The sequence below is a fragment of the Halorhabdus utahensis DSM 12940 genome (genome assembly GCF_000023945.1).
In the GTDB taxonomy this organism is placed as follows: Archaea; Halobacteriota; Halobacteria; order Halobacteriales; family Haloarculaceae; genus Halorhabdus; species Halorhabdus utahensis.
The window spans coordinates 1,634,345-1,692,015 of the sequence record NC_013158.1; the positions used below are offsets into that span (position 1 = coordinate 1,634,345).

The window sequence follows — 57,671 nt, forward strand, 5'->3', positions numbered from 1 at the left end:
TTCGAGCTGACGGGAGACGTCGAAGCGCCCGGGCCCGGTGGACTGACGGACGCGGATCGCTTCGCGGTCGACGTCGGCGCGTACCTCGCTCTCGCGGCCGGCGAGCGCGGCGAGTCCTGGCGACTCGTCAACCGCTCGTTGACTGACGGCCAGGTACCCATCGACCGTGGGGAACTCCTGGACTTGCTCCGGGTGGCCGTCGAGGAACGGATCCTGGATGGGTTGCCACTCGCCGTGCCGGAACCGATCGCCGACGCGCTCGCCGAGGACGTCGCGGCCGTTGAGGAGCGACTGGACGAACTCGATCTGACCCGCGAGATCGACACGGTCGTTCCCGAATTGTTCCCGCCGTGTATGACTGCACTGCTCGATCAGGTCCAGAAGGGCGAACACCTCCCCCACCATTCGCGGTTCGCGATCACCTCGTTCCTGGCGTCGATCGGGATGGCGACCGACGACATCGTCGATCTCTACGAGGTCAATCCGGGCTTTGGGGAGGAAATGACCCGCTACCAGACCGATCACATCCGAGGGGACACGTCACCGACTGAGTACTCCCCGCCGTCGTGTGCGACCATGCAGTCCTACGGTGACTGTGTCAACATGGACGACCTCTGTGAGGCGATCTCTCACCCGTTGAGTTATTACGAGGCGAAACTCGAAGACGCCGACGAGGAAGAGATGATCGACTGGCGTGAGCGTGAGGAAGCCGACGAGTAACTCTTGGACGGTTCTGTCCGCGTCGATCAGGCCGAGGGGTCGCTGGACCCCTCGTCACTGCCGTCCGTATCGTCCTCGGACGTGACGTCTTCTGTGTCCATGCGCGTGAGCGTGAGTCCCGCCCCGGACATGACGATGATGAACCCGACCAGTGAGGCGACCAGTGCGTATCCCCCAGCCGGTCCGATACCGCCGTCGGTCGAATACGTCGTCGTGAGCACTGCCAGTACGCCGATGAATCCCACGACGATGATGATGGACACGGCGGCCTCCAGGACGGTTTGGCGCTCCATTGTCTCGCCCGTTCGTTCCACAGGCCACTCCAAAAGCGCTTCGAAGCGTGGCTGTCCTCGCCCGCCCGCCTGGCTGATCTGACCGTGTGATTTAGGGGCATGGAACACCTACGTTTCAAGTGGACGCAGACAAGAAACCAGCCGCGTCCGATCCCCTATGACCGAAATAGGCCTTCAGGTCCGGGGTCAAAAGCGTCCACTTGCACCGGACCCACGGACGATGGACGACCGCGCCGCCCGGGCGTGGACCGAACCGATGGCGGTCCGACCGCTCGGCGACGGAACCTACGCCGTCGACAGCGCGAGCGGCGCGACGTACGTCGTGGAGCTGTCCACCAGCTCGTGTACATGCCTCGATCACGAGATCCGCGAGGAGCGTTGCAAACACCTCCGGCGTGTTGCACTCGAAATCACGCTCGGTCGCGTCCCGCCGCCGGGAAATCGACGGGCACTGTGTCACTCCTGTGGTGTCGAGACGTTCGTCCCCGAGGACGAACCGAACCCCGCGTTCTGTGATTCCTGTCGACTCGAGCCCGGTGATCGCGTCGTCGACCGGGAGTCCGGTGACTGGCTCGTCGTCGCCGAGATCACGGACCGCCGCGCCAGCGAGGTCTGGCTCCCGGCGGCTGGCTGCACTGTCGCCGAGTACCCGACCAACAAGGCCTACCCGGACGATGACCCCGTCGTCGAGGTGGTTTACGTCGATGATGTGGCCGGCGACCGCAAGCCAAGAGGCTACGCGTTTCCGTTCTCCCGACTCCGGCGCCGTTCGACAGACGGACTCACCGGAGGCGACGATCACTCCAGCATTTTGGCGGCTTCCTCCCGGGAGAGGTCGCCGCGCTCGAAGGCGTCGAGGATGTCGAGGGTCGCCGAATCCGGGCCGCCGTCGCCGACTTCGTCGAGGCGGACCTTCTCGGAGTGACCGACGAGTTCTTCGAAGTCAGTTCCCTCGGCGAGTGCCGTCTCGTGTTTGACGCGGTAGTTACCGCCGTCGGTCGTATAGAGGTCGGCCGGGTGGAAGAAGTACCACGCCTCGCGGTCGAACCGGACGCCGATCCGTGGGCGCGCGCCGAAGTTCCGCGAGAAGAACAGCAGTGCCTCGACCTCCTCACCGTCGAGATAGATCGGGTCGCCGGCGCTGGACTTGGCTTCGATCGCGTAGAAGTCCTCACCGTCGCCAGCCAGCACGTCCGGGAGTTCGCGCTCGGTGGCCGACCCGCTCGCGGGCGCACGCATCACGGCGAAGCCCGCCTCGTCGAGTTCGTTGACGAGTTCGCGCTCCCGGCGGTCGCCTTTCGCGTTCGATCCTACCATTGTCAGACCCTTGCCGTGGCTCCTCTTGAACGCGTCGCCTACAGAACCGACGTGTCCGACCGCCCCAACCACCGCCGATTAGGTCTCGTCGGTCCTGATCGAGTCACGATACAGTTCCGTGATCTCCCCGTCGTGAGCGGGTGCCGTCGCTGGATCGCCCGTCCACTGGACGCGTCCATCGGCCAGAATCGTCACCGTGTCCGCAATCTCGATGAACCGGTCGTGGTGGTGGGTCGCGACGACGAACAGCCGGTCCGGTCCGGCATACTCGAGGAAGAACTCCCGGAGTCGACCGACGTACTCGTCGTCGACGTCCGCGAGCGGTTCGTCGAGCAGGACGATATCCGGTCGATTCACGAACGCCAGGGCGACGTCGAGTCGGGACCGAAATCCCGCGGAGAGGGCCCCGGCGGGTCGATGGGCCATCCGGGTCAATCCACACCGCTCGAGTAGCGTTTCGAGCCAGTCCGTCGACGCCCCGGCGATCTCCCCGAAGGTTTCGAGGTTCTCCCGGACCGTGAGCCCCTCGTACACCTGCGGTTCCTGGAAGCTACAGCCGACGGAGCCGTCGGGGATCGACAGCTGTCCGGCATCGGGGTCCGTCAACCCGAGCAGGAGACGAAACAGGGTCGTCTTGCCCGCGCCGTTGGGTCCGAGGACGATGTGCCATCCCGGCTCGAACGACAGCGAGATCGCTTCGAGGGACGTTGCCTCGCCGTAGGACTTCTCGACGTCCGTGAGTTCGATCGGCTTCATCAGTGTCCTCGTTTGTATGTCTCGATCGTGAGCCACATTCCCGACAGTGACAGTCCCGCGACGACCGCAACGGCGGCGATCCAGGGGGCGTACACTCTGGCCGGAACCGCCCGCAGGAGTTCGCTCCGGACGACGATCATCGCGTAGTGGAGTGGGTTGTGCCGTGCGACGAACTTGCTCAGCGGGGAGAAAAACCCGGCCGGATACGCGAGGTTCGACAGCACGACCAACACGAAAAAGCAGACGACGTTCAGGACGCGCCCGGCGTCGCTGAAGTCAGTCGCGAACGAGATCGAGATACTCAGCCCCGAGAGGCCCATAAACGACAGCACCAATACGCCGACGGCAACGACCGATGGCGGCTGGAGGCCGTAGCCCAGGAGTCGGCCGACGAGGTAGATAACGCCCAGACTCACGAGGACCAGCCCCGTGACGAAGACGAGTTTCGCGACCACCAGCCGATGGAGTGAACTGTCCAGCCGGAGGCGATCGAACACCTGGGCCTCTCTGGCGAGCACGGCAGGGACGTACGCGAACGCCACCAGCATGACCACGAGCATGGCCATCGTCGGCAGGAGATACTCCGAGAGACTCTTCCGGTCGCCGATGACGTGTCGCTCGCCCGTGATATCCGCCGGGAGCATTTCGTCGAGCGAATCCGATAGCATGGTTCCGAGCACCTGGGACGGCATGCGATAGATGGTGACGCTTCCGTGGACGGAGATGTCGATCGTCGCCGAACCGTCGGTGTCGGTGATCCCAGGGGGAACCTCGATGACGGCATAGACCTGCTCACGACGGAGCTGGGAAAAGGCCGCGTCGCGTGAGTCGACGATTTTCGGATCGGAGACGAACGCGACGCCGCCCCGGACCACGTCGAGGTCCGCCTCGGTCACGTCCTCGTCCGTCGGCGTGATCGCAACCGGGGAGTTCTCTGGCAGGGTGTGCTCGAAGAACAGCGTCCCGCCGGCCACGACGGCCGGGACGAGGACGAACAGCACCACGAGCGCGAGGAGGCGGTGTTTTCCCCAGGCGATGTCCTTCCGGAGCAGCGGACCGATGCCCCTCATGGCTCGCCGGCGTTCCTGGTTGTGTCTGTGAGGTCCACGCCAGTCACCTCCGCGAGGAACTCGGCAGCGCCCTCAACGACAGTCACCGCGACATCGGCAGGCCCGGACACCTCGACCACGACCGTCGAGGCACTCCTGTCGACGGTCACCGCCCCCAGCGCCTCGCGTGTGTCCCCGTCGGCCGTGAGACTTCGCGCCCCCGCGAGTGCGCCGTCGACGGTGGCTTTGACGTCCTCGGCGTCGGCAGCACTTTCGGCGTGCAGCCGAACGACGGCACCGACGCCGTCGTCGTCCCGATACGCCTTGCCGGTGACCGACGTGAGCGCGACGAACTGACCCGGATCGACCATCCCGCCGATCCCGGCTGTCCCGAACGGCAACTCGTCGGGCACGCGCGCGGCGGCACCGAACGGCAGCGACCGTGTCGCCGCCAGCCGACGCCGGAGGTCGCCGTCGACGGGGTCGAGAATGCCTGCATCGACGTCCATCGCCGCCCGAACTGCCGGCGGCGTTCCGATCGCATAGCTCCCGTCATCGATGACCCCGAGAGACGGGCCGGCGTCGCCGGATTCGTACAGCGGTCGGTCGCGGTACGTGTGGCGAGTGAGCGGGAAATCGGCCTGCTCGAGGGCGTCGACGAACGACTTCGCCGACCAGTTCGAATCGATACGGAGGCCGACGTATCGACGGTCGGTGTCCGGCCGGTATTTCGCGAAGCCGACCGCCGTCTCTGCGTCTGCCGGGTCGAGGTCAGTTCGCGTCGAAAGCGCAGCGAGCGCTGACTGGCTCTCGGCATCCGAACCGCCATCTTCCCAGGGCAATAGCGGAGCCAGCCCCGCGTCGACGACGCGCCGCACTGCATCGTCGTCCAGAAGGGTTGCCACGTCGGCGTGGGCCACGGCCGAGACACCTGCCGGGACCGTCTCGACATCGTCCGTGGGATCCGTCCCGGACTCGCCGCCAAGCGACGTACACCCGGCCGTGAGAACCCCCAGCGTCGACGTGCCACCGAGTCGGAGGGCCTCACGCCGACTGATTTCCATGCCCAGAATCTCGGGAAGATACGGTAAAAATGTACCTCACTCGGTCGATCTAAATTTATTTTTGGATGTCATGAATGGGGTCGACGTGGTTCTGCGTATCTGCCTGTTTGGGCCTGCCATCGAGTGACGGCTTGGTCACTCGGTGGTGGCCCCGGTCGACTGATCTCTATTGGCTGGTTTGACTTCTTCGACGAACCCCTTCGCTTGCGCTAACGATCCGAATTCGTGTGCGCGGGTCCCGGCGACTCCCGAGTCACCATATATATCGACTGTTGCATGGATGTTGGTGGCTTCAACATGGTCGAAGGATTGACTCACCCACTTGTCCCGGTCGGACCTGCGACTTTCGACGGTAAACACTGCCGGATCGGTATTCCATCCGTAGAGTAATCGACTGTTCACGTCGACCCAATACAGCGGCTCCTCGTCCCCCCTCGGACTTGCGTCCATCCCTGGGATTTCGTAACTATCTTCGTGGACAACTGTGCCATTACGTTTCACTCGCGCATCGACTTCGGCTTCTCCAAACCACGTATTATTGAGACGAACGCACCAGAGCCGGTGTTCCCGCCTGAATGGATCCAGGGCGATATAGCCCGCGCCACCGATCGCGGCTGTCCCGCCCAGCGTTGCGAGAAACGTCCGTCGGTTCATGTCGAGATCATCTTCGACCTGATTTCGAATCTTGCAGTAAATCTAATAAATATGTTCTGATCCGGAGTCGTCACCGGTCACGACGAAAGCGAGCGGGAGAAGCTGTACTCACGGGGAACGCAAAATCCATTGCCGATAGCGGTCTCGTCTGCGTGCTCACTCCTCACGCACGGTCACGACCGGCACCGGCGCGGACCGGACGGTCTTCTCGGCGACGCTGCCCAGCAGGATCCGATCGACGCCGCGGCGGCCGGTCGTGCCCATCACGACGGCCTGGCAGTCGTACTCGTCGACGGCCGAGAGGATCTCCTCGTCGGGCGACCCGGTCTCGACGTGTGTGCTCGCCTCGACGCCCCGCTTTTCGGCCATGGCGGCCACGTCCGAGACCGCCTCGTGGGCACCCTGGTCGAAGTCGCCGCTGGTGACGTTCGAACGCACGTCCGGCCCGAGTGCGGCGGTCTCGACCACCGAGAGCACGTCGACCGTCGCGTCCATGGCCGCCGCGAGGTCGAGGCCGTGCTCGGCGGCGCGACGCGACGCCTCGCTGCTGTCGGTCGGGAGCAGGATGCGCTCGTAGGGGAACGCGAACGTGTCCTCCTCGGTCATCCGGGCGGTGAGCACCGGGACGTCTGAGAGTCGCACCACTTTCTCGGTGACGCTGCCGAGCAGGAAGTGCGACAGCCCCTCGCGGGCGTGGGTCGGCATCACGAGCAGGTCGTAGTCGTATTCGCTCGCGTACTCGACGATCGTCGCGGCCGGCGTTCCCTGAACGACGTCGGTACTGTACTCGACGCCGAGGGTCTCGAAGGTCTCGCCCAGGTCGGCGACGAGTTCCTCGCCACGGCGGACGAGGCCGTCGACGACCCCCTCGTCGGTGAGCGTCACGCTATATTCGTCAGTGTCGGCGACGTGCAACAGCCGGATCTCGGCGTCGAAGCGGTGGGCGATCTCGCCCGCGTGGTGGAGTACCTCGGCGTTCCCTGTCCCTTCGTCGACCGGGAGGAGGATCTGGTCGTACATAGGGTCGCATTCACTCGTTGGCAGGATAAAACAGGGGGACTGTCCGGGGTGGTTGTCCGGTCGCCGCCAGTGTCGACCGGTTGGCCAGGTATCTCGATCGGCCGATCGGGCTGGGACCCGCGACAGAAACGCCTATGCCCGGCCCGCCCCGTCTCTGACCTACGCGTGGCAGAGCCAGTCGAGAGCCCAAAAGCGGTGCCCGTCGCCGACGTATTGCCCGACTTCGCGCCGGCGTTTCCCTTCGAGTCGTTCAACGCGATGCAGGCCGAGACCTTGCCGGCGCTGCTCGAGCGCGACGAGAACGTCGTCGTGAGCGCGCCGACCGCCAGCGGCAAGACCGCGGTCGCGGAGGTCGCCATCGCGAAGACCATCGATCGGGGTGGGACGGCCCTCTTCCTCGCGCCGCTTCGGGCACTCACCAACGAGAAGGAGAGCGAGTGGGATCGCTTCGAGGAACTGGGCTACTCGGTGTACGTCGTCACCGGCGAGCGCGACCTCAACCCACGGCGCGCCGAGCGCGCGGACGTCCTCGTCATGACGCCCGAGAAGGCCGACTCGGCGACCCGAAAGCACGACTCCAGCCGCTACAGCTTCGTCACCGACGTCGACTGCGTGGTCATCGACGAGGTCCACTTACTCGACGCCGACCGTCGCGGGAGCGTGCTGGAGGTCACCATTTCCAGACTTCGACGCCTCTGTGACCCCCGGATCGTCGCCCTCTCGGCGACGATGACCAACATCGGGGACGTCGCCGAGTGGCTTGAGGCCCCCGCCGAGACGACCTTCGCCTTCGGCGACGACTATCGACCGGTCCCCCTCAACGCCGACGTCAAGACCTACAGCCACGGCGAGAACGCCTTCGCCGACAAATACCGCCGGCTGTATCGAGCCCTCGATCTCGTCGAACCCCACCTCCGGGAGGACGGGCAGTCACTCGTGTTCGTCTCCTCCCGGCAGGACACGGTCCAGGCGGCCAAGAAGACCCGCGACGAACTCGCCGAACGGGACATTCCGATCGGTGCCCGGGGCGACTACGACTTTCACAACGACGCTTCCGAACTGAACAACAACACTCTCCGGCAGTCGGTCCTCGACGGCGTCGGGTTCCACCACGCCGGCCTCTCTCGGGAGGACAAAAATCTGGTCGAGCAGTGGTTCCGCGAGGGCAAACTTGCGATCCTCTTCTCGACGTCGACGCTCGCCTGGGGCGTCAACCTGCCCGCCCGGTGTGTCGTGATCCGTGATACCAAACTCCACGATCCGCTGGAGGGCGAGGTCGACATGAGCCCCCTCGACGTGCTTCAGATGCTCGGGCGGGCGGGCCGGCCGGGCTACGACGAACACGGGTACGCCTGGGTGATCACCGACCGTAGCGAGGCCGACAAGTATCGGCGACTCCTCCGGGACGGCAAGGAGATCGAGTCCCGGCTGGCCGAGAGTCTGGATGCCCACCTCAACGCCGAGATCGCGATGGGGACGATCCGCGATCTCGACGACGTCCTCGACTGGCTGGAGACGACGTTCTACTACGTGCGCGCGAACAATGCCCCAGATCGCTACGACGCCGCGGGATCGCTTCGGGAGCAGGCCAGTTCCACGATGCGCGGGCTCGTCGACCGTGGCTTCGTCGAGATGGACGACGACCTCCGGGTCTCGGCGACCGCCCTCGGCCGCCTCGCCTCGCGTTTCTATCTCCGGCTGGACACCGCCCGACACTTCGGCGATCTCGCCGACGCAGCGGGCGAGCGTGAATTGAGCGAGCGAGACATACTCTCGGCCGTCGCGGGGGCCGGCGAGTTCGACAGCGTCAGCGCCCGGACCGACGAACGCGACGCCGTCCGGGCGGTCCTGGGCGACGACCGGACCGATCAGGAGACCGTCGTCGACGTCGATCTCGATTCGGGTCAGCGGAAGGTCCTGGCGATTCTGGAGGCCAGCATGCGGGGAACGACGCCGAGCGAACTCCAGAGCGACGCCTGGGTGATCCGCCAGAACGCGAATCGCCTCCTGGCTGCACTCCAGGCCTTTCTCGCCGAGTTCGACGGCGCACGCGCGGCGAATCTCGCCCGCCGGATCGAGGCCCGCGTCGAACACGGTATCAGCGACGACGCGGTTGGACTGACCGCGATCGACGGCATCGGGTCCGGTCGGGCGAGCAAACTCGCCGCCGAGGGACTGGCGACGCCAGCCGACGTGGTCGCGGCGGGCGTCGAGGGCCTGGTCGACGCGGGGCTGAGCGAGGGCGTCGCCGAGCGCGTCCTCGAGAGTGCACGCGACTTGCCAGTCGTCGAGATCGACTGGGGTGACTTCCCCGAGTCGATCCCCCACGGCGAGAACGAGATGTGCGAGGTGACGGTCCGGAACACGGTCGGCGGCGGGCAGGCTGGCATCCGCGTGACCGTCAACAGCGTCGAGATGACTGCGAGCGAGACCTACCTTGGCGAGGCGACGCTTCCGGTCGGCGTCTTCGGGGGTGACGCCGACGAACTGACTTTCCGGGTCGAAGTGTCGTTCCCGGAACTCCCGATTCAGCCGGTCGTCGAGACGCGGACTGTCGAAGTTGTCTGAGCGACGACCCTGTCGAAACTCCGGGTGGTATATGGGTACAAATCATATCGCCAGTTCCATAGCAGTCCAGCAGTATGGGACCGGGGAACGTAGTACGAGGCGATCGTTTGTCACTGTGTCCTCCTAAATCAGGTGGAATGCTCCGTTCAGATCATTCGGCCCACACCACTCATCTACGAACTCTCTCCTTCTCCCACATAATATTCCACGGCGGTCAAAAGTGACCCGTGGTTCCCTGGTAACGGCAAATACCACGGTGTTGGATCTATCACGTCCATTTCTGCTTCGGTGCGGAGCACTTTCTCCCCGTCCGCAAACTCGTCTGCGACTCTGGCTGCGCTCGCCGCGAACACCGTCGGTGTTGCTTGTGTCTTCGCCCACGTGTGTTCCCATCTGATAGCATCAGCAGGATGGCCGTGCTTGATCAGCTGAATTTCGTCGGGCTCGTTGCTCCAACTCAGATCAATACTGACTGGCGTGACACCGGCATCCATCGAGAACCCCGTAATGTCCGAAGGGGCTTCGTTTTTGTAGGTTGGTGCCCCCTCGATCTGGCGAACTTCGTTTCTGGTGGCCACACCGTAGTCATGGGTGGGCTCAAACGCCTCGAGCTTGTAGTGCTTGAAACCGTCCTCATTTATGGCTTCACCTGGCCGCAGTTCGTACTCGCTCAGCGTGCTGATGAGTTGCTTGCCGTCTCGTTTCTGCCGGAAGACATATTCATCGACGAACAGTTGTCCGTACGCCCGTTCCACATCCTTGTTGGTAAACTGATCTCTGCCGGCGGCCTCCCCGATCGTGACTCTGCGCCCACTCGTATCAGGACACCCCCACTGGTCGGTCCACGCTTCGAGATTCGTGGCATCCGAGAACAGGCCGCTTGGCTCGAAGCACCCACCCGATCGTGCTGAAACCGTTCGATCAGTTGCGCCTTTCATTCCTTCGTGTACCCTTTCGACGGCGCTTTGAGCGGTCCTTTCGTCACTGGCCGCGCCGGTTGTGGCCTCGCTGTCACGGCGTTGGCGTCCCCCCGTCGTGTCGTGGGATCGTCGTCGTTCGTCGCCACGGCCGGTACTGACACTCCCGAGTAGGTAATCGACATGCCCGCTACTATCGACTGCAACTCGATAGCCGACGACGGCTTCGTTCTCACCGGTCACCGGCGACGGCATCATCGCAGCAGCATCCCCACCGTTCGACTGGGCCGAGATCTCGTCTGTATTCTTCAGCGCCCGTCGATTGGCCGTTTTGATGTCCGCCTCTGAGAGGGGAGATTCACTCGCGCCGAAGACGGTCTCGCTGACGGTTCTCGGTCCCATCACACTGCTTAACGCAGGAACGCTTGCCAGTGCGAACGACGTAGACGCCAGCGAGAGGAACTTTCGTCGACGCATATTATAAAGTCTCCAATCCGATTATCATATCAGTCTTTCTATCCTGCTATCACATTCGCATGTTCGTGTCGGCTGAGTGGCCCCATGCTCGGGACAACCCGTTTTCGCCAAGCCGCCGCAGTGGTGTGGGTCTTCTCTTGATTAACGACGGATGCAAGTGCACATTTCGCGTGGGCATTTTCGACCGGTGGTGTGTCCAGGCAGGTGGCGTTCTCGTCGCCGATGGTATCCGTAGAACGGAAGCTTTTATTTCTATGTCTACAACCAATTCACACATGTCGCTGTCAAGAGACGCGCTCCTATTCAGTATCCTTCTTATGGTGGGAGCAGTACAAGCCGAAATTGCAAGTGGTGGTTCCTCAACTACCGCAACAGACTCCGCCAACATCGCGTTTTTTCTGGGCCTAACCGCACTGTTCGGAAGCGCTATTTCGTCACTATACTCCCCCAGCCAGGATGTTGAGCCTGAGTCCGCCGAGTGAAACAGGCTGCTACTGCGCTGATCTGCCCCTTCTGATGTTCGCACGCGATACCTCGCCCGTCCGAATCACTCCACGGGCTCGATCTGTACCGTCGCCCCGTCGTCGAGATCCGCCAGCGGACGCACGTCTTCGATCCGCGCGAGTGGCGCGACCGGGGCCGCCGCTTTCGGCGTCCCGTCGGCACTCGCCGGCGTCGGGCCCCAAAACAGTGCGATCGCCTCGCCACTCGCCCAGTAGGCGATCGTGCCGATCGGCACTTCCTCGCTCGTCCTCTCGGGTTGGCCGTCCAGACTCGCGTCGAAGTACAGTTCGTCACCCCACCGGGCCGCCTGCCCTTCGACTGGAAGCGCGTCGACGAGCGCTCCCCGGAGGTCGGGATTGTCCTCGAGCCATTCGGCTTCGAGCGTCCGATCGTCGACGGTGAGTTCGAGGTCCGACATCAGTTCCGGGTAGGCCTCCGTCTCCCTTGTAGCTGTACGGTCGTAGCGGGCATCTTGCCCCACTCACGCCTGATCAGCCCGGCATTCGATGTCGACGGACCCGTCGCTGGATCGAACCGCCGGTACGGCATCCGTCGCCGAGGCAGCGACCGCCGTGTCGAACCGATACTTTTCTCCAATGACCGGTTGGTGGTGGAATATGGTGGTGACGGACTCGATCCTGTCGGTGGGGGGTAGCGAGCGGTCTAACGGTCGGTGGTGGGTTCGCCTTTCGCTCTTCGGTGGCCTGATCGCCGGTATCGTGACGGTCATCTCGATCGTCTCGTTTCGGCCGGAGCAGTTCTCGGTCGCCACCGATGTCTACGCCCGGGCGGGCCGGGCAATGCTGGATGGCGAGGCGGTCTACGCCGTGAGTCCGGCCGACAATCCCGGATACACGTTCAGGTACCCACCTGTCATCGCCGCGCTCGCGATCGGGTACGGCCTCATCGGCTCGTCCGCCGCCTACCTCACGCAGGTCGGCGTCAACCTGCTCGCACTCGGTGGCCTCGCGTGGCTCGTCCTGGATCGACTCCCATCGCTGGATCGGCTCGACCGGCGGCTCGCCGCCCTCACGATCATTGCCGCGGGGCCAGTCACCAGTACGTTCGTGATGGGACAGATTTCACCGGTGATTGCTCTCTGTGTGGGTGGTGGATTTCTCATCGCCCTCGCGGACCGCGTTCGGGCCGCCGGGGTCGGATTCGGAGTTGCGGCGCTCACCAAAGTCTATCCCGGCGGGACGTGGGCCTGGCTGTTTGCCCGGCGTTCCTGGCGAGCGCTCGCCGTCGCGAGCGGGGTCCTGGCTGTCGGGTGGCTGGCGAATCTCGCGGTCGGCATCGAGTTGACCCACTCCTACGTCACGACGGTCTTACTCGAAGAGTCCTCGACAGCCGTCTTCGCGGGTGGGCCGCCGCTTCGACCGGCCTATGTGACCGTGATGCGTCCGCTGTCGGCACTGGGCGTCTCGGGTCCGTGGCTCTGGATCGGGGCTGGTGCTATCGTCGGCCCGCCAGTGCTCGCGTGCTACCGTCGACTCGACGAACCGGCCGGTGCCGAAACGGCCTTTCTCGCGACGGTTATCGGTCTGCTGGCGGTCGTCCCGTTGGAATGGTTTTACTTCACGATCGCTGTCGCGCCGCTCGTTCTGGTCGCCTACCGGATCGAGACCCATCCGGCAGTGGTCGTCCTCGCGATCGGCACACTCTTGCTCTGGGTCGTCGTCCCACCTGCGTCCCTGGCCATGCTGGCGAGCGATCTGCCGGCCGGCCTCAGTGGGGCCATCGAATGGCTGGCTGTGGACGTCTTCCGACGGGTTCAGCCCCCGCTGATCGGCGCGTTCCTCGTGCTCGGTGCCTGTGTCTGGGTCCAGCACGACCTGGCGCGCGGCCGGGCCGTCTGTCGCGGGACGGCCGACGAGGAGACGTCGTTCACTCCGGACTGAGACGGTCGGTGCTTACAATCGTTCGAGCAGGCGCTCCCGCAACTCCGCGACATCCTCGGCGACGACATCCGGGATCGAGCGGTCGATGTCGTTGTGGACGCCGGTGAAGCCGATCGTAAACGCACCGGCCGCTTTCGCCGCGCTCGCGCCGTTCGTCGAGTCCTCGATCGCAATACAGTCAGTGGGATCCTCGCCGGCAAGCTCGGCGGCCCGCTCGTAGACGTCGGCCGCCGGCTTGCCGCGTTCGACATCGGCCGCGCTGACGATCGCGTCGAAATCGTCTTCGAGATCGAACCGGTCGAGCACGACGTCGATCCAGTGGTGTGGCGAGGAGGTCACCAGCGAGACGCTGTTGCCCTCGGCGCGAACGTCCCGGAGGAGTTCGGGAACGCCCGCGACGATCTCGGCCTCCTCGCCGTAGATCTGTCGGCCCGCTTCCTCGAAGAGTTCGAGAAATTCCTCGCGAGAGATCGCCGCGCCGTAGTTGTCGTCGAGGTAGTCGTAGATCTCGCGGTAGTACATGCCCGTGGTCTCCTCTGGCGGGACCTCCTGATCGGGGACCGTCGCCGGGTAGATGTCCTCGCTCTCGTGGCGCTTCCAGTGGGCCTCGGAACTGACGATCACGCCGTCCATGTCACAGAGGACTGCAGTCATACTTCAACGTTCGCCAGGCGAGACAAAGCCGTGGCGGTTCGTGGGTGGCCGAGCAACGGTGTCGCTGTGAGTCTCGTCAGTGTCCCTGGATCGCGTCGACGACCATCGCGGCGGCCACGATCGGCTCCCGGGGGACGTCGCTCGTATCGTCGATGACGATGTCGTAGCGGTCTTTCAGCGAGAGTTCGCCGTCGATCCGTCCGACGTGGTCGCCGTCGAGGTCCGTGATCTCGTATTTGTGTGGAATCCAGCCACCGAAGGGGACGTAGGCCCGCGCCAGCGTGACCAGCGCGCCCCGGGAGTTGATCTCCGCGAGTTTGGCCTCCGTCCGGGCGTCCCGAATCTTCCACGTGTCCTGGAAGATCGAGTAGTCGTTGTCGAGGATCACGATGTCCTCGCCGGTCCGGGCGTCGCTGAGGACGTAGTCGCCGGCCACATCGAGGATTCCGCCCGCCGTGACGGTGAAAACCTCCTCGCCGTCGGCGTCGACGAACGGGAACTTCTCCTTCAGCTTGAACATCTTTTGCTTGCCCCGAAGCACGACGTTCCCCTGCTCGTCCTCGGCCCGGTACTTGTTGCGAATCAGCGACTGGACGACGGTGTATCGGTCGTCGGTCAACTCGATGCCCTCGATGTCGTAACTCTCGGCCATGTGCGGAAGTGACCTCGCTCTCGTATATATACGCACGTTTCCGTGTCAGTTGCTCGCACCCGCTGTGTCGCGTCTCGGCCAACCGGAACGGGTGCGATACGATTCGGATGGCGTCGATGCGATCAGGATGGCGTTGATACGATCAGGATGGCGCCGATGCGAACCCCCAGACGCCCCGGTCGGCCGCCTGGGCCCGCGACTCCGCCGCGGCGAAGCGATCGTACAGCTGGAATTCCGTCTCGTAGAGCCGCGCGTACCCGTCCTCGAGTAACTGCTCGCCGAACACCTCGCCGTCGACCACCACGTAGACGAGCAGTCGGCCGTAGTAGCCCCGCCGATCCGCCCGCTCGTCGGTGACGATCCGGACCGTCTCACCGGCCAGTCGCCGCTGGGCGAACGTGCTCGCGTTCTCGCCCCACCCGCGGAGCCAGGTTCGCCCCGCCTCAGTGTCCGGGACGCCATCGAACTCGCCGGGCGAGACCTCGGCATACGGTTCCGGTGCGTCGACGCCCAGCAGCCGAACCGTCTCGCGGGTGCCGTTCGCGTATTCGATGTCCATCGTGTCGCCGTCGACCACCTCGACGACCGTGACGGTCCAGCGATCGCCGGTCGAGGGTACCTGTGGCGCGTCCGTCGTCTGGGTCCCCGCGCCAGTCGGCGTGCTGGCCGTCCCCGCGTCCGTGCCGACGCCGGGCAGTCCCCCACACCCGGCGAGCAGGACGACGATCACGATGACCACACCACGTCCGCGCATACGGGTTCCAGGCGCGGGGGACACACGAATCTTCGGGCGAAATCTTCGTGGGGTCTGTGAGTACGTCTATCGTCCGGACTCGGCCGCGCGTTTATACCGGAGGGGGCGGCCAACGAGCGTATGCACGACACCAGCCGAAGTTTGAAGTTCACGGATTTCGTAATACAGGTGATGACGCCGAGTCCAGCCACGGAAACACCATCGCAGGATTATGCAGCCGGGGTCGATCAGCTCGCGACCGTCGGTCGCCTACTGGACCGGCCGGAACTCGCACGCGTGTACGTCTACGTCTGCTATTACGGGCCAGTCACCCGACCGGAGATCGTCGAGACCCTCGACGTCCCGAAGACGACTGTCTACGACCACGTCGGGACGTTGGAGGCGCTGGGTGCTGTTGCACTCGTCGGTGATCGTCCCGTTGCGGTGTCGGCGGCCCCCGTCTTGATCGACGCCGACGGGATCACCGTCACGCCGACGCTTCTCCATGCCGTCGCCATGCAAGTGATCGACAAGGACATCGCCCATTTCACAGAGCGCCACGGGGTCGGCAAACTGGCCGCCGCTGTCCGGCAGGCCGGGCTGCATTACGCGGGGCGGATCACCCAGCGGATGGTAGCCGAGCCTCTCGGCATTTCAACCGGCGAGGCGATCCAAATCGTGCTCGCGCTTGAACCCGTCCTCGCAGCGGGAAAACAGCACGATCCGCACTTCAAGAACCTCTTTCCGGATGTCGCCGACGATATCGCATTCGACGCCGATATTGACGTGACTGCCCCACTCTCGGATACAGAGTCATAGAGGCGGACTCTCTCATGTCTGATTCGTCTTCGCTCTCCTCGGCTACGGTCACACTTGTCGATACGAACGTCTTCATCAGCGTGGGCAATCCAGGCACGTCGAAGTATCGTCGGTTTCGCCGGGCGATTCGACGTGCGGGCGTGACGTTGCGGATACCAGCACGGGTCGCAGACGAGATCGAGGACGGGGGCGTCACGCCGGCGCTGGACCGCGCTCGCGAGGAGGGATGGGCTCGTATCGCGGATGCCCCATCAGTGACCCACAGCGAAGCCACCCGTGCCCGGGACGTGGCCCGCCGGACGATCGCCGCGAAGTCGCCGGGGAAAGACGAACACGATGTCGAGAAAGCCGATCCAGTGTTCGCCGGACTCGCTGTCGAATATCTGCTGGACGGGACGACGAGTGACGACGTGACTGTCCTCACCGCTGATCGAGTTGCCCGTGAGGCGATCGCGACGGCGATGGCCTCCCTCGATTACGCCGATCAGATCACGATCCTGGCAGTGTGGGACGTCATCGACGACGGAGACGATGATCTCACCTTCAGCTGAGAGGGTTCGTGGTGTTCCGAAATGGTCCTCGACTTCGGTGTACCGCGGTCTGGATCCGACCGCGCGTTTATACCGGAGGAAGGGGCCAACGGGCGTATGCACGATGGCATCCACGTCGTCGCCGGGGAGTGTACGACCACATTCGACGGCTCGCGCGTCCGCGAGCACGAACAGCGCGGGCAGGTTCTGGTCGTCGTTAAGCCGGACAACACCGTGCTCGTCCACGACGCCGAGGGCTATCAGCCGGTCGCGTGGCTCACGCGCGCCGAGACGGTGACCATCGACGGCACCCACCTTGCAGCGACCGACGGCGACCAGCGACTCACCGTCGAAATCCACGACGAAACGGCGAGTGGCCGGTATCCGGCCAGCGCCGCGGGGTCGCCCGTCGGCGAGTGTCCGGACTGCGGGGCCGCACTCGTTCGCGTCACCGACGCCGTCGCTTGCACGGGCTGTGACGAACGATACGGCCTGCCCGGCGATGCCGAAGTCATCGACGATCACTGCGAGTGTGGCCTCCCGAAAATGCGGGTCGAACGCGGTCGAGCATTCGAAGTCTGTGTCGATCGCGAGTGTGAGTCGATGGACGACGCCGTCGCCGAGGTCTTCGACCGCGAGTGGGACTGTCCCAACTGCGAGGGGGACCTTCGGATCCTCCGGCGGGGCGGCCTCCTGGCGGGCTGTGAGCACTATCCCGAGTGTGACACCGGCTTTGCGTTCCCTGCCGGCGTCGTCGTGGGCGAGTGTGCCTGTGGCCTCCCGCTGTTCGAGACCGCCGGTGGGCGGCGGTGTCTCGACGCGACCTGTGAGGCCTGGCGGGACGGCACGGGCGGCGTTCCGGCGGAGTCGTGACGAGCCGTTTCCCGGCGCGGTCGATCAGTGTGCTCGCGGCCGTGAGTCGATCGTAGCGCCTTTGCCCGCCCGCCGGCAGGTCAGACCATGGAACTGGTCCTGGAGGGAGACGTGGTTCGCGGCGGCAGCGAGGCTCGCGAGCGCTTCTACGATTCGCGGGGCTACGGCCACGTCGACGGCGGCGGGCTGGCGCTTTCGCCTGTCGAAGCAGCCCATCTTCTCTACCGGGGCGATGTCGAGCACATCCGGGACGGGAGAAGCGACGAGGCTCTGGATTTCCAGGCACTGCTCTCCTCGGCTGCTGTCTCGGAGATCGACGTTCTCGTCTACAAGGACCTTCGGGACCGGGGATTCTACCTCTCGCCCGCCCGCGAGGGCTGGGTCGACGGTCCGTCCGGGACCGACTTCGTGGTTTACCCCCGCGGACAGGGCCCCTGGGACGACGATGTCGCCTATCGGATCCGGGCGATAAGTGAGCGGACGGCCGTCTCCGCGGCCACGCTGGGCGATAGCGTCCTGGCAGTCGTCGACGAGGAGTCGGCGATCACCTACCTCGAGACCAGTCACCCCGACATCGCGGGCTCGTCGACCACGGATCTGCCGAGCGGTGTCGCGGCCGACCTGCTGGGCGATCGCGTCCTGGCCCCGGACCCGCCCGAAGCACTCTATTTCGAGGGGTTCTACGGCCAACCGCTCGACGACGAGGCGGGCGAGCCCCTCCAGCTCTCGCTGATCGAGGCCGCCGCGCTGGCCAGCCAAGGCGTGCTCGACGTCGAGGGTGGCGCGGACGCGATCGTCGAGTGCGGTCGCGAGGTCGAAGGCGAGCGCTTCGACCGGCGGCTGGCGGTGTATCGTGCCCTCCGCGAGCGTGGGGTCGTCCCCAAGACGGGCTACAAATTCGGCGCGGACTTTCGGACGTACGCCGACGTCGAAAGTGTCGACTCGCTGGGCCACTCCGAGTTGCTCGTGCGGGTGTTACCGGCGGATCACGCTTTCACGCCGCGCGATCTCGCGCTTGACGTCCGACTGGCCCACGGCGTTCGCAAGCGGATGGTGTTCGCGCTGGTGGCGGAGGCTGACGCGGACGGCGACCCCCGAATCGAGTGGCTCGAAGTCGGGCGACTGACGCCGTGACGGATAGAAAACAATTAAACCCCTGCTGGTGGAGACGTACGCACATGGCGTCCACTTCCCCCGACGTCCGTCGCTGGCACCCCCGGGAAGTGGACAGTGTCGCCGTCGCCGGCCGGCGGGCGTAACTCGTCGCCCGGCGGGCGATGCTCCCTCCGCTTTCTCGGCCCGGTGGCTTCGAGCACCAACCACACGAGACACGACACCAATGACGCGAGACTCACACACCGACGACGAACCGACAGACGACCGACGGCGTGAACAGGCTTTCCCCCGACTCCGCACTGACGGCGGCGCAGCCGCCGGTGCCGACGACACGACGCTTGATCCGTGGGGCTCCTCGACGGTCGCCGACTACCGCAACCTCTTCGAGGAGTTCGGCATCGAGGAGTTCGACGAAATCCTGCCCGATGTCCCTGCGCCCCACTATCTGATGCGCCGCGGGGTCATCTTCGGGCACCGCGATTACCGGCCGGTCGCCCGCGCCATGCGCGACGGTGACCCATTCGCCGTCCTCTCGGGATTCATGCCCACCGGCGACCCCCACATCGGCCACAAACTCGTCTTCGACGAGATCATCTGGCATCAACGCCAGGGCGGGGACGCCTACGGCCTGATCGCCGACCTTGAGGCCCACGCCGCCCGCGGGCTGACGTGGGACGAGATCGACGAGCATGCCCGGGACTACATCCTCTCGCTGCTCGCGCTGGGCTTCGACCCGGAGGAAGGGACGCTCTATCGACAGTCCGAGAACCGCGAGTTGCAGGATCTGGCGTTCGAACTCGGCGCGGAGGCCCGCTTTGCGGAGTTCGAGGGGATCTACGGCTTCGACGGCGAGACCGACGTCAGTCACATGCAGAGCGTCGTGACCCAGATCGCCGACATCCTCTACCCGCAACTCGAGGAACCCAAGCCGACCGTCATCCCGGTGGGTCCCGACCAGGACCCCCACATGCGCCTGGCGAGAGACGTCGCCGCCCGGATGCGCTATTTCGGCGTCACGAAGGCCTACGCCTCCTTCGAGACCGACGACGAGGAGCGAGCGCTGCTTGCGGAGGCCTACGAGACGCTTGCCGGCGACCATCCGGGAGAGACGATCCGGTGTGGCGACGCCGCGACCTACCTCGACAACGAGCGTGATCGCGACGCGACTGACGGTGGCGCGATGACCAAAGATCGTCTCATCACGATGCTCCGGGAGGCCGGCAAGGAACCGCTCCGTCCCCGCGTCCGGTTCCTCGACCGCAACGCCACCGAGGAGGCCTTCGAGGCCCTGATCGAGGCCATCGACGGCGAGAAGCGCGTCTACGACGAGCACATCGACGCCTTCGAACTGGATCACGAGGCCGCCGCGGCACTCGCCCGCGAGGTCGAACTCGCCAACGGCGGGTACGGCTTCCTGGCCCCCTCCTCGATCTATCATCGCTTCATGACCGGTCTGACCGGCGGGAAGATGTCCTCGTCCGTCCCGGAGAGTCACATCAGCCTGCTCGACGATCCCGAAGACGGCTACGACAAGGTCCGGGCGGCGACGACCGGCGGCCGCGAGACCGCCGAGGAACAGCGCGAACTCGGGGGCAAGCCCGACGAGTGCCCGGTCTACGAACTCTACGCCTACTTGCTCGCGGATGACGACGACGAGTTCGCCACCGAGGTCTACGAGGAGTGTGCCGGCGGCGAGCGCCTCTGTGGCGGCTGTAAGGAACAGGCTGCCGAACTGATGGAGTCTTTCCTCGAAGATCACCAGGAAAAACGCGAGGAGTGGGCTGATCGACTCGACGAACTCGATATCGACTTCGATTCGAGCCGTAAACGAACTTGATCGACCGTCCTCGATTCGCTACTTCTGACACCAGGGAAGTCCGCCTCCCCTGCCGATCCGAATCCCTCGTCTCGTTTTTCGCTCACACCTCATTCGCTAGAATTCCCTTCGGCATCAGCTGGTCGCGGGACGCTCGACGCTGGCGATCCGAACGCTTGTCGTCCCCGAAACGGCCCTGATCGTCCGGGTTTCGTTCTCCTCGGACGCGACGAACCGGAGCGACCCGACCGACGTGGACGCGTTGGCAGCCGGGAGCGGGCGCGACCCGACGACTGTCCCGTTCCGGCGCACCCGGAGTTCGAAGCCGTCCGCCGTCGGTGCAACCGCGACCCGGCGACCGTCGATGCGGGCGCCGGCAGTCGCGGGGGCCGATCTGAACGACCGCGTCGTCGAGCCCTCCGTGCGCAGGTCGACGGCGTAGACGCTGTCGTTCCCCACGACGCTGACTGCCTGCCGTTCAACATCGACTGTCTGCTCCCAGTCGAGGCCACCGACGCGGACGGTCGCCGACCCGTCGTGGGCCAGTCGATCCGGGCTGACTGCCTCGATCCAGACCGCCCGGCGCTCGCTGGCGACGATCACGCCGCTCGACGTTCCGTCGAAGATTTCGCTGTCCCAGGTGAGTGCTCGCCCTTCGCTGACGTTCTCGGCGTAGGTGATCGTGTAGTCCTGTATCTCGACCTCGCCGGTGTCCGCCAGCGAGGCCGTGCTCACGGTGGCCGGGCTGAACAGGAGGCCGAGCAGTGCGACCACGGCGAGTGCGCCAAGGAGCGTCCCGGTTGCCTTGCCCGGACGGGGGATCGACGGCACTGGGACGCGGCCGAGCCAGCCGCCCGTCGGCACCGCGGCGATGAGGTGGCCGAGGGCCCATTTCAGGAGTTTGAGCACCAGATAGCCACTGCCGGCGACGACGCCGAGCGCTAACGCTTTGGCGGCCAGTTCCGAGGTCGGCTCGACGAGGACGTACGCCACGAACGCGAGTCCGACGATCAGTACCTCCCGGACCCACGTCGGCATCGAAACGGCAGCGACCCGACGGCGGAGTGCTCCCGGAATCACCCCGGTGTCGATATCCGGTTGCCAGGACAGCGCCGGAAGCGCGCGTGGGGCCGAGATCTCCGGCCGCGCGCCGGTCGCTGCAAGCGTCACCAGGAGCGTCCCGAGCAGTACCATCACGACGCCCGCACCACGATACAACACGTAGACGCCCTCGCCCCCGGAGCTGACCACCAACCACAGCGACTTCGTGAGGGCGAAGGCGATCACCGCGCCGAACAGCCTGACCGGTTCCGGCGTCCAATCGTACCGACGGAGGAGCCCGATTCCCAGCAGGATGCCGATGAGGAAGCCAAGCAGGTGGCCCTGGAAGGCGATCCCGGCCCAGGCGGGTGGCGTCGGCGGGCCGACCGACCGCGTCGCCTCGACGACCGGCTGTTCGGCGGCGTCGACGAGGACTCCCAGCGCGTCGTGGGCGACGATGGCGAGGACGGCAGCGAGCGGCCGCGTCACCAGAGCGAACCCAGCGAGGGCGTAGACCGCCCCCGAGTAGCCAAGGACCCACCCGAGGACGAACGGCGAGGGGACCACGGCCAGGCCAATCATGCCGAGCGAAATCAGGAGGATTCGGACTCCCGGGTGACGCAGTCTGTTCCACCGTCGGGAGGCAGTGTCGTCCCTGTCCCCTGGGTAGTGGCCGATTGCGTGCTCGACGATCGCGCCGAACACCACCAGCCCCGTCACGTTCCCGAGCAGGTGAGCGGGACCGGCATGTGCCAGTCCCGACGTGAGGAGTCCGACCGGTTCGAAGAGGCTCCAGGAACGGAAGGGGATCGTCAGTGGCTGGCTCCAGTGTCCGAGGCCGCCCTGGACGAACAGGTAGAAGCCGACGACCAGCGCCGCCGTCACCAACGTCGCCCAGGGCACTCCCCGGACGAACCGATCCCGGGTCAGAGACACCCAGCGCCCGCGACCGCCGACGAACCACCAGTAGCCACCCGAGAACACGACGACTGCGGCCAGGAGGACCATCCAGGGTATCATCCGATTGGCCCTGTCGGACAGTGCGTGCTTGAATCGTTCGATTCTCCAGATCTTCGCCAGTGTTGCCTACGATGGAACCATCCATGAACCCGCAGCCGGCCGGACAATCCGAGCTGCCATCCGCGAATGGGTACCTCGCGGTGGTATTCGTGGAAGATGGGAAGACCTTTTCCCGCCGACGTTGAACGAACAATCACTTCGTGTCTCGTCCAGAGTCCTCGATCGACAGCGCCGTCCAGTCGATCAAGCGTACCGGTTCCCGCGCAAACCCTGTCCGAGGCGTTATCCTTCTCATCGGCCTGGGGCTTGCCCGCCTCGGGTTGATCGACGCCGAGCGGGCACGCAAAGCGACGGATCTCTCCTGGCCGCGCGTGGTCACCGGGATCGCCCGGATGTCGAAAAACGCGGCCGACGTGGCGATGGTCGGGGCGGCCTCGGGGATCGCCACCAAGCCGGCGATCTCGGGTGTCGGTCTGGCCGGCCCGTTCTGGGGGCTGGCGTTTGCTTTGGGCGGCGGCTTTGCCGCCGGGACGATCGCCCTCGTCTCCCAGCGATTCGGGGCCGAGGAGTTCGGCCAGCTCGGCCAGGCCGTCCGTTCGAGTTTCGTCGTCGTCGTCGCGGTGACACTCCCCGTCGGCGCGGCCTTTTGGTTGTTCCCCGAGTGGCTCATCAGCCTGCTCAACAGCGATCAACAGGTCATCACCTACGGCGCAACCTACCTCCAGATCCTCGGCCTCGGCGTCCCGTTCGCGGGGCTCAACCTCGTGGGCAGTCGCGTCCTCATCGGGGCCGACGACGCCCAGATCCCGATGATACTCCGTGGCGGCGGTGCAGTACTCAACATCGTCCTCAACGGCGTGTTCATCTTCGGGATGGGAATGGGCGTGGCCGGTGCCGCCTGGGGGACCGTTGCGGCCAACGTCCTCGTCACGTCGCTGTTCATAGTCGGGCTTATCGCCGGCTGGCTCCCCGGTATCGGCCAGTTCCCGGTCTCGGTCTCACCGCGTGGGACGTATTTCCATTGGGACGATATCACCGATGTGGTCTCCATCGGCACGCCCGTCGTCGGGCGGAACATGACCTGGACCGTCGCCCGCTTTCCCATGCTGTTCATCGTCGGGATGTTCGGGACGACCGTCCTGACGGCGTACACCGTCGCCCGGCGCATCTGGGGGCTGATGAACGTTCCCGGATGGGGCTTTGGCCTCGCGGCGTCCAGTCTGGTCGGCCAGCATCTCGGCGAGGACGACGAGGAGACAGCCGGGGTCTACGGCCGGGAGATCGTCCTCATGGCGGTCGCGACCTACGGCGTCTCGGCGGCAGTCGTCGCCCTGGTTGCTCGGCCAGGTGTCGTCCTGCTCGGGGCCGAGGGCGAGGTCATTCCGATCGCCGTCGGCATGGTCTTTGCCGGATGCCTCGCGATCATTCCCCAGGGCGTCAACAGCACCATCGCCGGGGCCTTGGACGCCAGCGGCGACACGAACTGGCCGTTCATTTATCAGACGCTGGGCGTCTTCGCCGTCTCTATCCCCGCCGCGTATCTCGGTGCGAAGACCTCGATCGGCGTCTGGGGCATCTACGTCGCCTTCCTCGGCGAGACGCTCGTCCCCGCGGTGGGGAACTACTATCGCTTCTCGACGGGCAAGTGGAAGGCCATCAGCCGGGAGTACCGCCCTGAGACGGCGCTAGACGACTGATCGTTGCCGACGCTACCTTGCGTTGCTGGGACCGAGCAAACCACAACGGAAAAACTATAGCGGAAAAATACAATAGCCACGAAAATATGATCGAAGATAATGAACACGATGTGAGAATAACTCGGATCATCTATGTCCTTTTCGCGATTCAACTCACGATCATTGGTGTGGCCTTCGATCCATTCTGGCCACTCATTCCTGTTGGTGTCGCGATAAGCCTCATCGCGATAATCCGTCCGTAGCTGCTGAAGTTGATCCCGGAGACGTTCGTCTTTTGGGGGGTTTACCCCTTTCGACTGGGAACTGGAAAGCCATCAGCCGGGAGTACCGCCCGGAGACGGCGCTGGACGACTGAACTGAATTCGTTCGCAGCCGTATCCGTGCCCCTTAGATCCACTCGTAGCCACGTTGATAGCTGAGATGATACGAGAGCACGAGGACGACTGGCACCAGTGCACCCACTGTATACAGCTGGGTGAGTGGGTCGGGTGGAGTCATGATTGCAACGGTAGCGTGCCAAACTAATCCGAGGACCAACACAGACATCAGGAACTGAGAACCTTTCGACGCCATCTCTTGTTGTTCAATATTCCACTCGAACTGTCTTAAAGGCATCCGTGAGTCAGCCTGGACCTGGATCGGGTGCTCTCGCAACGTTTTTCTGTGATGACTTACCAACCCATGGATATGGCACCGAACGCCCACGCTCGGTGGATCGCCAGCCAGTCGCGAGTCGGTCGGGCGTTCGGCTTTTTTGACGCAGCCTGACTGTCGGTGGACTCGGGGGTCAGATTGCCCCCTTGACGAAACCGACGTCGCAGGTTTCGCTCCGCTATGAGCGAAATTGAGAACCGTTATCCGAACAACACACGGTACTCCGACAACAACTGATGGAACTCCCGAGCGACCAACTCGCGGTGGTCGAAGCCGCGAGCGCAGACGACCGACGCACCGTCGAACAGCTGAGCGAGGAAACCGGCTTGGCCACCGCGGCCGTCACGCGAGCCGCCTTCGAGCTTGAGGACGAGGGGCTGGTGGCCGTCACCGAAACGACCGACGAATCGGTCTCGCTGACCGAGGAGGGCGAGTCCTATCTCGACGCCGGTCTGCCCGAACACCGCCTCTACTCCGCTGCCGTCGAGGCCGGTGCCGACGAGGGGGGCGTCTCGATGGGGCAGGTCATCGGGGCCGCCGATCTCGATGGCGCGGCCGTCGACATCGCGCTGTCGAACTTCGCCCGGAAGGGCTACGGCGAGATCGAGTCGGGCGAGATCACCGCCGAACCTGACGTCGATCCGAACGACGACGCGGAAGCCGCCGCCCTGGCGGCTATCGATGCAGGCGACGCTGTCGATGACAACGACGTCCTCGATCAACTGGATCGACGCGGGCTGATCGAGCGCGACGAGCGCACCGTCCGGTCGGTCGAACTCACTGACGCGGCCGTAACGGAACTCATGGCTGGGATCGAGGAGGCCCAGGAAGTGGATCGCCTGACGCCCGATCTCCTTACCAGCGGCGACTGGGAGGACGTCGAATTCGCCGACTACAACGTCGAGGCCGACGCCGAGGCCATCGACGGCGGGAAGATGCACCCGCTTCGCGGCATGGCCGAGCGCGTCAAGGAAGTCCTCGTCGGCATGGGCTTCGAGGAGATGAACGGTCCCCACGCCGACGCGGAGTTCTGGATCAACGACGCGCTGTTCATGCCCCAGGATCACCCCGCGCGCACGCACTGGGACCAGTTCGCGCTGGACGTGCCGCCGATGGACGACCTGCCCGACGGGGTCCGCGAGGACGTCGAGCGCGCCCATCGGGAGGGCGCTGGCCCCGATGGCGAGGGGTATCACTCGCCGTGGGGCGAGGAGATGGCCCGCCAGGTCGACCTTCGTGGCCACACCACGTCACTCTCTGCCCGTCACCTCGCGGGCGTCGCGCAGGGCGACCTCGAACCGCCACAGCGCTTTTTCTCCGTCGAGAAGGCCTACCGCAACGACGAGATCGACGCGACTCACCTCCTCGAGTTCTTCCAGATCGAGGGGTGGGTGATGGCCGAGGACCTCTCGGTGCGGGACCTGATGGGCACGTTCACGGAGTTCTACGAACAGTTCGGGATCACCGACCTGGAGTTCAAGCCGACGTACAACCCCTACACGGAGCCGAGTTTCGAGCTGTTCGGCGAGCACCCGGTCACGGGCGAGGTCGTCGAGATCGGCAACTCCGGCATTTTCCGGCCCGAGATGCTCGATCCCCTCAGCGTCGAGTGTGACGTGATGGCCTGGGGACTCGCCCTTGAGCGACTCATGATGCTCGTCACCGGTGCCGAGGACATTCGGGACGTCCACGGGACGCTGGCGGATCTTGAGTACCTGCGAACTGAGGAGGTGCGTTACTGATGCCCACTGTCGACATTGACACTGACGAACTGCGGGAACTGACCGGCCACGGCGAGAAGAGCGACGACGACCTGCGCGATGATCTCTTCGAACTCGGCCTGGAGTACGAGGGCGAAACCGAGGAGGGCGAACTCCGATTCGAGTTCGAGCCCGACCGCCTCGATCGCCTTTCCGTCGAGGGGGTCGCCCGGTCGCTGCGCTACCAGTACGGCGATGACTGGGGCGTCTACGTCCCGAAGACCAACGGCGCCGACTGGACGATTCACGTCGAGGACGTGCCCGAGGAACGACCCTACGTCACGGGCGCGGTCGTCCGCGGGCTGGATCTTGACGACGCCTCGCTGGATTCGCTGATCCAGCTTCAGGAAAAACTCCACGCGACGATGGGTCGCAAGCGCGCGAAGGGCGCGATCGGGGTGCACGACCTGACAATGCTGAAAGGCGGCGAGGCTGCCGACGATGGCGAGGGCAAGTCCGTCCGCTACACCGGGATCGACCGCGACGGCGACACCTTCGTGCCGCTGGAGGGCGACGCCGAGATGACGCCCGGCGAGGTCCTCGCCGAGCACCATATCGGCGAGGAGTACGCCGACCTCGTCGCCGAGTACGATCGTGTCCCGGCGATCTACGACTCGATCGGGCTGTTCTCGTTCCCGCCGGTGGTCAACGGCCGCCGGACGGAGGTCTCGACCGACTCGCGTGATCTGTTCATCGAGATGACCGGCACCGACCAGTGGACGATCGATCACATGCTGTCGATTGTCTGCTACGCCCTGGACGCCCGCGGCGGCACGATCGAGGACGTCCGCGTCGAGTACGAGGACGCCCCCGAGGAGTACCGCGACTCGCTCCTCCGCCCCGATTTCTCGACGAAAACCAAGACCGTCGCCCACGACCGGATCGAGCGCACACTCGGGATCGACCTGCAAGGCGAGGACGTGATCGACCTCCTCGAACGATCCGGACTGGACGGGGAGTCTACCGAGACGGACGGGTCGCCAGCCTACGACGTCACGATCCCCCCGTATCGCGTCGACGTCCTCCACCCCGTCGACGTGATCGACGACGTCGGGCGGGCCTACGGCTTCAACAACCTCGACCCGCGCTATCCCGCGGTCGGGACGATCGGCGGGCGACACGAGCGCGCACGACTCGAGGAGGCCGTCCGGACCGTGCTGGTCGGACTCGGCTTTCAGGACCTGCTGAACTTCCATCTGACGAGCGCCGAGGAACTGCATGACCGCATGGGGATAGAGCCAGGCGTGGACGCCCTGGGTGGCGGCGACCCTGTCGAGATCCGCAATCCCTACAGCGAGGATTACACGGTCGTCCGGACGTGGCTGCTCCCGTCGATCATGCAGGTCCTCGAGAACAACACCCACCGACGATATCCCCAGGACCTCGCGGAGGTCGGGTTCGTCGCCCAGCGTGACGACGGCGCAAACACTGGCGTCGCCGAAGCCCGTCACGTCGCGGGCGCGCTCGCGCGTCACGACGTGTCCTACGAGGACGCCAAGGCCCGCCTCCAGGCACTGGTGGCGGACTTCGATGCCGAACTGGAGACGCCACCCACGGCGCATCCCTCGTTCATCGACGGCCGGGCCGCTGCCGTCGAGATCGATGGCGACGCGGTCGGCGTGATCGGCGAAGTTCACCCCGCTGTGCTCGTGGAACACGATCTGGAACTGCCGGTAGTGGCCTTCGAGTTTGATCTGGCGGCGCTGCAGTAAGCAAGCGGTTTTTCGCCCACGTTTTTGCGCGAGAAGCTTTGCTTCGAGCGGAAAAAGGTGGTTGAACACGATCTGGAACTGCCGGTAGTGGCCTTCGAGTTTGATCTGGCGGCGTTACAATAGTCGATACGTTCGCCGGCCCCACGGTACCGGTCGACCCCTGGTTCGGCAAGGCACTCTGTCTCCCCGAGAAGTGTTGAAGTCGAGGGAAAACCCGGCGGTCAGTGGTGGGATACTCATTGACACGGGTGTTAGGTTTGTCATTTCATCATTTAGCATAAATTTCGTTCGGATTGTACCACTTTGTCCGGAAATTCTGTGAGATGACGTCAGTCTTTCCGGTACGATCCGATATATAAGGAAACAACTGTTATGTAGAGTTGAGCAACGATGTCGACTACCGACGACACCGCGACGCCCGCATTGCCAGCCAGCTCTCGCGAGTCGAATCGCGACCTGGATCGGGCCTATGACGACCACGAGGACCCGTCGATCCTCACGGTGTTTCCGACCGACGCCGAGTGGCCGGAAATCGGAACGATGTGGATCTCGGTCGACGTAGAGCACGCGGTGTCGGCGGCCGACTGGCGGTAAGGCCGCATTCTCGAAGAACTTCGCAGTCCCAGTAGAGTGTCTGCTTAGAGGTCAGCACCGACTGCGTCCTCGACGCTGTCGAAGCCGTCGCGTTCGAGTAGCGTCGCGAGCCCACGATTGACGTTCCGGGCGATCGTCGGCCCGCGGTAAATGAAACCGGTGTAGATCTGGACCAGGCTCGCCCCGGCGCGGATCTTCCGATAGGCGTCAGCCGCGGTGAAGACGCCGCCGACGCCGACGACCGGGACGTCCGTCCGGCTGGCGACGAACCGCACCATTTCGGTCGCCTGTTCCTCGATGGGTCTGCCCGAAAGCCCCCCTTCTTCGACACGATCCGGGCTGGTGAGCGCTTCAGGGCGGTCAGTGGTCGTATTGGTCGCGATCACGCCGTCGAGATCGTACTCCTCGACCAGCTCCAGGGTTTCCTCGACGGCTGGCTCCGGCAGGTCGGGCGACAGTTTCACCAGGAGCGGGGCTGCGCCGGCGTTTTTCACCGTGCTGAAGATGTCTTCCAGCGACTCGCGGTTCTGTAACTCTCTGAACCCCGGCGAGTTGGGACAGGAGACGTTGATCACGAAGAAATCGCCTCCCTCGGCAACCTGCTCGTAGGTCTCGCGATAGTCCGCGGCCGCCTCGTCCATTGGCACGTCCTCGGTCTTCGCGAGGTTCACACCGACCGGCATCGAGACGTCGGTGTTGTCGAGCCGCTCGCCGATCACCTTCGCGCCCGGATTGTTGAGACCCATCCGGTTGATGATGGCCTCGTCCTCGACGAGTCTGAACACGCGCGGGCGTGGATTGCCTTCCTGGGGCTCGGCAGTGACGCCGCCGACCTCGACGTGCCCGAAGCCGAGTGCACCCAGTGTGCCCGGAGCCTCGGCTGTCTTGTCGAAGCCCGCCGCGACGCCGATCGGATTCGGGAACTCACACCCGAACGCGGACATCGAGAGACGATCATCGTCAACTTTGAACGCTCGTGCGAGTGCCGACTCGATCGGCGTCCCGTCGACGAGTTTCATTCCTTCGTGTGCGAGCGCGTGCGCAGTCTCGGGTGATAGCTGGAACAACAGCGGCTTGGTGAGGTTATAGGGGTTCATTGTGTGTCGATCCCGGGCCATCGGCACTCGGCCCGCGATGGCGAGTTAGAAGTCGTGCTCGACGTCCTCCGGATTCGCCTTCTGGATGATGATCTTGTTGTCCCGGACTCTGACGAACACTTCGTCGCCGATCTCCATCCCGGCGACAGCCAACTCGTCCTCGTGAAGGTTGATGTGGACGTTGTGGTACTCCCCGTCCTCGTCCTTCGCGCCACTCGGGCTGAGCTTCTTCTTTCGCACCATCGCGGTATCTTAACCTGTGGTTGGCTGGAGCACGTACTTAAGCCTACCGTGCCAGTCCCGTCGTCGCCGCTGGCTCGCACTGTTGGCCCATCGCGTACCCCGGCGCGCGCGAACCGCGCGCCGTCAGTCGACCGCCCGGATTTCGGCCGAATATCGCCACCCGCCGGATTTTCACATAAATATTTTGTGGCAACCACCCCCCGAATCGGGGGGTATTTTTATAGTGTGTCATGTTCTGGGTTGACATGGAGTCTCGAAAACCATGGCACGTGATACGGACAAACGAAACTTTGCACTGCGCGAATCGGACGGGAACGAGTCGAGCGTCTTCTCCGGGGGGACACCTCGTCAGGCGGCACTGAAAGCTGCACGACGGCTGGACCCCGCTCCGAGCGAGGACGCGGCCGATCCCGAGACAATTCGCCTCCGTGAGAAGGGGACGGAGAAAGTCCACGTCTACGAAGGATGGGCCTGGGAAGAGGACGCGCCCGACGACAAGCCCGACTGGATGCCCGGCGAAATCACCAAGGGCAACGTGTCCAAGCAGGGTGTCGAACATCTCGAGGAGATCTGACGCGGCGACACACTGCGGGATTACTTTTCGACGGGCTACCCGGAGTCGATAGTCACTACTGTCCCGACGGCCAACCCTCGGTGCGCGGCTTTCACTCGGGATGACCGGACGCACGACGCGCGGGATGACTACTCGACCTCCGGCCGCGCGCCATTCTTCGTCCTCTGGGAGCCACACAACCGCGGAAGTGAACGCGCTTGTTCTGGGCAGCCTTCCCAGTTGGCCAGTCGTGTAACCGTATTGGCCCCCTTTACTCACGTCTCATATACTGGCTCCACGTGTTGGCGGGTGTGTGGGCCTGCTGGCGTGGCTGGGCCCCATGTCACGGTACGACATCCCGACCCGCTTGTAATCGCATGACGTGGCGGGTCTCCTTCGACGGGTTTAAGTAATTACCTCCCATCTGAGTAAATACGCAGCGGCGAAGGGCGAACGACGCCCCTCCGGCCGCGTCGCGCCACTCGCGTGGTGCGATTCGATCCGATGCCCTTAAGTGTAACAGGGCACTTCGGATTGAATACGAACGTGGTTCGGACGGGGCACGGATCGCCCCGGCCGCACTCGGGTCCGATCGACGCCGGTTCGAAGGGTTTATACCCTTACTCGGTGTATGTTCGGGTCCGGAAGAACATGAGGATTCCACCCCTGCGGTCCGCCGTATAGATGGGATCTGATGTTAGCCCTGGTAGTTCGGTGACACCCGACTGGGGTGTCAGCGAACGTGCTTACGATAGCGACGACACCCCTTGGGGGTGTCATCCGCCTAACCCTCCCCATTATGGGGAGACATTCCGGTTGATCCTGCCGGAGGCCATTGCTATCGGAGTCCGATTTAGCCATGCTAGTCGCACGGGTTTAGACCCGTGGCAAATAGCTCAGTAACACGTGGCCAAACTACCCTGTGGACGGAAATAACCTCGGGAAACTGAGGCTAATGTCCGATACGACTCGCCAGCTGGAGTGCGGCGAGTCGGAAACGTTGCGGCGCCACAGGATGTGGCTGCGGCCGATTAGGTAGACGGTGGGGTAACGGCCCACCGTGCCCATAATCGGTACAGGTCATGAGAGTGAGAGCCTGGAGACGGTATCTGAGACAAGATGCCGGGCCCTACGGGGCGCAGCAGGCGCGAAACCTTTACACTGCACGACAGTGCGATAGGGGGACTCCGAGTGCGAGGGCATATAGTCCTCGCTTTTGTGTACCGTAAGGTGGTACAGGAATAAGGGCTGGGCAAGACCGGTGCCAGCCGCCGCGGTAATACCGGCAGCCCGAGTGATGGCCGCTATTATTGGGCCTAAAGCGTCCGTAGCCGGCCAGACAAGTCTGTTGGGAAATCCACGCGCTCAACGCGTGGACGTCCGGCGGAAACTGTCTGGCTTGGGGCCGGAAGATCTGAGGGGTACGTCCGGGGTAGGAGTGAAATCCCGTAATCCTGGACGGACCGCCGGTGGCGAAAGCGCCTCAGAAAGACGGACCCGACGGTGAGGGACGAAAGCTAGGGTCTCGAACCGGATTAGATACCCGGGTAGTCCTAGCTGTAAACGATGCTCGCTAGGTGTGCCGCAGGCTACGAGCCTGCGCTGTGCCGTAGGGAAGCCGTGAAGCGAGCCGCCTGGGAAGTACGTCTGCAAGGATGAAACTTAAAGGAATTGGCGGGGGAGCACTACAACCGGAGGAGCCTGCGGTTTAATTGGACTCAACGCCGGACATCTCACCAGCACCGACAATGTGCAGTGAAGGTCAGGTTGATGACCTTACTGGAGCCATTGAGAGGAGGTGCATGGCCGCCGTCAGCTCGTACCGTGAGGCGTCCTGTTAAGTCAGGCAACGAGCGAGACCCGCACTCTTAGTTGCCAGCAGCATCTTGCGATGGCTGGGTACACTAGGAGGACTGCCGCTGCCAAAGCGGAGGAAGGAACGGGCAACGGTAGGTCAGTATGCCCCGAATGTGCTGGGCGACACGCGGGCTACAATGGCCGGGACAGTGGGACGCCAGTCCGAGAGGACGCGCTAATCCCCGAAACCCGGTCGTAGTTCGGATTGAGGGCTGAAACCCGCCCTCATGAAGCTGGATTCGGTAGTAATCGCGTGTCAGAAGCGCGCGGTGAATCCGTCCCTGCTCCTTGCACACACCGCCCGTCAAAGCACCCGAGTGGGGTCCGGATGAGGCCGTCATGCGACGGTCAAATCTGGGCTCCGCAAGGGGGCTTAAGTCGTAACAAGGTAGCCGTAGGGGAATCTGCGGCTGGATCACCTCCTAACGATCGGGATCGGGGCGTTGCCCCGACCCACCTGCACGTTCGCCGACGCCCCAGTTGGGCACCTATGAACTACCAGGGCTAACATTGTACGGCGGAAGGGCCCATAGCTCAGCGGTAGAGTGCCTCCTTTGCAAGGAGGATGCCCTGGGTTCGAATCCCAGTGGGTCCATAGCTCGTATCCGATCGAATCCGATCCCCTTAAGTGTGGGACGGCGTTCGATTCGGGTACGGACGACCGATGCACCATCCCGTGTGAACGTGGATGGGAAGGGTTGATGCACGCACCGCCACCGACGGGCGTGTGTATGATACCGTGTGTACGTGCGATCCAGGCGTCCACTGGACGCGTTTACGTCGAGTTTACACTCGACGTGGCTGCTGTACCAGCTGGTGGATGGCTCGGCTCGGGCGCCGACGAAGGGCGTGCCAAGCTGCGATAAGCTCAGGGGAGCCGCACGGAGGCGAAGAACCTGAGATACCCGAATGGGAACTCCTCACCGCAATTGCCTTGCGCAATGGGGAACGCCGGGAACTGAAACATCTCAGTACCGGCAGGAAGAGAAAACGAATGTGATGTCGTTAGTAACCGCGAGTGAACGCGATACAGTCCAAACCGAAGGCCTTACGGCCAATGTGGTGTTCGGACTGGCACTCATCGTCAGAACGTCTTCTTGAAGTCTCCTGGAACGGAGCGCGATACAGGGTGACAGCCCCGTAACGAAGTCAAGTATGACGTGCGCCAGTTCCCGAGTATCGGGGGTTGGAAATCCCTCGTGAATTTGGCAGGCATCTACTGCTAAGACTAAATACGTCCCGAGACCGATAGTGAACAAGTAGCGTGAGCGAACGCTGAAAAGTACCCTCAGAAGGGAGGCGAAATAGGGCCTCAAATCAGTTGGTGATAGAGCGACTGGGCATAGAAGGTCCCTCGATAAACGACCTATCCGCGAGGATACAGTAGGACTCGAGGGAAGCCGGTGTTCAGTCGTACGTTTTGAAAAACGAGCCAGGGAGTGTGCTTGTGTGGCGAGTCTAACCCGATCATCGGGGAAGGCATAGGGAAACCGACATGGCCGCAGTGCTTTGCACGAGGGCCGCCGTCTTCAAGGGCGGGGAGTCACACGGGCACGACCCGAATCCGGACGATCTACGCGTGGGCAAGATGAAGCGTGGCGAAAGCTACGTGGAAGTCTGTTAGGGTTGGTGTTTTACAATACCCTCCCGTGATCTACGTGTAGGGGTGAAAGGCCCATCGAGTCCGGCAACAGCTGGTTCCAACCGAAACATGTCGAAGCATGACCTCCGCTGAGGTAGTCCGTGGGGTAGAGCGACCGATTGCCGTGTCCGCCTCCGAGAGGAGTCGGCGCGGCTGTCAAACTCCGAACCTACGGACGCCGTCGACGCGGGGAGTCCGGTATGCGGGGTAAGCCTGTGTACCATGAGGGAGACAACCCAGAGCTGGGTTAAGGTCCCCAAGTGTGGATTAAGTGCGATCGAAGGTGGTCTCAAGCCCTAGACAGCCGGGAGGTGAGCTTAGAAGCAGCAATCCTCCAAGAAAAGCGTAACAGCTTACCGGCCGAGGTTTGAGGCGCCCAAAATGATCGGGGCTCAAATCCACCACCGAGACCTGGCCACACCTGTCAAAAGGTGGTTGTGTAGGTTGGCGTTCTGCGCGGGTGGAAGCACGGGTGAGAACTCGTGTGGACCGCGTAGAAACGAAAATCCTGGCCGTAGTAGCAGCGAAAGTCGGGTTAGAATCCTGACGGCCTGAAGAGCAAGGGTTCCTCGGCACTGTTCGACAGCCGAGGGTTAGTCGATCCTAAGATCCGTCGCAACTCGAGCGGATCAAAAGGGAAACTGGTTAATATTCCAGTACCACCGTACATTCAATGTCGACGCCTTGGGGTAGACCGAGCCGGGCACTCGCCCGGTCGAATCGTCAAAACTCGTGGAAGCCGTAATGGCACGAAGCGGGCGAACGGCGAGATAGAGAAATTTGGTTCAACCTGGGGCCCATGAAAAGACAGTACGGTGCTCGTACCCAGCACCGACACAGGTGCTCTGGCGGAGAAAGCCAAGGCCTGTCGGGATCAATCGACGTTAGGGAATTCGGCAATTTAGCCCCGTAAGTTCGCGATAAGGGGTACCTGCTCGGGAAACGAGCAGGTCGCAGTGACTTGGAGGCTCGGACTGTCTAGTAACAACACAGGTGACCGCAAATCCGCAAGGACTCGTACGGTCACTGAATCCTGCCCAGTGCGGGTATCTGAACACCTAGTACAATAGGACGAAGGACCCGTCAACGGCGGGGGTAACTATGACCCTCTTAAGGTAGCGTAGTACCTTGCCGCTTCAGTAGCGGCTTGCATGAATGGATTAACCAGAGCCTCGCTGTCCCAACGTTGAGCCCGGTGAACCGTACATTCCAGTGCGGAGTCTGGAGACCCCCAAGGGGAAGCGAAGACCCTATGGAGCTTTACTGCAGGCTGTCGCTGGGACATGGTCGCTAATGTGCAGAATAGGTAGGAGACGTTACACAGGTACGTGCGCCAGCACGCCACCGAGTCATCATTGAAATACTACCCGTTAGTGACTGTGACCCTCACTCCGGGAGGAGGACACCGATAGCCAGGCAGTTTGACTGGGGCGGTACGCGCTCGAAAGAATATCGAGCGCGCCCTAAGGCCATCTCATCCGGGTCAGAGATCCGGAGAAGAGCGCAAGAGCAAAAGATGGCTTGACAGTGTTCTTCCCAACGAGGAACGCTGACGTGAAAGCGTGGTCTAGCGAACTCATTTGCCCGCTTGATGCGGGCAATGAATGACAGAAAAGCTACCCTAGGGATAACAGAGTCGTCACTCGCAAGAGCACATATCGACCGAGTGGCTTGCTACCTCGATGTCGGTTCCCTCCATCCTGCCCGTGCAGAAGCGGGCAAGGGTGAGGTTGTTCGCCTATTAAAGGAGGTCGTGAGCTGGGTTTAGACCGTCGTGAGACAGGTCGGCTGCTATCTATTGGGGGTGTTTGGTACCTGACGGGAACGACCGTATAGTACGAGAGGAACTACGGTTGGTGGCCACTGGTGTACCGGTTGTTCGAGAGAGCATTGCCGGGCAGCCACGCCACACGGGGTAACGGCTGAACGCATCTAAGCCGGAAACCCACCTGGAAAAGAGGTACCGCTGAGGTCGCTCGTAGAAGACGAGTTCGATAGACTCGGGGTGTACGCACCGAGGTAACGAGGTGTTTAGCCCGCGAGAACTAACTGACCGAAGCCACCATTCATACCGCATGTAAACGCGACGTAGTCGCGTCCAGGCGCAAACTGGATCGCACGTACACTGGTTTTGCATCGACCGATCGCTGGCCTCGCGTGGTTCGATTCCACGGATCGGCGTTAAGGCGGCCATAGCGGCGGGGCAACACCCGTACCCATTCCGAACACGGAAGTTAAGCCCGCCTGCGTTCCGGCGAGTACTGGAGTACGAGAGTCTCTGGGAAAACCGGTTCGCCGCCTCCATTCATACTTCAGCCCATCCGAGAGTGACAACACTCTCGGGTGGGCTTTTTGTATTTATGCAAGGAGCTGTTGCCGAGAGTGGCAACGCTACACGGGGCTCCAGTACAATACAGAGAGAATCCAGCCGACGGTCAGGCGCTCGGTCGGGAGGATTCCGACGTGCCGATCGCGACAAACAGCGCGCCCGAGACAGTCAACAACAGTGTAGCGAGCCCGCCGGGGAGGTCGCCACTGGTCAGGAACCAGCCGGCCGCTAGTAGACTCGCGACGACGAGTCCTGTGCCGAGAGTGATCAGTCGCCAGTCCCCCGCGTCGAGCAGTTCGAACGGTCGATTGTGCCGTGTCATTACGAGCAGCAACGATACAAACGGCCAAGAATGTTTTTATATTCTGAACAATTCTTGTGGTTTATTATAATTCGTAATGGATTTGTGAGGCGTCATACTGTGTGGCGACCAGACCGCTATGTTTATTGGATCGCTGGAACTAGACGAAGTTGCGCCAAGGTGGCAGAGTCCGGCCTAACGCAGCGGCCTGCAGAGCCGCCCATCGCCGGTTCAAATCCGGCCCTTGGCTTGTAACAAATATTACACAATCCCACTATAAGAGGGGTTGTGTTTACTTGAAATCGACGCCCGTGAGCGGGAGGTGTCGGGTGTGACGGCCCACTGTCCTCACTGTGGGGAACCCGTCACGTTGGTTTCGATCAGCATGCTCGTCGCGTGCGAAGTACAGGCGTGTGAGTGTGGCGTGGATCCGGAGTTGATCAGACCTGTGTAAGGCTGGATAGGCCATTCAGTAGTGATCACGCCCGATTATCGAATCCTCATGGCCGGAATGGCGAACTAGCGAAATTCATATAATGTATGAACACCAATCTCAGGTACACCGATGTCCCGGACGACTGCCACGATCCCCGACGACCTCACCGACCTGATGGAGGGGGCCGTCGACGCCGGCGTCTTCGAGAACAAGAGCGACGCGATCCGGCACGTCCTTCGGGAATACTTCGAAGAACATCCGAACGAGCGCGTCGCGGCGGCGATCGCGCTGTACGAACGCGGTGACGTCACGCTCGGAACGGCGGCGCGGTTGGCCGATTGCAACCGCTTCGAAATGCGTGATCGCTTGCGGGAGGAGGGTGTCGAACTCCGCCTCGGCCCGGAAGACATGGCCGATGCACGCGACGAAATCGAGACCGCCCGCAATCTCGAATGACGGGGTCGCCCGATCGACCGACAGTCCTCGACACGTCCGTGTTATCGAACTTCGCGCACGTCGACCGGATCGAGCTCTTGGATGATCTGCCCCGGCTGGCAACCGTCGAAGCCGTCCGGACGGAACTCGACGCCGGTATCGAGACCCATTCGTATCTCGAGCGTGCCGTCGTCGCCCTCGATGACGACATTCCAGTGATCTCGCCGTCACCCGCCGCCCAAGAGGTAGAACAACATCTCCTGAAACGGCTCGATCCCGGAGAGGCGCAAGCGCTGGCCGTCGCTGACGTCCGAAACGGTACGATCGTGACCGACGACGGCGATGCCCGATCGATCGCTCGCAATCGAGACGTCCCGCTGACCGGGTCGATCGGAGTGCTCGTCCGGTTCGTCGAGGACGACGTCATGTCGGTCGAAGACGCCGACAGGTACCTGAAGCGGTGGATCGACGAGGCGGGGTTTCGATCGCCCGCCCGGGACATCGAGACATTTCTGGACGAGTGAGGATCGACGCCGAGACCCTTCGACGCAAGCAGTCGCTTCCTCAGCGGGCCGCTTCGTGAACTTCCGGAACCACCACGCGCTCGCTTACGGTCATCCCGTCCTCAGTCACGATTGCACCGGTCGGCGGGCGACTCCGCCTGCCGACACACAAGGAGACGACTGATCCACCGATGACCGAAAACACGCACTCTTCGACAGAGGCATCGCTCTCGATCACCAACCGAATCGTCCGCCATCTCCCGCTGCGGCACCTGGCGATTGCCGCCATCGCGCTGTTCGTGCTGGCCGAGCCAGCGGCCGCTCAGGGGTCCGGCCAGGCCTTTTGCAACACGCCGATGGCGGACACGATCCAGAACGTCTTCACGCTGATCCAGTTCGGCGGGCCGATGCTCGGTGGCGTCCTCGCGCTCGGCGCGACGGTCGCCCTGCCCTTTGTCCGCCGGTCGGACTGGAAAAAGGAGATGAAGGGCATCCGGAATCAGGGCCTGCTCTGGGGTGTCATCGTCGCCCCGCTCGGGACCGAGATCATCACGTTCATCCTGAACAACGTCGTCGCCGGAGGGAGCGCGTGTGCGTTCTGAGCGTCGAGCAGGACTCCTCGCGATGGTCGCCCTCGTTGCGCTGACTGCGCTAGCGGGGTCGGCGCTGGCCGATCCACCCTCTGAGCCCGACCACGGCGTCAACGAGACGCGCTTTCCGGTCCTATGGTCCGGCGACGAGGACGGCACTGTCAACACCTACGACGAGGGCGGGCAGGACGTTGCGCTCCGGCAACTCGCCAACGGGACCGACCTGCCGCTGAACGCGCCGCCCCGTGATGTCGAGCGCTGGAATGCGGGTGATTTCGGGGAGTTCCCCGAGACGAACCGGAGCGTCTCGATCCAGCCGAGCTACGCCGATACGAGCGACGGTGAGTTCGTGAAAGGTGCTCACGCCACGCTGTTCGCCATCCAGCCCTCGACGACGCTCCGGCTGTCGGATTCCCGGCAACCGCTGTACGTCGGGCGATCGGGCGAGGTGCTCGTGACCACCGACTACCGCGTGCGCGTTCCCGAGGACGACACCACTGGCGACCGGCAGGTCTACTGGTCGCTGGAGACCCACCGGATCGAGGAGACCCGGCTGACCATCGACGGCGAGACCGTCGCGAGTGACGGCGGGAGCCACACGCCGCGCTTCGCGTTCGACGCCCTCGCTGCAGGGTCCCATCGTATTGCGGTCGAGACGGAAGTGTTCGTCCGCCTCGAAAAGCACGTCCGGACCGAGGAGACCGACTGCTGGGAGAACGGCACTACGACGCGCTGTCAGACCGACGTCGATCACAACTACACCCACCCGACGGAGACGGTCACGGTCGAGGACGACCGCCGCGTCGTCGTGGAGGACCTCCAGGTCACCGGGAAGCGCGCCGAATACCCGGACGGGAGCGGTGCGCTCGCGGTGACGGCGAACCGGCCCTGGCTGGGATACAGCACGAGCCAGGGGAACGTAACGGGGACCTGGCGACTCTACTCGGCCCGCGATCCGTCGTGGGACACCCTCGTTTACGCACAGCAGAACAACACCACGCAACGGCACTCGCCGCTGCACCCACTGCAGGTCAACGCGTTCCCGATGGCGATGGGCGCGTCGGCCGCGGAGCCGACGACTCGCGTTCTCGCCACGGACGGCCAGCGTTACGAGGCGCCGACGCTTCCCGAGAACGTCGAGTTGGGTGTCCCGAACGGCACCTACACGGGCAGCCGAACCATCGTCACACGCTTTCCCGAACAGGTATCGGCGATCCGCGCCCGGGGATTCGTTCGCGGGCGTTCGACCACGGTCGATACCGGGGACTTCGACACCGTCCCGATTCACCGGAGCAATCTGACGCTCGCGGTCCGCAACGACTCCGACTCGACGACCAGGATCGAGGTCCGCCTGCGTGACGCGGCGACGGGCGACCCCATCGACACCGTCGATCGTGACGGCTTCGTCGTGATCGACGGCGAACGGGTCAACACCACCGACGACGGCACCGCGCTGGTCACGCTCGACGATGCTGGAACGTTCGTCTCGGCACGATACGAACCCGGCGACTGGTGGCACCACGACCGGGGCTACGTCGAGGATAGCGTGACGGTCAGCCTCGACGGGCCATCCCTGCAGGTGCTCGCGGCCGTCTTCCGGTTCGCGGTCCCGGTGGGCCTGCTCCTGCTGGCGGCATACCTGATCGACCGGATCACGACCTGGCAACTCTGGCCGCCGTGGAGGGGACTGTGACCCGGACGCGTACCGACGCCAGTGGTCGCGACCGAACGGTGGACCTGCGGCCCGCCCTCGGTATCCTGGCGCTGATCGCCACCCTCGGCGGGTCCGGTCGCCAGGCTGGCGTCCGTCGCATGGGCCTGCTCGACGGTCTCGGCGACATCATCGTCGGCGCGCTCCAAGAACTCCTGCGAATCCTGTTCAGCCCGATCGAGGCCGCGATCCAGAGCCACGGCGACGCGCTGCTGGAGGTCGTGGTGCAGACGCCCCATCCCGACGCGGTGTTCGCTGCCCCGACGAACGGTCCGTGGCCGGCGGTCCATGGCTACTACTGGGAGACCATCGTGCCGCTCTCGCTGTCGCTGTGGGGCCTCGCGATCGGCGTGGTGATCCTGCTGGAATCGACGAGCCACCTGTTCAGCAACTACCACCGCTCGAAGCTCAAGAAGCGGGCCTTCTCGGGACTGATCGGCATTCTCTCGTGGTGGTGGCTCGCCGCGTTTTCCCTGCGGTTCATGGACGCACTGGCGAAGTTCCTGCTGCCCTCGCTGGAGGAGATCGCGCTGTTCGAGACCATGTCCTTCGCGGCCATCGGTGTGATCGGCCTGGTCATCTCGCTGACGGTCGATCTCGCCCTCTTCGTCATCATCGGGCTGATCTACCTGATTCGCCAGTTGGTGCTGTACCTGTTCGTCCTGCTGATGCCGATCCTGATCGTGCTCTGGATCCCCGGCGTCGGGCCGTTCACGCTGGTCTCGCGGTTCATGAAGAAACTCGCCGGGTTCTACGTGCCGTTCCTGTTCATGTCGGTCCCGGTCGCGCTGCTCTTTCGCGTCGGGGGCCTGCTCGGCCAGAGCGCGGGTCTCTCGGCCGGCGGGATCGGCACCTGGCTGACCGCACTGGTCGTCCCGTTTGCGGCGGTGCTCTCGCCGTTCGTGCTGTTCTGGCAGGCCGGCGCGATCATGTTCATGGCCGATCGGGCGGCCCGCCACGTCTCGGCACAGCGGGCCCGTCGGCGGACGACGACCGGCAAGGAGCAGGTCCAGCGCGCGGGCCACGCCGGCCGTAACTTCGCCCGTGGCGTCCGTGACAAACCGGCAGTCCGGAGCGACGGCCAGACCGTCTTCGGTTCGGGTGACTCGACGGCCAACGCGGCCGGTCGGCGGGTGAATCGTACTGGTTCGCGACTCGGCGATCGGTTCCGCCGTGGCGGTGACGACGGCGGTGGCGGCGGATCCGGCGGATCGGACCGGCAGGGCAACGGCGGATCTGATCGACGGAGCAACGGCGGGACCCGCGAGTCGCGGACCGACGAGTCCGCCGGACGCAGTGACGCTGGTTCTGGCGGAAGCGACGCCGGTCGCTCGACGACCACGGACTCCGATCGAAGCGACCGAAGCGATCGGAGCGGCGATCGGTCCAGTCGTAGTTCCGACGACGGTGGCAGGAGCGATTCCAGCGACGAGACGAGTCGAGACGCCGATTCGGGTCGGACCGAAACGAGTCGCGACAATCTGCGCGACAGCGACACCACGAGCGAATCGAACGACGACGCGAGCGACGACAGCAGTTCTGCAGGTGAGGGCAATGAGTAACGGAACGGATCCATCCAAACGCATTCCGAAGTCACTCGGTACCGACACGCAACTCCTCGGGCAGTACTCGCTGACCGACCTCATCGTCGCCGGCATGCCCGGCGTGATCGTCATCCTGCTGACGCAGGTCGTCCTGCCGTCGGATCTCGCGGTCGCCGGCGTCTCGGTGACGGTGCTCACGATCCCGCTCGCAGTCCTCGGGATCGCCGTCGGCGCGACGTTCGTCTACCTGACGCCCGGCTACACCAACAGTCTCGACTGGCTGGAGCAGTTCGTCGGGTTCCACCAGGGCGAGTCGAACCTTGATCACGAGCAGGCGAAAGAGTACACGCGCGTCGAGCGCGTGCTACCCGAGCACGACGCCGTCGTGCGGACCGACGGCGCGCTCGTGGGCGCAGTCCACGTCGAACCGGCGACGATGGCGCTGGCGACCGACGACCAGTGGCAGGCCAAGGCCGAGGCGTTCCAGGACTTCGTCAACACGACCGTCGAGTTCCCGGTGCAGTTCTACTCGACGACCCAATCGTTCCCGGCCGAGGAGTACCTCGAGGCCTACGAGTCCCGACTCGGTGATCCGGACGTCGAGGCGAACCCCGAGCTGGAGGCGCTGATCGAGCACTACGTCGCGTGGTACGAGGACGAACTCGTCCGCCGGCAGATGACGATCCGGGATCACTACGTCGTCGTGCCGGTGACGCCGGCGGAGGTCCGCTTCGAGCGTGACGGTCTCGTCCAGAAGATTGCCGACCTGCGCGTGATCGGGACGCTCGTCCGGGCGGCGACCTCGCCGCCAAAGGCCGCTGAGCGTGCCGCGATGGCGGAGGAACTCGACGAGCGACTCCGGCGCGTCGAGCGTGGCCTCCGTGGAATCGAGGACGTGAACGCCAGCCGGATCGACGCGACGGAGTTCACCCGCGTTATCGGCGAGTTCTGGGCAGGTCGCGACCTCGAACACGGCGATCTGGCCCACCGTATTCGAACCACGCCCCTCGTCGGAGGGTCCGATGCATGATTCGCGAAAAACTCCCATTCCCACAAACTGACGACGAACAGTCAAACGAGAACGATCACAGTGCCCCTGCCAGCGGCGACGAAGACAGCGAGACGCGAGAGGTCACCGTCGAGTACGACCAGTCGCACGAAGCGGTCGGCACCGTCCCGGAAATCCACCAGTCGCTGGTCGCACCCTCGGCCATCGAGCGGACGCCCGCCGCGATCCGGACCGGCGACCGGTGGGCGAAGACGCTGTGGGCCGGCGAGTATCCCGACGCGCCGATGGACGGCTTCCTCGAGGAGGTCTACGCCGCGGCCGAAACGCGCACCACCGACGTGAGCATTCACCTCGATCCGCGCGACACGCAGGCGACGCTGGACACGCTCGAAAACCGGATCGAGGACCTCCAGGCCGACCTCGAGTATCTGACCGAGAAGCACCGCGCGAGTTCCCGCGGCGTCGAGAAAGACCTCGCCGACCACGAAGAGATGTACGACGTCCTCCGGAACACGCCGATGGAGGCCTTCGACGTCTCGACGTATCTCGCCGTTCGGGGCGAGGACCGCGACGACTCCGACGCCAGCGACGTGATCACGACTGCGCGGCGAGCGCCGGCGAATCTGACGCCAGTCGCACCGCGCTGGTCACAACTGGACGCGCTCACTGCAGCCAGTCCGATCGCGACCGACGAGTTCGACGAGACGCTGGACGCGACGACGCCCATGCTCGGCGGCGCGGTCGGTGCGATGTTCCCCTTCGTTTCCGGTGCGTTCGCCGAGCCAGGGATCGAATACGGCACCTACGCGCTCAACGAGAGCCCGCTGATCCTCGATCGCTTCGCACGGGAGACCGGCTACTGTACCATGATTATCGGCCGCCTCGGCGCGGGCAAATCCTTCGCCACGAAGTTGCGCCTTGTTCGGCGGGCGATGTACGACGAGGATACGATCGTCGTCATGCTCGACCCGATGCGGGGGTTCGCGGGCGTCAGCGAGGCCCTCGGCGGGGAGCAGATCACCGTCGGCGGGACGCGCGGGCTGAACCCGCTGGAGATCAAGCCGACGCCCGAGCACGTCCTCGACGCGGTGGAGGACCTCGACCCGTGGGGCGAGCAGATTACGTGGGTGATGACCTTCTTCGGGACGTTCTTCGAGCACGTCGCCGACAATCCGCTCGGCGAGCGCAGCCAGACGCTCCGCCGGGCCACGCAGGCGGCCTATCGCCAGCAGGGGATCACGCGCGATCCGGCGACCCACGCGAAAGCGTCGCCGACGATTCGGGACGTGATCGCCGTGCTGGAGGACTTCGCCGCCGATCCCGGCGAGTTCGGCTACGAGACCGACGGCGAGCAGCAGGCCGTCCGCAGGGACGCCGAGTCGCTACTGAAGGATCTGCGGCCCTCGTTTCGCGATGAGGGGGCGCTGGCCAACCTCGCGAAGCCCACCGAGTTCGACCTGGATTCGAAGGTCATCTACCTGGATCTCCACCAGGAGGAGGGCGCGCAGGGGCGTGCGGAGACGACGCTGACGATGCAGGTGCTGTTCAACAGCGTCTACGAGCGCGTCAAGCAGACCGAGAAGAAGGTCGTGTTCACTATCGACGAGGCCCACTACCTGATGAACGACGCCTCCTCGCTGGATTTCCTGGAGACGGCCGTCCGGCACAGTCGGCACTTCGATCTGAGTCTCGAGTTCGTCACGCAGACCGGCGGCGAGTTCGCGCTCACGCCGGAGGCCCGGACCATCGCCAATCTCTGTTCGATCACGCTGCTCCACCGTGTGAACGAGGAGGACGACAAGATCGCACAGTGGTTCGACCTGAACGATCGGCAGGTGAGTTGGGTCACCTCGGCGAAAGCTGGCGAGGACGAGGACGGCTACTCCGAGGCGTTGATCGGGATCGATCAGGAGGGCTGGTTCCCGCTGCGGATCCGCGCGAGCGACTACGAGGCGAGCGTGATCGACGGCGGCGGGGATTTCGACGGAGGTGCCGACGCGGGGACATGACGCGGGAGTACGTCCAAGTCACGCCCTCCCGGAGCGACCTCGCGCCCGGGACGGTCGTCGAACAACTCGGCGCGCTGCATGCGCTCGATTCGAATGGTGGCGGTTTCCTTGCCGGTCTCGACTCGCTCGGAGAGGGCGGGCCGCCGACCTTCGAGTTTCTCGCGATCAGCGCTGGCAGCGACGAGCCGGTCGAGTTCTACTACGGCGCCGACCGGCGCCTCGACGCGTTCGAGGAACGTCTCCGGACGCTGTATCCCTCGACGTTCGTCGTCGAGCGCGCGCAGATCGATCCGGTGGCCCGTCTCGTTCCAGAGGAGAGGATCGAGGACTGCGAGAGCGACGTGATCGACGAATTCGAGCCACGGGGCGTCCGGTGGGTCGGCGACGCGATACGCACGCGGGACTGGATGACCACGATTCCGGCGTTCACCGACACGGTCGGGCAGGGCGACGACCACTCCCGTGCTCCGCTGGCGCCGTTGATCGATCGACTCACCGCCGCCGACCATCCGGTCGCGTTCCAGGTGCTCTTCGAGCGCAAGCCCGACTGGACGGCAGACGCCCGGGCCCGCGAACGACGCCTGCGCGACGGCGAAGACCGTCTCCTGGATCGTGCCCTGAGCGAACTCTTCGTCGGGGCCGGCGGCGACCGCAATGCGGTCGATGCGGACGAGTTTCAGGACCCCGGTGGTCGCGAGCGCGTGACTTCGATCGAGAACAAACGGCCTGGCCGGACGTTCACCGCGAACTTGCGAGCGCTTGCCCTCGTTCGTGAGGAGAGGGATGAAGACGAGGACGACGACGAAGCACTTGATCGGTTGCTCGACGACCTCGTGCCCACCTTCGATCACCTTTCGGGAACGCACTACGGTGTTTCGGGACGGCGACTTCGCAACGGGTGGCTGGAGGACCGTCGCGCCACCCGCGCGTTCGCTCGCTTTCGTGAGCGCGAGATCACCACCAGTCGATGGGGATCGATCCGACCCGACCTCGTGCTCAACGCCGACGAACTCGCGAACGTGACCGTCGTCCCGCCCGCGACGCAACTCACGACCGAGGGTGGCCGTGGCGCCGAGGCGAACCCCGAGAGTCGGTCGCCGCTACCGCGGCCGACGGCCGACCACATGGACCAGTTCCGCGAGGGGATGGCGATCGGGTACGCCCTCGACGAGAACGGCGAACCCGAAGATGAGCCCACGCGCGTCCCGGCGGACTTGCTGACGACGCACTACCTCCGGGCGGCGACAACCGGCGCCGGCAAGTCCAAGGCCCTGGTCAACGACGCGCTTTCGCTGTACGAGGCAACGGACGGCCCGGTCGTGCTGATCGACCCGAAGGGCGACGGCATGAGCGAGAACTACATGCGCGCCCACGCCGCCCGCTTCGGGACCGACGACCTCGCGGAGAACGTCCTGCACTTTCCCGTGCCAGACGTGTTGCCGGGCTTTTCGTTTTTCAACGTCGAGCGAGACCTCGCTGCCGGCCGAGCGCGGGTGGATGCCGTCCAGAACGTCGCCGATCACTACGAGGAGATCCTGAAACTCGCGATGGGTGAAGATCGCTACGAGCAGGCCATCGTCGCGCCGAACCTGATCAAGTACCTCGTCAAGGCGCTGTTCGACGAGGAGTACGGCCGCGAGAACGGTCTCTACCGCGAGTCCGTCGATTACTTCGCCCACACGCAACTCGAACACGTCCTCGATCAACTGTGGGCTGCCGGCCCGCCGGACGGCGACATCAGCGAGGCCCCGCAAGCCAGCCAGAACGAGGTCCAGCGGAAGATCAATCGCCAACTCGAACTCGATTCGAACACCTTCGCGACCGTGATGGGCGGGGTGAGCAACCGCCTCGATTACGTCACGCAGGACGCCCACCTCCGGCGGATTTTCGACAACACCGAGCCCCGGTTCGACTTCCGGGACGTCCTCGACGAGAACACGGTCGTCCTCTTCGACCTCGGCGACCTCCGCGACGAGGCTGCCCGACTGATGACCGGCGTGATCCTGACGAACCTAGAGGACGCCCTGGAGACCCGCGATCGGACCGTCGATGAACTGCCAGAGGACTACGTCGTGAACCTGCTCGTCGATGAGGCAGCGTCGGTCGTCGTCTCGGACGTGATGAACGACCTGCTGGAGAAAGGCCGGAGTTTCGGACTCTCGGTCGGCCTCTCGCTGCAGTTCCCCGAGCAGATCGAGGCCGAGGGCGACCACCAGGTGTATCTCAACGTGCTCAACGACGTGGCGACGACGCTCGTCGGCAAGATCGCCGTCGATCGCGAGATCGCGCGGGCGATGGCCCACGAGGAGATGGACCCCGCGGCGTTCGCCAACCGGATCCGGTCGCTGCCACGTGGCGAGTGGATCGCGCAACTCCCGAGTCCGACCTTCGGCGAGACCGGGCCGGAACCGTTCAGTCTCGAACCACTGCCGATTCCGGATGGTCATCCCGAGAGCGACGACCCGCTCGACCGCCGCCAGGAGCGGCAGTTCGCGGACGCCCTCGAACGGGTTCACGAGCGAACGGCGGCCGAGTACGGCGTGCCCGAAGACGGCGATCTGCCGGTCGATCGAACGCCCGACGCCGTTCGGGAGATCCTCGGCGCGGACGATGGCGAGCTTGATCGAGCGCTTGCGAGTGCGATCCGGATCGTCCAGATCCGGACTGGCGAGCACGAGACCAACGGCTGGGTGCCGGTCGCCGACGTGGACGACGAACTCCGGGCCTGTTACGACGCGGCCAACGTCGAGGAGCCACCGCCCGAGTACGAAACGCTCGCCGACGTGCGTGAGCGCTCGCGACTCATCGACGTGGATCTCGACGATTCGGGCGAGACAGTCGTCGCCCGGTTGACCGACGCGGGCGAGGACGCCGTTGCCATCGACACAGGCGACGTTCGAGCGGCCGGCGGGGATCGCCACGACACCATGCTCGCCGAGACCGAGCAGGCACTGACGCCACTCGGATTCACCGTCACGATCGAGGAGCAGGACGGCGCCGATCGCCCCGACGGGACGGCGTTCCACCCAGACCTGGACGTCGAGTTCTACGTCGAGGCCGAGACGACCACGCCCGACAAGCCAGCGAAAGTCCTCCGGAACTTCCGCCGAGCGCAGGACGACGGGTATGTCCCGCTGTTCGTCGTCGAGACTGGCGTCGAGTCGGTGACCCACTGGGCCGAGCGCCTCGACGGCATTCTGAATCCACCCGTCAAGCGACGGGCGGACGGCGAGACGCATTTCTACATCACCGACGAGTCGGTCACGTTCGGGGGCGGTGCCCGCGCGGAGGGTGGCGCCACCGCCGTCCGGCCGGTGACCGATGGGTCTCGACGGACCGTCTGGGTCGAAGATAGTGACGAGTTCGTGCTCCGCGACGGCGACGGAACCGACCACGCTCGCGTTGACGATCCATCCGACCCGTCGAAGGACCGATTCCCCGCGCTCTACAGCTACGACCCCGGATCGGGCGAGTTCACCGTTCGCGAGCACGGCGAGACACACGTCTACGACTCCCGGGACGCCTTCGAGGCGGACTGGGTTCGCGTGCGTCGGCCCTTCGTTCCCACAATCGAGTTGGGCGACTCGGCGTTCGGGCCCGAGGCGTACGCGACCGTGATCGTTCCGGGCGACGGCGGGGGCTTGGACGAACCAGTCGTCTATGAGGACGGGGCGATCCGATCGCTCGACACCTTGACCGAGTTCGAGACTGAAACGGCGGACTCCGCCGAGGAGGGTGATCGATGGGCCGACCTCGCGGACGATCCGGACGCGGCGATCGGCGTGTTCGCGGCCGAGCGTCTCCGGGAGGACGGTGACGCCATAGTCATGACGGCCGCCGTCTACGACGCCTACTGCGAGTGGGCGGAGGACCGTGGCTTGCCCGTCGAGTCGAAGAACTGGTTCGCCCGGCGATTGAGCAATCACGTCAGCTTCGAGCGGACTGCAGAGAATCGCGACGGCACGACTGTCCGGTGTTACGCGGGGATCGACCTGCAGGAGGGATCCGGCAATGCCAGTGCCTAAGGCGTCGGATTCTCTGAGGTTACAGTATCGAACCGCAGCTTGGGGTGCTAACCGGCGGCTCTACGCCCTGGATCGCTCGATAGCGAGGGGTTACAGCATTTCCTCGAATGCCGAAACACGACCACCTAGGTCGCCCCATCGCGTAATGCCGTCAAGTCTTGCGATTATCCCCGTCTCGTTTCGCCAGTTACGCCAGAAACCGACCAATAATAGGTGGGGCAAGAGCGTCGGAACGGAGGGAAGTATCCAGAGAAGTAGGAGAGCGAACGATCGAGCGCGGAGGCGAGTGTCTATCTTGGCAGCCGAGGGGTGGCTGCCATGAGTGAGCGTAGTGAACCAGCGATCGAACCGGCGGCGATTCCCGAGAGATTGCGGGATCGAGACCAGTGGATCTGCTGGCGGGAAGAGACGCGCGACGGGAAAGCGACAAAGGTGCCGATCGAGCCTGGATCGGACGAGTTCGCCTCGACTACTGACGCGGAGACGTGGACGGACTTCGAGACGGCGCGGCGGGAAATCGATCGCGAAGACATCGATGGAGTCGGGTTCGTCTTCAGCGAAGCGGGGCCGTTCGTCGGTGTCGATCTCGACGACTGTCGCGATCCGGGCGGGAAACTCGACGAAACGGCGCGGGATATCGTCCAGCGACTCGACTCCTACACGGAGGTCTCTCCGTCGGGGACCGGAGTGCACGTCATCGTCAAAGGGGAGTTGCCGGACGGTCGGAACAGGCGTAGAAGCGTCGAACTCTACGATACGGCCCGGTTCTTCACCGTCACTGGCGAGCGCATCGACGAGACGCCGACTCGAGTGGCCCATCGACAGGACGCACTCGCAGCGGTTCATCGTGAGTACGTGCGAGAGGAGGACTCGAATTCAAACGGGGCAAACGCTCCGGGCTCTGTATCGCCATCACAGCGACGATCGTCGGGGAGCGAGGCACAGTTGGACGACGCGGAGGTTTTGGAGAAGGCCCGCAGCGCCGAGAATAGTGGAAAGTTCGATGATCTCTGGAACGGGCGGAAAGCTGGCTACGAGAGCCACTCCGAGGCCGACATGGCGCTCTGCTGTCTGCTGGCGTTCTGGACGGGTGGCGACCGCTCGCAGATCGATCGTCTCTTCCGCCAGTCGGGGTTGATGCGCGAGAAGTGGGACGCGGTCCACTACGCTGACGGCAGCACCTACGGCGAGAAGACGATCGAACGAGCGATCGGGACCGTCGATGAGTTCTACGACCCGACTGGCGGAGGGGACGCTGGCGCGTCACCGACTGACCTCGAGGGCCAGCGTCGCCGGACACATCTCGTCGAACAGAATCGCCTGCTGAAGGAGCGGATCGCCAACCTGGAGACACGACTGGCGGAGAAGAACGAACGGATCGAGCAATTGGAGGGGAAACTCGAACGGATCGGCCACAATGTCGGCGGCTAACGCCTCTCTTCTCGATCGACGCTACTGTGTGACGACCTCTCGGAAGCGACTGCCGAGTTCAGCCAACCCCCGATTTCCCACCGTTACCGCGTCAGTCCTCTAGCCGGTCGATTCTCTGTCTGATGTCGTCTGCCGTGAAGGCATCCATTGCTTCGAGATAGTCATCGACAGCATCAACTCCCTCAAAGGAAGTGATCTCCTCAAGTCGTTGTTCGGCTGCCTGGTCGAACCTGGTCAGCCGGTCGGGGCGGTACTGGTGGGGATCCACGTAGAAGACGAACAGGACGTTGTAGTGCTTGTCACCGTGCGGTATCCCCATCACGAGACGGCAGTAGATCCGCTGGTCGCCACCGACGCGGATCACCTGGAGTTCGCTGCATCCTTCCACGGTTTCGTAGATGTAGTGTTGCGGGGTGGTGCTATCGAGAAGTTCGTGGAGGCGCTTCAGCACGGCCAGCTGGCGTGTTTTGTCTCCGATATCCGAAAGGCCCTCTGTGAACGTCTCTGCGAGAATGGCGACGTTTTCTTCGTCGGAAAGTTCGACGACGCTCACGCTATCCGTAGTTGCACATCCAACGCATAAAATCCCTATCGAACCGCGTTACAGGTCGAGTGCCTCGTCGAGGTCATCCCCGTCGGCGGTTCGACCCTCGGCGATGTCCTCGATTCCCTCGAGGACATCCGCCGGGACCGTCGGCTCCTCCTCGGATTCGTCCTCGTCGGAACGGGGAGTCGAGGCCATGAGTACGTACAAATTGGCAGTGCACTCGGTTAAACCTTTTCCGCTCCCGTCCTCCTGTCGATTCTCGCGGACGGAGTTTGACAGTCCGTCATACCCCTACCTTCCTGTTTCGGACAGCGTACCGATTATGTGATTGGTGCTGTTCAGAGAAGAATATGACACGGGTGGGACGACTCTGAAAGCCCTCGCCAGTTCCGGTCCCGCGACTCGCTGTGCGCTTCGAGCCTTGCAGGCTCTGTAGTGCTTATTCCGGGAGAGCAAGCTCTCCCGACGTTCGCCTCACTACGCTCGGCTCACCTTCGCCGGGGTTCCCGAAACTGGCTCGCCCTTTCGATCCTCCAGGATTCAAATGGTTTGTCGGCTAAATCCAGCCACTGATGAGTAATTCTAAACATCGTCGCGCTGGGGGAGACTCGTTTCATTTAGACTCCGGTGGATAGCTCTCGGCAGCGAATCTCAAGAATCCCTGTCGCTCGGCTTGTTGACTGACGGCGTTTCAGTAACGTTCTAACCACTCTTGGATAAAATGACTCTTATGTGGGTAGACATTCTCGTGGTTGCAGTCAGTTTAATCGGCTCGTTCCTGATCTCGATGTATACGGTCAACAGTAGAATCGACAAGGAACGGGGGCGTGAGATCGAGCGGTGGTATGTGGATGCAGGTGTGCAAGTGGACCTGGCCACGAAGGAATATTCGAATGAGATCCTCAGCGAGAACTCGACCGGGAACGACACGGTTGAGGTTCTCAGATCGCGGGCTGACGAACTCCAGCAACACGCAGCCGAGGGTCGACATCTGGGGGTGGATGAGTCGATCTGGTCCGCTCTCAGGGATATCGGGATGAACTATCGCTGGATGGCCTCCGAAATAGAGGCTGACGGAGCAACGGACTGGTCGGAGTTGACGGACCTCGAAGACGAAATGTGGGCGTTGACTGCGAAAGTGTCTGAGAGTATCCCGTCGGAAACGGAGTATTCGGCGCAAAACGGTTGGTGGCCGTTTTGGTAGCCACGAGGGCGGAGGAGAACAGTATCCTAGATCGAGTCTGCAGCCGGTTATTGAGTCGGCATTAACTCCTATCGGCTGGCTGGTGTGGTGCGATACGGCCCGCCACGCTCGCCGCTTTCCGCCCTCCGCGTCGCTCGGCACCGACCGTTCCGGGCTGCCTGCCTGCAGTAGCGGGCGGGCTGCCGGGCGTCCGGTTTGCCGCCAGCGGGTAAGCGCGGGGGATTGCGCTCCAGTCGGTGCTCATCCCGCCACGCTTACTCCGCTGGACGTTCGCTCCGGGCGGGTCGCCGCGCGTGGCTGGTTGTGGCACGTCCCTCGGGCGCTCTCGCTCGCGCCCAAAGGGGCGCTCGCGAAGGCGCGAGCGAGAGCGCAGAGACGGTTCTGTCGATCGTCATCGTGGAAAACCGCGATGTAAGGGCATCGCGGTGGTGGCGCGTGAGCGCCTTCGGAATCTAGAGTGATTCCAATGTCAGGTAAACAGCTATCGACTAATGAAGTTTCGGTCGATGCACAGGCACTCGAACCAACGCGCGAGCGGAGCGGGAGTGATGAAGTCGGTGAAGTCGTCGAGGACACGCCGGAGTTCAGGCCGTCGGTCCAACAGGAGACGCAGGCCAAGGTGGATTCGAATCATCCGGACGGGATGGTGCAGGACGTTTCGCACCTTACGCTGGAACAGGAAGAGCGGATCCGGGCCAGGGAGGCCGAACTCGATCACATTAGCGCGCAGGCGGAACTCACGTCTCAGGACGGGCGAGCACGACGGACGCGTGAGGTCGTCGTCGAAGATCGGCGGGAGTTGCGGCGCGAGCGACGACGGTTGGACCCACGAGAGCGACTGTCGCAGGAGGAACTGGCATCGGTGAATCGCGAGGCTGATCGGATCGCGAAGCGGTTCGACGGTGGGCCACGTCGAGCGGCCATCGCTCGAGTGTTGGCCGAGCGGGTGGTCCGTGGACAGGATCTCACGGAGGCGGTCTTCGAGACGATTGACGAGTGGAAAGCCGAACCAGGTGTGATTTGCCCGATCGCGGACGTGCCGGACGTGCAGTCAAACGAGGTAGATATCGAGGGAAAGATTCAGACGCTCTGGGAACCGAGCAATCCGGCCATTCAACAGGTCGGGCTCATCGCGGACGGAACGGACAAGATCAAGTTCACGAGTTGGAAGAAGTCGGATCCGAAGATCGTCCAGGAGGGTGAAACCGTGCGGATGTACGGTGTCAAGAAGAACTGGTACGATGGACGGTGCTCGCTCGCCGTGACTTACCACAGTCGGATCGAGTTCCCCGAACGGGGCTGTTGGTGGGAGTAGCGGCTTTAGGCAACAGGCGAATCTTTTTGTCGTACTTTCCCCCTGCCATAGTTGTTGACCGCTATCGCCTGCAGAAGTGTTTGTTTGCTCCTGAAAGGGGTGCGGGAGCCACGACCCGATGTGGCCCGCACCGAACGATGTGTTCGACGAACCAATGCCCCGAATGTGGCAGTACCGACGTCAATCACCTTCGAATGCGCGTTGACGGCATGGATCCATCGATCACGGTCTGTGTCATGATGTCCTGTACCAACTGTCAACACGAGTGGTGAAAACGACCAGATAAGCCAGAACTGAGACTCGTCACCTTCCACTTCTGTGCCGCCTCACCACGGCCCACCTCCCCACCCTCCGCTCCGTGCTCGCTCCCTCCGGTCGCTGCGCGCGCAGCCACAACCTCGGGTACACCATTTCTCCGGTAAACCCCTGAATCGTTTCGCGAGCGGGGGGCTTCACAGAAGGCACAGAGCAGCGACCAAGAGAGCACGAGGCAGCCGATCAGGAGTCTCATGAACCGAACGATTATGACTATGACTCCCCCACGGAGGAGTAAGCATGGCCGCTGAAAGTGATCGGCCCGAGATCCCCGATGAGATGTCCCCCGAGGAGGCGCGACAGTATCTCATCCGGTTTCTCGGCCGTCAGGACCTCGACGAACACGAGGAGATCTACGACGAACTCGCGACCGAATAAGACGTAGTTGTCGGTTGTCAATATTCTCTTCTTTAGATTGTGGCGGCTTTATTGACAGAGGGAGCCTTACCCTTACTATGATACACAGAACAGTCATTCATGGAAGATTGCTTCCTGGTAAACTCTCGAAACACCGCTGGCTCAATTGGTGGACTGAATGACCGCGGAGAGTAATAATCTCGAGGCACGTCTGGAACGGCTCGAGCAGACGTGGAATTCGATCACGGAAACGCCAGAGAAACCGCAGTCCACGATGTTCGTGATCGAGTACGGACTGGGAAAACAGCAGCGTGCAGAGGTCTACGTCAATCGCCTGCTCTGCTATCTCCTGGATCCCGGAAATCCCCACGGGATGGGAACCGAATTCCTCAACGTGTTCCTCCGCAACCTTCCAGACGCGCTTGCATTCGACGAAGACACTTACGATCTCTCAAACGTCCGCGTCGACGAACAGGTGACCGCCGAGCATGGCGACGAACGGAAATACCCCGATCTCGTCATCGATAGCCCCGGCGAATGGATACTCGTGATCGAACTGAAATTCTCCGCCGACGAGACCGGAACAGAATTTTACGCTCAGGCGTCTCGGATCGGCGATCAACAGATCGCGGACTACGAGTCGGGCCAGTACTACGTCTATCTTCATCAGCACGATGAACCGACTGCCACCAGTGATGCCTTTGTCAACTGGTCGTGGCAGTCTTTCGTGGCTGACGTTCTCGATGAAGTCATCACGGAGTCCGCTCCCCGCTATCCCCAGCGAACTGCCGCACAACTACACGAACTCAGGGACGACCTCAGGAATATTACCAGCATGAGTGACGAGCAAACCGCCGACCAGGAGAAGATCGAACTGTTCATCGAACACGCGGACGCGATCGAGGACGTCAGATCGACGTTCGACGATGCCTGGGAAGCCTACAGTGAACGATGGGGTCGGCGCCTCGCCAGTCAACTCGACCGATCAGAGGCGATCGACGTTCACGGCCAGTTCGAAAACGAGTATCCGGAAGTCGTCATTCCCCGATCAGAGACCGAGGACGAGCGCTGGATCCTCCGGAACAGTGGTGGTGATGACTGGCAGCACCTTCACAAATACGGCTGGTACAGACACGCAGAGACCCAGGAGCGACTGACGAGCCGGGCAGAGGATCGCAACGATCTTCGAATCGGATTCTATCATCGGATGGGGAAGCACCGCGATGCGGCCGTCCAAGACCATCAGCTCCAGTTCAAGTTTCGAAACATGGGCTCGAATCCTGGTGAGTTCAAGGACATCTATTCGGCGACATTCGATGCAAACGAGGATCGTATCGAAACGCTACTCTCCGGTACCAACGGCACCCTGACGGGAAACAAGCTGACGAAGATCACCGCCACGTACGATATCCCGGTCAGCACCTCGGATGGCTTCTTTGCTGCCTATACGACGGCCCTCAACGAGGCGTTTGTCGATCTCGTCGTCGAAGCGCCCGAATTGATTCAGCTCCTCGACGAGACGTTCGACGACGCCGTCGAGGAGTTCCACCAGTAACGAAACCACGGAATGGCACAGTGATAGAAACCCGTCGAGTTTTCCGTAGCTGAGGTCAGCTTGTTTCTCTTCCCGTGACGATATATACTGATGAGTATGGTCTGAGTCGAGTACCCCTTGGTGTGCCTGTGACGCACGGTATCAGTTTTTCTGCCCCTGCGATGGGCGAGGGGCTCGAGACACACTGAGTCCCTCGTAATTCGGTGATTCGAATGGCGACCAGCGATAGCTACGACCATCGATTCGACGAAGACGTACCGAGCGGATCAACCACCGGCTGCCCGGACTGTGGTGGTCGGGTTCGAACGAATTCGATCGAGACGGTCTGTGAGGACTGTGGTCTGATTCTCCACGAAGAACCGATCGATCACGGACCGGAATGGCGGTCGTTCGAGGACGATCGGACGAACCCGGAACGAACAGGGGCTCCACTCACGCCGACGAGACACGACCGAGGGATTTCGACGGAGATCGGCCGGAAAACAGACGGAAAGGGCAACGATCTCTCGGGTTCGAAGCGCAGGCAACTCGGCCGATTCCGACGGGAGCACAGTCGGGCACGATTCCGTTCGAAGAGCGAGCGGAATCTGGCCCACGGCCTCTCCGAAGTCAGTCGCATCGTGAGTGCACTCGACGCGTCGGACGTGATCGACGACCAGGCGTGTGACCTCTTCCGGAGCGCACAGGGCGAGGACCTTTTTCACGGGCGGTCGATCGAGGCGATGGCGGCCGGTAGTGTCTACGCAGCCTGTCGGTGCAATCGGCTTCCGTGGACGTTCGACGAAGTGAGCGCGGTCTCCCGGGTGAACAAGGAGCGAGTCGAGAACGCCTATCGGGCGCTGAATCGGGAGCTGGGGCTTCCCACCGTGCCGCCGTCACCGCAGCAGTACGTGCCGCGGCTGGCTTCCGAACTGGGTGTCTCTGAGGATGTTCGTCGCATGGCAGACCGATTGACCAAACAGGCAGAGGAGCGCGGGATCGCGAACGGTCCGAATCCGGCCGGCGTGGCCGCCGGCTGTCTCTACCACGCTGTACAGAAATCTGGAGCTGACCTGACCCAGCAGGAGATCGCCGAGGTGGCTGGCGTTTCACCGGCCACCCTGCGGCAACGCTGGCGTGAGATCAAAGGGTGCTGAGCGGCCCTCTCGGCAAACTATCCGGGATGAAACTATGAGAGTCGTTTGTCCACGAGATCTCTGCGCGGTTCGTTCGGTTTTGTGAGTTTGAATCGATGAGTTAGGGTGGTTCGGTTTCGACGATCGCCGCTTCCAGTCGATCGAGGAACGACGGATCGTAGTCTTCCTCGACGTGGTTGACGTTCCAGAGGCCGGATCGTCGAATTTCCGGACTCGGACACGAGTGTCCCAGCCAGTCTTCGTCTCGTGGATCAATCGACTGCCGATCGAAATTGCTCACGAGCGCGATCGCGTTGCGTTCGATGGTGGCCCGATCACTGTCGCGCCCGGGCTCGTCGTTCACCTTGATCCAGAGGAAGGGTAGATTCCGGATGTACTCGCTCACGCTGCGCTCGTGATCGAGTTCGTCGAGTCGGCGCTCACGCCCCGCAGTCGATCCGTCGCCCCAGTGGGGGTACTCTTCGGAGAGACCTTCGCGTTCGATCAGCGCCTCGCCGACGCGTTCCCGAAACACAGACCCGCGATGATTGCCACCTCCTTCGTACGTTCCACTGGTCGCTCCGCGGTGGGTCCGGAGACGATTCCAGAGGGACGTGCCCGATCCGGCCGATACGGC

At 63.5% G+C, this 57,671-nt stretch carries 46 protein-coding genes, 2 tRNA genes, 3 rRNA genes and 1 pseudogene (2 of these 52 running past the window's edge); 32 read left to right on the top strand and 20 right to left on the bottom strand.

Annotated elements, in window-relative coordinates:
- Positions 1-720 carry the 3' portion of a DNA primase regulatory subunit PriL gene (gene priL / locus HUTA_RS08045; RefSeq protein WP_015789397.1) on the top strand. The gene continues 366 nt to the left of window position 1, outside the view, so 720 of the gene's 1,086 nt are visible here — the last part of the coding sequence; its start codon lies beyond the left edge, outside the window; its stop codon occupies positions 718-720.
- A gap of 26 nt (positions 721-746) precedes the next feature.
- Here priL and HUTA_RS08050 read toward each other — a convergent pair whose 3' ends face one another.
- The 7 genes from HUTA_RS08050 to HUTA_RS08085 form a co-directional block, all read right to left on the bottom strand.
- Positions 747-1,013, bottom strand: a complete 267-nt coding sequence (locus tag HUTA_RS08050; RefSeq protein WP_015789398.1) for a DUF7472 family protein — start codon at positions 1,011-1,013, stop codon at positions 747-749.
- Between the two features lie 798 nt (positions 1,014-1,811).
- A complete protein-coding gene (gene hjc, locus HUTA_RS08060) occupies positions 1,812-2,330 on the bottom strand; it encodes a Holliday junction resolvase Hjc (RefSeq protein ID WP_015789399.1) in 519 nt (172 codons plus the stop codon).
- Positions 2,331-2,408: 78 nt separating this feature from the next.
- Positions 2,409-3,086 carry an ATP-binding cassette domain-containing protein gene (locus HUTA_RS08065; RefSeq protein ID WP_015789400.1) on the bottom strand — a complete coding sequence of 226 codons (678 nt, stop codon included), beginning with the start codon at positions 3,084-3,086 and terminating at the stop codon, positions 2,409-2,411.
- Complete coding sequence (locus HUTA_RS08070; RefSeq protein ID WP_015789401.1) at positions 3,086-4,156, bottom strand: ABC transporter permease; 1,071 nt, start codon at positions 4,154-4,156, stop codon at positions 3,086-3,088. The genes HUTA_RS08065 and HUTA_RS08070 overlap by 1 nt, the downstream gene beginning before the upstream one ends.
- Positions 4,153-5,199, bottom strand: a complete 1,047-nt coding sequence (locus tag HUTA_RS08075; protein ID WP_015789402.1) for a hypothetical protein — start codon at positions 5,197-5,199, stop codon at positions 4,153-4,155. The genes HUTA_RS08070 and HUTA_RS08075 overlap by 4 nt, the downstream gene beginning before the upstream one ends.
- A 135-nt stretch (positions 5,200-5,334) precedes the next feature.
- Complete coding sequence (locus HUTA_RS08080) at positions 5,335-5,853, bottom strand: hypothetical protein (RefSeq protein ID WP_015789403.1); 519 nt, start codon at positions 5,851-5,853, stop codon at positions 5,335-5,337.
- A gap of 156 nt (positions 5,854-6,009) precedes the next feature.
- Positions 6,010-6,873, bottom strand: a complete 864-nt coding sequence (locus HUTA_RS08085; protein WP_015789404.1) for a universal stress protein — start codon at positions 6,871-6,873, stop codon at positions 6,010-6,012.
- Positions 6,874-7,068: 195 nt separating this feature from the next.
- On the opposite strand from HUTA_RS08085, the gene HUTA_RS08090 reads away from it, so the two are divergent.
- Positions 7,069-9,441 (top strand): DEAD/DEAH box helicase, encoded by a 2,373-nt coding sequence (locus HUTA_RS08090; protein WP_049941438.1) that lies wholly within the window; start codon positions 7,069-7,071, stop codon positions 9,439-9,441.
- 173 nt (positions 9,442-9,614) lie between these two features.
- Here HUTA_RS08090 and HUTA_RS08095 read toward each other — a convergent pair whose 3' ends face one another.
- Together HUTA_RS08095 and HUTA_RS08105 are read right to left on the bottom strand one after the other, a co-directional pair.
- Positions 9,615-10,613, bottom strand: a complete 999-nt coding sequence (locus HUTA_RS08095) for a hypothetical protein (protein WP_169304887.1) — start codon at positions 10,611-10,613, stop codon at positions 9,615-9,617.
- Between the two features lie 769 nt (positions 10,614-11,382).
- Positions 11,383-11,757 (bottom strand): cyclophilin-like fold protein, encoded by a 375-nt coding sequence (locus tag HUTA_RS08105; RefSeq protein ID WP_049941250.1) that lies wholly within the window; start codon positions 11,755-11,757, stop codon positions 11,383-11,385.
- Positions 11,758-11,956: 199 nt separating this feature from the next.
- Here HUTA_RS08105 and HUTA_RS08110 point away from each other — a divergent pair, with 199 nt between their 5' ends.
- Positions 11,957-13,240, top strand: coding sequence for a glycosyltransferase family 87 protein (locus HUTA_RS08110; protein WP_015789408.1), 1,284 nt, complete (start codon positions 11,957-11,959; stop codon positions 13,238-13,240).
- A gap of 12 nt (positions 13,241-13,252) precedes the next feature.
- Here the strand turns inward: HUTA_RS08110 and HUTA_RS08115 are convergent, their stop codons facing one another.
- From HUTA_RS08115 to HUTA_RS08125, 3 genes are all read right to left on the bottom strand, one after another.
- The gene (locus HUTA_RS08115) at positions 13,253-13,894 is read right to left on the bottom strand and encodes an HAD family hydrolase (protein ID WP_015789409.1); all 642 of its coding nucleotides are present in this window, start codon (positions 13,892-13,894) and stop codon (positions 13,253-13,255) included.
- 76 nt (positions 13,895-13,970) lie between these two features.
- On the bottom strand, positions 13,971-14,546 hold the full coding sequence (locus HUTA_RS08120; protein WP_015789410.1) for an LURP-one-related/scramblase family protein: 576 nt from the start codon (positions 14,544-14,546) through the stop codon (positions 13,971-13,973).
- 142 nt (positions 14,547-14,688) lie between these two features.
- Entirely contained in the window at positions 14,689-15,300 is a 612-nt protein-coding gene (locus tag HUTA_RS08125) for a thermonuclease family protein (RefSeq protein WP_015789411.1), read from the bottom strand.
- Between the two features lie 171 nt (positions 15,301-15,471).
- Between HUTA_RS08125 and HUTA_RS08130 the strand changes: the two genes are divergently transcribed.
- From HUTA_RS08130 to HUTA_RS08150, 5 genes are all read left to right on the top strand, one after another.
- Positions 15,472-16,098 carry a DUF7437 domain-containing protein gene (locus tag HUTA_RS08130; protein ID WP_143920344.1) on the top strand — a complete coding sequence of 209 codons (627 nt, stop codon included), beginning with the start codon at positions 15,472-15,474 and terminating at the stop codon, positions 16,096-16,098.
- A 14-nt stretch (positions 16,099-16,112) separates the two neighbouring features.
- Positions 16,113-16,649 carry a hypothetical protein gene (locus HUTA_RS08135; protein WP_015789413.1) on the top strand — a complete coding sequence of 179 codons (537 nt, stop codon included), beginning with the start codon at positions 16,113-16,115 and terminating at the stop codon, positions 16,647-16,649.
- Between the two features lie 96 nt (positions 16,650-16,745).
- Positions 16,746-17,501: an endonuclease NucS domain-containing protein gene (locus HUTA_RS08140; protein WP_015789414.1), complete on the top strand. Its 756-nt coding sequence runs from the start codon at positions 16,746-16,748 to the stop codon at positions 17,499-17,501.
- Positions 17,502-17,588: 87 nt separating this feature from the next.
- Complete coding sequence (gene endA / locus HUTA_RS08145; RefSeq protein ID WP_015789415.1) at positions 17,589-18,635, top strand: tRNA-intron lyase; 1,047 nt, start codon at positions 17,589-17,591, stop codon at positions 18,633-18,635.
- Positions 18,636-18,840: 205 nt separating this feature from the next.
- Positions 18,841-20,454 carry a tryptophan--tRNA ligase gene (locus HUTA_RS08150; RefSeq protein ID WP_015789416.1) on the top strand — a complete coding sequence of 538 codons (1,614 nt, stop codon included), beginning with the start codon at positions 18,841-18,843 and terminating at the stop codon, positions 20,452-20,454.
- A 114-nt stretch (positions 20,455-20,568) separates the two neighbouring features.
- On the opposite strand, the gene HUTA_RS08155 is transcribed toward HUTA_RS08150, so the two are convergent.
- Entirely contained in the window at positions 20,569-22,494 is a 1,926-nt protein-coding gene (locus tag HUTA_RS08155) for a rhomboid family intramembrane serine protease (protein WP_015789417.1), read from the bottom strand.
- Between the two features lie 242 nt (positions 22,495-22,736).
- Between HUTA_RS08155 and HUTA_RS08160 the strand changes: the two genes are divergently transcribed.
- Positions 22,737-24,191, top strand: coding sequence for an MATE family efflux transporter (locus HUTA_RS08160; RefSeq protein ID WP_049941439.1), 1,455 nt, complete (start codon positions 22,737-22,739; stop codon positions 24,189-24,191).
- 387 nt (positions 24,192-24,578) lie between these two features.
- Here the strand turns inward: HUTA_RS08160 and HUTA_RS16160 are convergent, their stop codons facing one another.
- Entirely contained in the window at positions 24,579-24,806 is a 228-nt protein-coding gene (locus tag HUTA_RS16160) for a DUF7534 family protein (protein ID WP_015789420.1), read from the bottom strand.
- Between the two features lie 275 nt (positions 24,807-25,081).
- Here HUTA_RS16160 and pheS point away from each other — a divergent pair, with 275 nt between their 5' ends.
- From pheS to HUTA_RS08175, 3 genes are all read left to right on the top strand, one after another.
- The gene (pheS, locus tag HUTA_RS08165; protein WP_015789421.1) at positions 25,082-26,587 is read left to right on the top strand and encodes a phenylalanine--tRNA ligase subunit alpha; all 1,506 of its coding nucleotides are present in this window, start codon (positions 25,082-25,084) and stop codon (positions 26,585-26,587) included.
- The gene (pheT, locus tag HUTA_RS08170) at positions 26,587-28,317 is read left to right on the top strand and encodes a phenylalanine--tRNA ligase subunit beta (RefSeq protein WP_015789422.1); all 1,731 of its coding nucleotides are present in this window, start codon (positions 26,587-26,589) and stop codon (positions 28,315-28,317) included. The genes pheS and pheT overlap by 1 nt, the downstream gene beginning before the upstream one ends.
- Before the next feature lie 390 nt (positions 28,318-28,707).
- Positions 28,708-28,911 (top strand): hypothetical protein, encoded by a 204-nt coding sequence (locus HUTA_RS08175; protein ID WP_015789423.1) that lies wholly within the window; start codon positions 28,708-28,710, stop codon positions 28,909-28,911.
- Positions 28,912-28,955: 44 nt separating this feature from the next.
- Here HUTA_RS08175 and HUTA_RS08180 read toward each other — a convergent pair whose 3' ends face one another.
- Positions 28,956-30,008: a quinone-dependent dihydroorotate dehydrogenase gene (locus HUTA_RS08180; RefSeq protein WP_015789424.1), complete on the bottom strand. Its 1,053-nt coding sequence runs from the start codon at positions 30,006-30,008 to the stop codon at positions 28,956-28,958.
- A gap of 45 nt (positions 30,009-30,053) precedes the next feature.
- Complete coding sequence (locus HUTA_RS08185; RefSeq protein ID WP_015789425.1) at positions 30,054-30,251, bottom strand: hypothetical protein; 198 nt, start codon at positions 30,249-30,251, stop codon at positions 30,054-30,056.
- 262 nt (positions 30,252-30,513) lie between these two features.
- On the opposite strand from HUTA_RS08185, the gene HUTA_RS08190 reads away from it, so the two are divergent.
- From HUTA_RS08190 to rrf, 5 genes are all read left to right on the top strand, one after another.
- On the top strand, positions 30,514-30,825 hold the full coding sequence (locus HUTA_RS08190; protein WP_015789426.1) for a non-histone chromosomal MC1 family protein: 312 nt from the start codon (positions 30,514-30,516) through the stop codon (positions 30,823-30,825).
- Between the two features lie 788 nt (positions 30,826-31,613).
- Positions 31,614-33,085 (top strand): 16S ribosomal RNA (locus HUTA_RS08195).
- Between the two features lie 99 nt (positions 33,086-33,184).
- Positions 33,185-33,256: transfer RNA gene (locus HUTA_RS08200), tRNA-Ala, on the top strand.
- A 197-nt stretch (positions 33,257-33,453) separates the two neighbouring features.
- Positions 33,454-36,371 (top strand): 23S ribosomal RNA (locus tag HUTA_RS08205).
- A gap of 114 nt (positions 36,372-36,485) precedes the next feature.
- A 5S ribosomal RNA gene (gene rrf, locus HUTA_RS08210) occupies positions 36,486-36,607 on the top strand.
- The 16S, 23S and 5S rRNA genes sit together here with 1 tRNA gene alongside, the layout of an rRNA operon.
- A 131-nt stretch (positions 36,608-36,738) precedes the next feature.
- Here rrf and HUTA_RS08215 read toward each other — a convergent pair.
- Complete coding sequence (locus HUTA_RS08215; RefSeq protein ID WP_015789427.1) at positions 36,739-36,954, bottom strand: hypothetical protein; 216 nt, start codon at positions 36,952-36,954, stop codon at positions 36,739-36,741.
- A 153-nt stretch (positions 36,955-37,107) separates the two neighbouring features.
- On the opposite strand from HUTA_RS08215, the gene HUTA_RS08220 reads away from it, so the two are divergent.
- From HUTA_RS08220 to HUTA_RS08265, 10 genes and pseudogenes are all read left to right on the top strand, one after another.
- Positions 37,108-37,183, top strand: a tRNA-Cys gene (locus HUTA_RS08220).
- A 315-nt stretch (positions 37,184-37,498) separates the two neighbouring features.
- Positions 37,499-37,825 carry a UPF0175 family protein gene (locus tag HUTA_RS08225; RefSeq protein WP_015789428.1) on the top strand — a complete coding sequence of 109 codons (327 nt, stop codon included), beginning with the start codon at positions 37,499-37,501 and terminating at the stop codon, positions 37,823-37,825.
- On the top strand, positions 37,822-38,328 hold the full coding sequence (locus HUTA_RS08230; RefSeq protein ID WP_015789429.1) for a twitching motility protein PilT: 507 nt from the start codon (positions 37,822-37,824) through the stop codon (positions 38,326-38,328). The genes HUTA_RS08225 and HUTA_RS08230 overlap by 4 nt, the downstream gene beginning before the upstream one ends.
- A 170-nt stretch (positions 38,329-38,498) precedes the next feature.
- The gene (locus HUTA_RS15870) at positions 38,499-38,909 is read left to right on the top strand and encodes a hypothetical protein (RefSeq protein WP_015789430.1); all 411 of its coding nucleotides are present in this window, start codon (positions 38,499-38,501) and stop codon (positions 38,907-38,909) included.
- Positions 38,899-40,590, top strand: a complete 1,692-nt coding sequence (locus HUTA_RS08240) for a hypothetical protein (protein WP_143920345.1) — start codon at positions 38,899-38,901, stop codon at positions 40,588-40,590. The genes HUTA_RS15870 and HUTA_RS08240 overlap by 11 nt, the downstream gene beginning before the upstream one ends.
- Positions 40,587-42,170: a hypothetical protein gene (locus HUTA_RS08245; RefSeq protein ID WP_015789432.1), complete on the top strand. Its 1,584-nt coding sequence runs from the start codon at positions 40,587-40,589 to the stop codon at positions 42,168-42,170. The genes HUTA_RS08240 and HUTA_RS08245 overlap by 4 nt, the downstream gene beginning before the upstream one ends.
- Positions 42,163-43,182, top strand: a complete 1,020-nt coding sequence (locus tag HUTA_RS08250; RefSeq protein WP_015789433.1) for a hypothetical protein — start codon at positions 42,163-42,165, stop codon at positions 43,180-43,182. Before HUTA_RS08245 ends, HUTA_RS08250 begins: the two co-directional genes overlap by 8 nt.
- Positions 43,179-45,170 (top strand): VirB4 family type IV secretion system protein, encoded by a 1,992-nt coding sequence (locus HUTA_RS08255; protein ID WP_015789434.1) that lies wholly within the window; start codon positions 43,179-43,181, stop codon positions 45,168-45,170. The genes HUTA_RS08250 and HUTA_RS08255 overlap by 4 nt, the downstream gene beginning before the upstream one ends.
- Positions 45,167-49,195, top strand: coding sequence for a primase-like DNA-binding domain-containing protein (locus HUTA_RS08260; RefSeq protein ID WP_015789435.1), 4,029 nt, complete (start codon positions 45,167-45,169; stop codon positions 49,193-49,195). Before HUTA_RS08255 ends, HUTA_RS08260 begins: the two co-directional genes overlap by 4 nt.
- Before the next feature lie 318 nt (positions 49,196-49,513).
- Positions 49,514-50,605, top strand: a pseudogene (locus tag HUTA_RS08265) (phage NrS-1 polymerase family protein); the annotation flags it as partial.
- Between the two features lie 112 nt (positions 50,606-50,717).
- Here HUTA_RS08265 and HUTA_RS08270 read toward each other — a convergent pair.
- Positions 50,718-51,179, bottom strand: coding sequence for a hypothetical protein (locus HUTA_RS08270; protein WP_015789437.1), 462 nt, complete (start codon positions 51,177-51,179; stop codon positions 50,718-50,720).
- Positions 51,180-51,227: 48 nt separating this feature from the next.
- The gene (locus tag HUTA_RS15585) at positions 51,228-51,368 is read right to left on the bottom strand and encodes a hypothetical protein (RefSeq protein ID WP_015789438.1); all 141 of its coding nucleotides are present in this window, start codon (positions 51,366-51,368) and stop codon (positions 51,228-51,230) included.
- A gap of 535 nt (positions 51,369-51,903) precedes the next feature.
- On the opposite strand from HUTA_RS15585, the gene HUTA_RS08275 reads away from it, so the two are divergent.
- The 5 genes from HUTA_RS08275 (at position 51,904) to HUTA_RS08290 (ending at position 57,055) form a co-directional block, all read left to right on the top strand.
- Positions 51,904-52,377, top strand: a complete 474-nt coding sequence (locus HUTA_RS08275) for a hypothetical protein (RefSeq protein ID WP_049941252.1) — start codon at positions 51,904-51,906, stop codon at positions 52,375-52,377.
- A gap of 466 nt (positions 52,378-52,843) precedes the next feature.
- Positions 52,844-53,692 (top strand): DNA-binding protein, encoded by an 849-nt coding sequence (locus tag HUTA_RS08280; RefSeq protein ID WP_015789440.1) that lies wholly within the window; start codon positions 52,844-52,846, stop codon positions 53,690-53,692.
- Between the two features lie 555 nt (positions 53,693-54,247).
- Positions 54,248-54,385 (top strand): hypothetical protein, encoded by a 138-nt coding sequence (locus HUTA_RS15590; RefSeq protein WP_015789441.1) that lies wholly within the window; start codon positions 54,248-54,250, stop codon positions 54,383-54,385.
- A gap of 157 nt (positions 54,386-54,542) precedes the next feature.
- Positions 54,543-55,919, top strand: a complete 1,377-nt coding sequence (locus tag HUTA_RS08285) for a PD-(D/E)XK nuclease family protein (RefSeq protein WP_015789442.1) — start codon at positions 54,543-54,545, stop codon at positions 55,917-55,919.
- Between the two features lie 212 nt (positions 55,920-56,131).
- Entirely contained in the window at positions 56,132-57,055 is a 924-nt protein-coding gene (locus HUTA_RS08290) for a transcription initiation factor IIB (protein WP_015789443.1), read from the top strand.
- Between the two features lie 100 nt (positions 57,056-57,155).
- Here HUTA_RS08290 and HUTA_RS15875 read toward each other — a convergent pair whose 3' ends face one another.
- On the bottom strand, positions 57,156-57,671 hold the 3' portion of the coding sequence (locus tag HUTA_RS15875) for a hypothetical protein (protein ID WP_015789444.1). 195 nt of this gene lie beyond the right edge of the window; only the last 516 of its 711 coding nucleotides appear in the window; its start codon lies beyond the right edge, outside the window; its stop codon occupies positions 57,156-57,158.

Coding starts and splice junctions, on each gene's coding strand:
- HUTA_RS08050 (WP_015789398.1), bottom strand. CDS start 1,013: ATGGAGCGCCAAACCGTCCTGGAGGCCGCCGTGTCCATCATCATCGTC.
- hjc (WP_015789399.1), bottom strand. CDS start 2,330: ATGGTAGGATCGAACGCGAAAGGCGACCGCCGGGAGCGCGAACTCGTC.
- HUTA_RS08065 (WP_015789400.1), bottom strand. CDS start 3,086: ATGAAGCCGATCGAACTCACGGACGTCGAGAAGTCCTACGGCGAGGCA.
- HUTA_RS08070 (WP_015789401.1), bottom strand. CDS start 4,156: ATGAGGGGCATCGGTCCGCTGCTCCGGAAGGACATCGCCTGGGGAAAA.
- HUTA_RS08075 (WP_015789402.1), bottom strand. CDS start 5,199: ATGGAAATCAGTCGGCGTGAGGCCCTCCGACTCGGTGGCACGTCGACG.
- HUTA_RS08080 (WP_015789403.1), bottom strand. CDS start 5,853: ATGAACCGACGGACGTTTCTCGCAACGCTGGGCGGGACAGCCGCGATC.
- HUTA_RS08085 (WP_015789404.1), bottom strand. CDS start 6,873: ATGTACGACCAGATCCTCCTCCCGGTCGACGAAGGGACAGGGAACGCC.
- HUTA_RS08095 (WP_169304887.1), bottom strand. CDS start 10,613: ATGCCGTCGCCGGTGACCGGTGAGAACGAAGCCGTCGTCGGCTATCGA.
- HUTA_RS08105 (WP_049941250.1), bottom strand. CDS start 11,757: ATGTCGGACCTCGAACTCACCGTCGACGATCGGACGCTCGAAGCCGAA.
- HUTA_RS08110 (WP_015789408.1), top strand. CDS start 11,957: ATGGTGGTGACGGACTCGATCCTGTCGGTGGGGGGTAGCGAGCGGTCT.
- HUTA_RS08115 (WP_015789409.1), bottom strand. CDS start 13,894: ATGACTGCAGTCCTCTGTGACATGGACGGCGTGATCGTCAGTTCCGAG.
- HUTA_RS08120 (WP_015789410.1), bottom strand. CDS start 14,546: ATGGCCGAGAGTTACGACATCGAGGGCATCGAGTTGACCGACGACCGA.
- HUTA_RS08125 (WP_015789411.1), bottom strand. CDS start 15,300: ATGCGCGGACGTGGTGTGGTCATCGTGATCGTCGTCCTGCTCGCCGGG.
- HUTA_RS08130 (WP_143920344.1), top strand. CDS start 15,472: ATGACGCCGAGTCCAGCCACGGAAACACCATCGCAGGATTATGCAGCC.
- HUTA_RS08135 (WP_015789413.1), top strand. CDS start 16,113: ATGTCTGATTCGTCTTCGCTCTCCTCGGCTACGGTCACACTTGTCGAT.
- HUTA_RS08140 (WP_015789414.1), top strand. CDS start 16,746: ATGCACGATGGCATCCACGTCGTCGCCGGGGAGTGTACGACCACATTC.
- endA (WP_015789415.1), top strand. CDS start 17,589: ATGGAACTGGTCCTGGAGGGAGACGTGGTTCGCGGCGGCAGCGAGGCT.
- HUTA_RS08150 (WP_015789416.1), top strand. CDS start 18,841: ATGACGCGAGACTCACACACCGACGACGAACCGACAGACGACCGACGG.
- HUTA_RS08155 (WP_015789417.1), bottom strand. CDS start 22,494: ATGATACCCTGGATGGTCCTCCTGGCCGCAGTCGTCGTGTTCTCGGGT.
- HUTA_RS16160 (WP_015789420.1), bottom strand. CDS start 24,806: ATGCCTTTAAGACAGTTCGAGTGGAATATTGAACAACAAGAGATGGCG.
- pheS (WP_015789421.1), top strand. CDS start 25,082: ATGGAACTCCCGAGCGACCAACTCGCGGTGGTCGAAGCCGCGAGCGCA.
- pheT (WP_015789422.1), top strand. CDS start 26,587: ATGCCCACTGTCGACATTGACACTGACGAACTGCGGGAACTGACCGGC.
- HUTA_RS08175 (WP_015789423.1), top strand. CDS start 28,708: ATGTCGACTACCGACGACACCGCGACGCCCGCATTGCCAGCCAGCTCT.
- HUTA_RS08180 (WP_015789424.1), bottom strand. CDS start 30,008: ATGAACCCCTATAACCTCACCAAGCCGCTGTTGTTCCAGCTATCACCC.
- HUTA_RS08185 (WP_015789425.1), bottom strand. CDS start 30,251: ATGGTGCGAAAGAAGAAGCTCAGCCCGAGTGGCGCGAAGGACGAGGAC.
- HUTA_RS08190 (WP_015789426.1), top strand. CDS start 30,514: ATGGCACGTGATACGGACAAACGAAACTTTGCACTGCGCGAATCGGAC.
- HUTA_RS08215 (WP_015789427.1), bottom strand. CDS start 36,954: ATGACACGGCACAATCGACCGTTCGAACTGCTCGACGCGGGGGACTGG.
- HUTA_RS08225 (WP_015789428.1), top strand. CDS start 37,499: ATGTCCCGGACGACTGCCACGATCCCCGACGACCTCACCGACCTGATG.
- HUTA_RS08230 (WP_015789429.1), top strand. CDS start 37,822: ATGACGGGGTCGCCCGATCGACCGACAGTCCTCGACACGTCCGTGTTA.
- HUTA_RS15870 (WP_015789430.1), top strand. CDS start 38,499: ATGACCGAAAACACGCACTCTTCGACAGAGGCATCGCTCTCGATCACC.
- HUTA_RS08250 (WP_015789433.1), top strand. CDS start 42,163: ATGAGTAACGGAACGGATCCATCCAAACGCATTCCGAAGTCACTCGGT.
- HUTA_RS08255 (WP_015789434.1), top strand. CDS start 43,179: ATGATTCGCGAAAAACTCCCATTCCCACAAACTGACGACGAACAGTCA.
- HUTA_RS08260 (WP_015789435.1), top strand. CDS start 45,167: ATGACGCGGGAGTACGTCCAAGTCACGCCCTCCCGGAGCGACCTCGCG.
- HUTA_RS15585 (WP_015789438.1), bottom strand. CDS start 51,368: ATGGCCTCGACTCCCCGTTCCGACGAGGACGAATCCGAGGAGGAGCCG.
- HUTA_RS08275 (WP_049941252.1), top strand. CDS start 51,904: ATGTGGGTAGACATTCTCGTGGTTGCAGTCAGTTTAATCGGCTCGTTC.
- HUTA_RS08280 (WP_015789440.1), top strand. CDS start 52,844: ATGTCAGGTAAACAGCTATCGACTAATGAAGTTTCGGTCGATGCACAG.
- HUTA_RS15590 (WP_015789441.1), top strand. CDS start 54,248: ATGGCCGCTGAAAGTGATCGGCCCGAGATCCCCGATGAGATGTCCCCC.
- HUTA_RS08285 (WP_015789442.1), top strand. CDS start 54,543: ATGACCGCGGAGAGTAATAATCTCGAGGCACGTCTGGAACGGCTCGAG.
- HUTA_RS08290 (WP_015789443.1), top strand. CDS start 56,132: ATGGCGACCAGCGATAGCTACGACCATCGATTCGACGAAGACGTACCG.